Origin of the sequence: Pseudomonas sp. OA65, assembly GCF_017498305.1 — a bacterium.
GTDB classification, from domain to species: Bacteria; Pseudomonadota; Gammaproteobacteria; order Pseudomonadales; family Pseudomonadaceae; genus Aquipseudomonas; species Aquipseudomonas zanjanensis.
This window is the reverse complement of the sequence record NZ_JAGDEZ010000002.1, coordinates 1-57,671: the sequence shown is the minus strand read 5'-3', so window position 1 is coordinate 57,671 and position 57,671 is coordinate 1. Positions and strand designations below refer to the sequence as shown.

Genomic DNA, 57,671 nt, shown 5'->3' with positions numbered 1-57,671 from the left:
GGAGAGTTCCGCGCCGACCTGTATTACCGCCTCAACGTGCTGCCGATCCAGGTGCCGCCGTTGCGCGAGCGCCTGGATGACTTGCCGGCCTTGAGCGAAGCGATCCTGGAAGAGCTGCGCAGCCAGCACGAACTGAACCCCGCCGCCCTCGTCCTGCTACGGCAACACGCCTGGCCGGGCAACATCCGCGAGCTGCGCAACGTGCTGGAACGAGCCGCGCTGCTCAGCGATGACCTGGTGCTCACGGCAGCGGACATCCGCGCGGCCATCGGAACTTTCACGCCGATGGCGCGGCCAGCGGATGTGAGCATCGAACCCCTGCCCCATGAAACCTTCAGCCAGGCTCGGGCGCGCTTCGACCGGCAGCTAATCGAAACCGCCCTCGCGCAATGCGGGGGCAAGGTGGTCGAAGCGGCCGAGCGGTTGGGGCTGGGACGGTCGACGCTGTACAAGAAGATGGTGGCGTTGGGGATTGCGGAGTCTCAATAAAGAGACTGCTTCTCTAAAAATAGACTGCTGCTTGGGGAGCGCTTCGCGCTCATCGCGAGCAAGCTCGCTCCCACAGGGGACTGGGGTTTTCCTGGAATACCCGGTCAACCTGTGGGAGCGAGCTTGCTCGCGATGAGGCCAGCCCAGCCCCTAAAAATCTCCAACTAGAGACAAATCTTTCAACCCACCCCTATTAACACAAACAAAACCCTTATATTTCAGCTAGTTACACACCTGGCACAAAACTCGCTATAGCCCCGCCACGGCTTCACCACAACAATAACAATCCAGGAGACACACCATGAGTGTGATCATTGCCTTGGCAGCTCTCACGCTGCTGATGGTCGCCGCCTACCGTGGCTACAGCGTTATCCTCTTCGCCCCCATCGCCGCCCTCGGTGCCGTCCTGCTCACCGACCCGTCCGCCGTCGCCCCTGCCTTCACCGGGGTGTTCATGGAGAAAATGGTCGGCTTCATCAAGCTCTACTTCCCGGTGTTCCTGCTCGGTGCGGTGTTCGGCAAGCTGATCGAGTTGTCGGGATTCTCCCGCTCCATCGTCGCCGCGGCGATTCGCTTGCTGGGGACGCGCCAGGCCATGCTGGTGATCGTGCTGGTCTGCGCCGTGCTGACCTATGGCGGCGTGTCGCTGTTCGTCGTGGTGTTCGCGGTGTACCCGTTCGCCGCCGAGATGTTCCGCCAGAGCAACATTCCCAAGCGGCTGATCCCGGCCACCATCGCCCTCGGCGCGTTCTCGTTCACCATGGACGCCCTGCCCGGCACGCCGCAGATCCAGAACATCATCCCCAGTACGTTCTTCAACACCACCGCTTGGGCCGCACCCTGGCTGGGCGTGATCGGTACGATCTTCGTGTTCAGCCTCGGCATGCTGTTCCTGCAACGCCAGCGCAACAAGGCCCAGCGTGTGGGCGAAGGCTACGGCACCGAGCTGCGCAACGAGCCGGAAACCGCCGAAGACATCAAGCTGCCGAACCCCTGGATCGCCGTTTCGCCGCTGCTGGCGGTGGGGCTCATGAACCTGTTGTTCACCCAGTGGATTCCCCAATGGTATGGCAAGACCCACAGCCTGGCGCTGCCGGGCATGACCGCCCCGGTGACCAGCGACATCGCCAAGCTCACCGCGATCTGGGCGGTGCAGGCGGCGTTGCTGGTGGGCATCATCATGGTCCTGCTGTTCGGTTTCCGGGCCATTCGCAGCAAGCTGGCCGAAGGCAGCAAGAGCGCCGTGGGCGGTGCATTGCTGGCGGCGATGAACACTGCGTCGGAATACGGCTTCGGCGCCGTCATCGCGTCCTTGCCGGGCTTCCTGGTACTGGCCGACTGGCTCAAGAGCATTCCCAACCCGCTGGTCAACGAAGCGGTGACCGTCACGCTGCTGGCGGGCATCACCGGCTCCGCCTCGGGCGGCATGAGCATCGCTTTGGCGGCGATGTCCGAGACCTTTATCAGCGCCGCCCACGCCGCCAACATTCCCCTGGAAGTGCTGCACCGGGTGGCCGCCATGGCCAGCGGCGGCATGGACACCCTGCCCCACAACGGCGCGGTGATTACCCTGCTGGCGGTGACCGGGCTGACCCACCGCGAAGCCTATAAAGACATTTTCTGCATTACGCTGATCAAGACCCTCGCGGTGTTCTTCGTGATCGGTGTGTTCTACGCCACTGGCATTGTATGAGGCTTCCCATGACAACCCTTCTTTCGGGCAAGACTGCCCTGGTCACCGGCTCTACCAGCGGCATCGGCCTGGGCATCGCCCTGAGCCTGGCCAAGGCCGGCGCCAACCTGATCCTCAACGGCTTCGGCGATGCTTCGGCGGTGATCGCCGAGGTCAAACAGTTCGGCGGCAAGGTCGGCCATCACCCGGCCGATGTCAGTGACCCGGCGCAGATCGCCGACATGCTCGCCTACGCCGAGCGTGAGTTCGGCGGCGTGGACATCCTGGTGAACAACGCCGGGATCCAGCACGTCGCCGCCGTGGAGGATTTTCCCGTGGAACGCTGGGATTCGATCATCGCCATCAACCTGTCCTCGGTGTTCCACGCCACCCGCCTGAGCCTGCCGGGCATGCGGGCCAAGGGCTGGGGACGGATCGTCAATATCGCTTCGGTACATGGCCAGGTCGGTTCGGTGGGCAAGGCGGCGTATGTCGCGGCCAAGCATGGAGTCATCGGTCTGACCAAGGTGGTCGGCCTGGAAACCGCCACCAGCAACGTGACCTGCAATGCCATCTGCCCGGGCTGGGTGTTGACGCCGCTGGTGCAAAAACAGATCGATGATCGCATTGCCACGGGCGTCGACCCGCAACAGGCACAGCACGACCTGTTGGCCGAGAAACAACCGTCCCTGGAGTTCGTCACCCCGCCGCAACTGGGGGAACTAGTGCTGTTCCTGTGCAGTGAAGCCGGCAGCCAGGTGCGGGGCGCGGCGTGGAATATCGATGGTGGGTGGTTGGCGCAGTAAATCCCTTGCGATCCCTTGTGGCGAGGGGATTTATCCCCGACTTGTGGGAGCAAGGCTTTCCCGCGATGGCCGCTCCGCGGTTTAACAGCAAAACCGCGTTTTCGTTCATCGCGGGCAAGCCTTGCTCCCACAGATAAATCCCCTCGCCACAAGATGGGGTCGCTCTATAGTTTGTGTATACAGAAAAACAAGAGGCACCCCATGTCCGACATCCTCTGGCAACCCAGTCCCGAACGCATCGCCCAGTCGCGCATGAACGCCTTTCGCCGGCTCGTCAACGCGCGGCATCACTTGCAACTGAACGACTACCCCGCCCTGCATGCCTGGAGCATCGACCAGCGCGGGGCCTTCTGGCAGGCCATCGTCGACTTCTTCGAAATTCGCTTTCACCAAGCCCCCGAGGCGGTATTGCTGGAAGGTGCGCAAATGCCCAGCGCCCAATGGTTCCCGGGCGCCACGCTGAACTTCGCCGAACACCTGCTGCGCCGTCGCGATGACGCCATCGCAGTGGTAGCGCTGGACGAAAATGGCGGCCAGGAACAACTGACCTGGGCCGAACTCGCCGCCCATGTCGCCGGCCTGCAAAAAAGCCTGCAAGCCGCCGGCGTCACCCAGGGCGACCGGGTTGCCGCCTGCATGCCCAATACCTGGCAGACCCTGGTGGGCATGCTCGCCAGCACCAGCCTGGGCGCCATCTGGTCGTGCTCATCGCCGGATTTTGGCACCCAGGGCGTCATCGACCGCTTTGGCCAGATCGAGCCCAAGGTGTTGATCACGTGCGCGGGTTATCGCTATGCCGGGAAAACCATCGACCAGCGGCCCAAGATCAACGAGATCCTTGAACGATTGCCATCATTGCAGCAATTGATCGTGCTGCCTTATGCCCAGCCTGAGGCCCACGTCGAGGACTTCAAGACCTCGGCCGCCGTGGCACTGTGGAACGATTTTTACCGAAACGGTGGCGAACCGGAATTCGTCAGCGTCCCGTTCGACCACCCGCTGTACATCCTGTACTCCAGTGGCACCACCGGCGTGCCGAAGTGCATCGTCCATGGCACCGGCGGCGTGCTGCTGCAACACGTCAAGGAACATGGCCTGCACGTCGACCTCGGCCCCGAGGATCGGTTGTTCTACTACACGACCTGCGGCTGGATGATGTGGAATTGGCTGGTGTCGGCCCTCGCCGTGGGCAGCGCGGTGGTGCTTTACGATGGCTCGCCGTTCCACCCTGGCCCCGAGCGCTTGCTGGACCTGATCGATCAGCAGCGCATCAGCGTGTTCGGCACCAGCCCCAAATTCCTCGCGGCCCTGGAAAGCGAGGGCCTCAAGCCGCGGCAGACGCATCGCTTGGACAGCCTGAAAACCCTCCTGTCCACCGGCTCGGCACTGGCGCCCCATAGCTACGACTACGTGTACCGGGACTTCAAGCCCGACGTCTGCCTGGCCTCGATGTCCGGCGGCACCGACATTGTGTCGTGCTTCATCAATGGCAACCCGCTGTCAGCGGTGCGCCGGGGCGAGATGCAGGGCAAGAGCCTGGGCATGGCCGTGCAGGTCTGGAACGAGGCCGGCACGCCGGTCATCGGTGAAAAAGGTGAATTGGTGTGCACCCGGCATTTCCCGGCGATGCCCATTGGTTTGTGGAACGACCCTCGGCAGGAAAAACTTCGCGCGTCCTACTTCACCCAGTTCCCCGGGGTATGGGCTCAGGGTGACTACGCCGAGGAACTGCCTCACGGCGGCCTGTTGATTCATGGACGCTCCGACGCCGTGCTCAACCCGGGCGGTGTGCGCATCGGCACGGCGGAAATCTATCGGCAGGTGGAAAAGGTCGAGCAGGTGCTGGACAGCGTCGCCATCGGCCAACAATGGCAGGGTGATGTGCGGGTGGTGCTGTTCGTGCGCCTGCGTGATGGCGTGATGCTGGATGAGGCCTTGGAACAACAAATCCGCCAGGTCATCCGGGCCAACACCACACCACGGCATGTGCCGGCGAAGATCCTCGCCGTCACTGATATTCCGCGGACCATCAGCGGCAAGGTGGTGGAGTTGGCGGTGCGCAATGTGGTGCATGGCGAGGCGGTGAAGAACACCGATGCCTTGGCCAACCCCGGGGCGCTGGAGCAGTTTCGCGGTCGGCCTGAGCTGGCGAGCTGACCGTCAAAATCTCAGGCCTGTAGGAAGTAAAAACTGGTGGGAGCCAAGCCTGTGGGAGCAAAGCTTGCTCGCGATGCTGGCGACGCGGTTCTTCAGACCTACCCCGTTATCGTTCATCGCGAGCAAGCTTTGCTCCCACAGGTTTTCATTCCACAGGTTTTGATTCCACAGGTTTTGCTCCTACAAGCGTTGTTCTCACAGAAGCGCTCAATCCATCAACCCCCACTCACCCGCCGACGGATCAGCCGGCGCCGCCGCGCCCGACTCGCTGTGCAGCTTCAAACGCAATCGCAGGTTGTTCGCCGAGTCGGCATTTTTCAGCGCTTCTTCCTCTTCGATGGCCCCTTCGACCACCAGGTTGAACAGCGCCTGGTCAAAAGTCTGCATGCCCAGTTCCTCTGACTTCTCCATGATGGACTTGAGCTCGCCCAGTTCGTTGCGCCGGATCAGGTCGGCCACCGTGGGTGAGCCCAGCATGACCTCAACCGCCGCCCGCCGCTGGCCAGTGCGGGTGCGCACCAGACGCTGGGAAACGAAGGCCTTGAGATTATTGCCCAGGTCGTGCAGCAACTGCGGCCGGCGTTCTTCCGGGAAGAAATTGATCACCCGGTCCAAGGCCTGGTTGGCGTTATGGGCATGCAAGGTGGAAATCACCAGGTGCCCGGTGTCGGCGAAAGCCAGGGCATGCTCCATGGTTTCCCGATCACGGATCTCGCCGATCAGCACCACGTCCGGTGCCTGGCGCAACGTGTTCTTCAGGGCGGCATGAAAACTGCGGGTGTCGACACCGACTTCCCGTTGGTTGATGATGGATTTCTTATGCCGATGGATGTATTCCACCGGATCCTCGATGGTGATGATGTGACCGCTGCTGTTGCGATTGCGGTAATCGATCAGCGCCGCCAGGGAGGTCGACTTGCCCGAGCCTGTCGCACCGACGAACAGCATCAAGCCCTGTTTCTGCATGATGGTGTCCAACAACACCCGGGGCAGTTTCAGGTCTTCGAAGCGCGGGATATCCAGCTTGACGTTGCGGATCACCATGGACACGTCGTTGCGCTGCTTGAAGATATTGACCCGGAACCGCCCGACGCCCGCCAGGGAAATCGCCAGGTTCATTTCCAATTCCCGATCGAACTCAAGGCGCTGTTCGGCGTCCATCAAAGACTCGGCGAGCCGGGCAATGTCGCCGACCTTGAAGGCCTCGTTAGCCAAGGGCTTGATTACCCCCTCGAAACGCGCGCATGGCGGCGCGCCCGTGGACATGTAAAGGTCGGAACCATTCTGGCTCGCCAGGATTCGCAACAACGGATCGATTTCCATGGACTGAAACTTCCGCGAGACATCAATGAAACAAGCTGAGCCGAACATGAAATCTTTCAGCCCCACTCGCACTTACCTTCCTCAAAGGATAGTAGACGCCGTGGTACAGACACGACAGGCAGGGAGTGCGTGATGAACGCGACACCCGCCGGCAGCGATACACAACGCCTGGTCAGCCAGGTGGACTGGGCCCAGACCCCGTTAGGCACTGCCCGGGACTGGCCCCAGAGCCTGCGCACCGCCGTGGACATCGTGGTCCATTCGCCCATGCCCATGGCCTTGCTGTGGGGCGCGCAGCTGTCCCACCTTTATAACGACGCCTTTGGCCGATTGGCCGGTGACAAACATCCTCGGGCGTTCGGCCAGCCGACCCACGCAGCATGGCCCGAACTCAAAGGCGTGACCGAAGGAATTTATCAGCGCGTGTTGCAGGGCCACACCCACACCTGTCGCGACCAGCAATGGCGCGTGCCTTTCTCCGGCCGCCTCTGCGATGTCTGGCTGGACCTGACCTACAGCCCGGTGCGTGACGAAAGCGGCAGTGTCGCCGGCATCCTGGTCACCGCCATCGAGACCAGCGAACGCCGCCGCCTGGCCATGGAGTTCGAACGGCGCTCCGAGGCCAGCCTCAAGGCCCAGCACGAAAGCGAAGAACGCCTGCAACTGGCCTTGGCCGCCGCCGACGCTCTGGGCACCTGGGATTGGGACATCAGCGAGGACCGCTTTATTGCCGATGCGCATTTCGCCCTGTTGCACGGCGTCGATCCGAACCTCTCGCGACAACTGCCCATCAGCGCCTACCTCGAAGGCGTGCATCCCGAAGACCGGGCGATGGTTGCCCGCAGCATCAAGCACTGCATCACCCACGGCACCGAGTACGCCGAGGAATACCGGCTGTTACAGCCCGACAACGAGTTGCGCTGGGTGTACGTGCGTGGCCGTTGCTACAAGGACCGCCACGGCCGACCCAAGCGTTTCCTGGGCGCGGCCTTGGACCTGACCGAACGCAAGCGCACCGAGCAGGCCCTGCGCCAAAGCCAGACCGAGCTGCAACTGATCATCAACGCCATGCCGATCCTCATCAGCTACGTGGATCGTGAGGAACGTTTCCGGCTGAACAACAGCGCCTACCTGGATTGGTACGGCATGACTCCGCAGGAGCTCTACGGCAAGACCATCCGCGAAGTGCTCGGCGATGAGGCCTATGCCGCCCGCGCCCAGCAGATTGCCGACGCCCTGGCGGGCAAGCCGTGCAGCTTCGCTGTGCAGTCGGACCATCGCGACGGTCGCCCGCGCCATTCCTTGATCAACTACCTGCCGCGCCACGGTGCGGACGGCGCGGTGAATGGCTTCTACATCTTTGTGATCGACGAAACCGAGAGCCGGAAAACCGAGGAAGCCCTGCGCAACCTCAACGAAACGCTGGAGGAACGGGTCATCGCTCGAACCCAGCAACTGGCCGAGGCCAACCATCGGCTGCAAAGCGAGATGTTCGAACGCGAGCGCGCCGAAGAAGCCTTGCGCCATGCGCAGAAAATGGAAGCCGTGGGCCAGCTCACTGGCGGCATTGCCCATGACTTCAACAACATGCTCACCGGCATTCTCGGCAGCCTCGACCTGATGCAACGCTACATTGCTGCTGGCCGTGCCGCCGAGATCGGCCGCTTCACCGAAGCGGCAGTGTCCTCGGCCAATCGCGCCGCGGCCCTGACCCACCGGTTGCTGGCGTTTTCCCGCCGTCAGTCCCTGGACCGCAAGCCGCTGGACGCCAACGAGCTGGTGCACTCACTCGAAGACCTGCTGAGCCGGACCACCGGCGATCACATCGTGCTGCGCCTGCAACTGGCCAATGAGTTGTGGCCGGTCAGCACCGATGCCAGCCAGTTGGAAAACGCCCTGCTCAACCTGGTGATCAACGCCCGGGATGCGATGCCCGAGGGTGGCGAATTGATCGTCGAAACCGCCAATGTCTATCTCGACGGCACCGACATCAACACCCTGGAACCGGTCAAGGCCGGCGACTACGTGATGATCGCCGTCAGCGACAATGGCAGCGGCATGACCCCCGCCGTGCTGGCCAAGGCCTTCGACCCGTTCTTCACCACCAAGCCCATCGGCCAGGGCACCGGCCTGGGCTTGTCGATGATCTATGGGTTTGCCCAGCAGTCGGGTGGGCACCTCAACCTCGACAGTGTGCCGGGCCAAGGCACGCGGGTGCAGTTGTACCTGCCGCGCTTGCACGTTTCGTCGGCCCAGCCACCCGAGACGCCAGAGACGGTCGACGTATCACCGGCCATTGCCGGGGAAACCGTACTGCTGGTGGAAGACGAACCCGCCGTGCGCATGTTGGTGCTCGACCTGTTGAAGACTTTGGGCTACACCGCCCTCGAGGCTCAGGACGCCGTGATGGCACTGCCCCTGCTGGAATCGGAGCAACGCATCGACCTGTTGGTGACCGACGTCGGGCTGCCGGGCATGAATGGCCGGCAACTGGCGGAAATCGCCCGCCAGCACCGCCCGGGGCTCAAAGTGCTGTTCATGACCGGTTACGCGCAGAAAGCCGCCGAACGCCAGGGCTTCCTCGAGCAGGGCATGGACATGGTCGCCAAGCCCTTCAGCCTCGATCTGCTGGCTAACAAGATTCGGCGGATGATCAACCATGGCAGCTGACTTGAGGCATAATCGCCGCCCCGTCGCACCCTTCAGGTCACCGCTGCAATGAAAGCCCAAGCCCGCCATATCCTGGTGAAAACCGTCGAAGAAGCCGAACAGCTCAAGCAACGCATCGCCAAGGGTGAAGCGTTTGATGTACTGGCCAAGAAATACTCCACCTGCCCCTCGGGCAAACGCGGCGGCGACCTGGGCGAAGTGCGGCCGGGGCAGATGGTCGGTGTAATCGATGCGGTGATTTTCAAGAAGCCACTGCGGGTGGTGCACGGGCCGATCAAGAGCAAGTTCGGCTATCACCTGGTGCAGGTGTTCTACCGGGATTGATCGGTCGCTTTGTCAGCGGAGCCGGTCTGTGGAAAAAAGCTTGCCTGTGGGAGCAAAGCTTGCTCGCGATCCAGGCGACGCAGTTCTTCAGAACTTCCGCGTTATCGTTCATCGCGAGCAAGCTTTGCTCCCACAGGCAAACTTTGCCCCCACAGGTGTGTATCGACGCTCCATTAGTCCCTGGGAATCAACGCCCCCGGCACTTGGATCACCCGGCTCGCCAACCGATGCCCCGCCTCGGCCGCGTCCACCGGGCTATCGCCCAGCAAGCGGCTCGCCAGGTACGCGGCGCTGAAGGAATCCCCTGCCGCCGTGGTGTCGACAACACGCTCGACCCGCACGGCCGGCACTTCATAGGATTGCCCATCGCAACGAATCAAACAGGCCTCGGCACCGCGCTTGAGCACCACTTCCGGCGTGCCCAATTGCGCATACGCAGCGAATACCGCCTCGTCATCGACATGGCCGAACAGCGCCTGCTCGTCATCCACGGTCAACAACGCAAGCTCGACGTAGGGCAACACGCTGCGGTAGGCCGCCCGGGCTGCCTCGACCGAGGCCCAGAGCCGTGGTCGGTAGTTGTTATCGAACACCACCTGGGCGCCGCGGCGCCGTGCCTCGATCAGGGCCTCGATGAGTTTGCGCCGCCCCTGCTCCCCGAGCACCGCCAGGGTGACGCCGCTGAAATACAGCACATCGTAATCCGGCAATGCGGCCAGGATAGGTGCGGCGGCCGGGGTGGTAAAACACTCGCGCACCGCCGCTTCGTTGCGCCAGTAGAGGAATCGCCGCTCGCCCGCCGCATCGGTCTGGATGCAGTACAGACCCGGCAGGCGTCCAGGCAAGCGTTGGACCCTTTGCAACCCGATGTTTTCTTCGGCCCAGCGCTCGCACATGGCATCGCTGAAACTGTCATCGCCCAGGGCGGTGACGTAATCCACCGAGCCCCTGTCGCCCAAGGCGCGGGACAGGTACACGGCGGTGTTCAGGGTGTCGCCGCCGAAGCTTTGCAGCAAGCTGCCGTCGGCGCGTTGTTGCAGTTCGATCATGCATTCGCCGATCAGGGCGATGCGGGGTGTGGGGTTGCTCATGGATGTTCCTGATGGTTCGGTGGTGTCGGGCGGGCCGCTATCGCGAGCAAGCTCGCTCCCACAGGAGGATGGTGGTGATCACAAATGTTGTATTCACAACAATCCACTGTGGGAGCGAGCTTGCTCGCGATAGCCGCGACTCGGTCTCAAGCTTTAGAAACAAGTCTCCATAGACTCGACCACCCTCAGTTGCTCATCCACCAGGCACCCCACTCGCCACTTATCGAACGTCAGGCACGGGTGGGAAGTCCCAAACGAAATAATGTCGCCCACACGCAGCTCAACCCCCGCCGCCACCGTCATGAACGCATGCTGGTCCATCACCGCCGTCACCTTGCAAGCGCTGACATCATCCCCCACCACCGCGTCCGATCCGGGCGTGTAGCGCTTGAGCGGCACCGGCAATCCGGCGTCGTAGGCGACGTCGCGCTTGCCCAGGGCGATCACCGCGAAGCCCGGCTCCGGCAGCGATTGCACATGGGCCCAGACCTCCAGGGCCGGGTGCAGGCCTTCGTGCAGGTCGCTGCGGCGCTCCAGCACGCAGCACTGGGCCTCTTTGTAGATGCCATGGTCATGGGCCACGTAGCTGCCGGGCCGCAGCACGCTGAGGAAACGCCCGTGGGCATTCTGGGCTTCGAAGGATTCGGCGATCAGGTCGTACCAGGCCGAACCCGAGGCGGTGATGATGGGTTTGTCGATGGCGAAGGCACCGCCGTCCTGCAACTGCACCGCCAGCCGTACCAAGGAGGCTGCGAACGCGCGGATGCCGCTGATGGCATGGTCGCCGTGGATCACCCCTTCGTAGCCTTCGATACCGGTCAACGCCAGCGCCGGTTGACTGCGAATCGCCTCGGCCAGGGCCAGCACCTCGGCTTCGGTCCGGCAGCCACACCGACCACCGACCACGCCGTACTCGATCATCACATTGAGCCGCATGCCGCGAGAAGCGAAGTAAGCACCCAAGTCAGCGACGTTGTCCGGATGATCCACCAGGCAATGGAATTCGAACGCCGGGTCGGCGAGCAGATCGGCAATCAGCGCCATGTTGGGCGTGCCCACCAATTGGTTGGCCATCAACACTCGGCGCACGCCATGGGCGTAGGCGGCACGGGTCTGCACGGCGGTGGCGAGGGTCAGGCCCCAGGCACCGGCTTCCAATTGTCGGCGAAACAACGCGGGGGTCATGCTGGTCTTGCCGTGGGGCGCCAGTTCGGCACCGCTGCGGGTGACGAAATCCTGCATCCAGCGGATGTTGTGCTCCAGGGCCGCGCGGTGCAGCACCAGCGCTGGCAGGCTGACGTCCCGCAGCAGGTGGGCGCCGACGGTGGCAGCGCCCTTCTCGACGCCGGCATTAAGGATGGCAGATGACATGTTCGAACTCCTCGCGCACGGCCGCTAGTGCCGTGGCTGTTTATTCATTGATGCGACGGGCCAGGTTGTTGGCGCTTTCGATCAGCACCCGGCGGTAGTCGGCGTAATTGTTCTTGGCGTCGGCCCGTGGGGCGACGATGCACAGGGTGGCGATGGCCACGCCGCCGGGGTCTTTGACCGGTGCGGCGAAGCAATGGGTGAAGGTATCGGCGACGCTGTCGAAGGAGAAAAAACCATCGAGGCCGGCCTGGCGGATTTCCTTGAGAAATTGCTCGAGGGGCAGGCGCTCGCCGTCCGGCAGGATGAAATCGTCGGGGTCGATCAAGTCGACGATCTGCTGGTCGCTCAGATGCGCCAGTAGCAGGCGCCCGGATGCGGTCCATGGGATCGGCGCGTTTTCACCGATGTCCGAGGAGATACGGAAATGCCGCTCGCCTTCTTTCATCAGCGCGACGGTGTATTTGCGCCCGTTGAGCAGGCACATCTGCGCCGTTTCCCGGGTCTGGCGCACGATCTCCTGCAAGGCCTGATCAGCCTCGCGGCTCAAATCGAAATGCCGCAGGTGCGCCTGGCCGAGGAAGTACAACTGGCGGCCCAGGTAGACGTGACCGTCCTTGCCCACCGGCTCGAGGATGCGTCGCTCCAACAGCGACGCCACCAGTTCATAGACCGTGGACTTGGGGCTGCCGATGCCGCTGGCAATATCGTTCGGGCGCAACGGTTGGCCGATTTCCTTGAGAAAATCGAGGATATCGAACGCCCGATCCAATCCCCGGGCCCGGCGTTTGATGGTGTCTTCGGTCATGTTTTCGGTTCCTGAAATTTCACCCATAGTCGCATGTATCTTTACTGTGGCGAGGGAGCTTGCTCCCGCTGGCCTGCGCAGCAGGCCCAGTTTCTTGCGACTGCTGCGCAGCCGAGCGGGAGCAAGCTCCCTCGCCACAGAAGCGAATTTTCCAGAATATCGTGTTCAGCCTTTTTTCTTGTAGGCAATACAATCGATCTCGACCTTGCAATCGACCATCATGCTCGCCTGCACGCAGGCCCTGGCCGGGGCGTGTTCCGGGTTGAAGTATTCGCCGAACACTTTGTTGAAACTCCAGAAGTCCCGCGGGTCCTCCAGCCATACGCCGCAGCGCACCACATCTTCCAGGCCGTAGCCGGCCTCTTCGAGAATGGCGACCAGGTTCTTCATGGTCTGGTGGGTCTGCTCGACGATCCCGCCGACAATGATCTCGCCGTTCACCGCCGGCACCTGGCCAGACACGTGCAGCCAGCCATCGGCCTCCACGGCGCGGGCGAAGGGCCGTGGCTGGCCGCCGCCTGCGGTGCTGCCGGTGCCGTAACGCGTAATGCTCATGGGTATCTCCTTGTTAAATTGATTGGATAGCTGAATGGATTAAAAACGGGTGTTCTTGAGGAATTCCGCCAGACGCGGCGATTGCGGCCGCTCGAACAGTTCCTTGGGTGGCCCTTGTTCTTCGATGCGGCCCTGGTTCATGAACACGATCTTGTCGGAGACCTCGAAGGCGAAGCGCATTTCGTGGGTCACCAGCAGCATGGTCATGCCGTCTTCGGCCAGGCCCTTGATCACGTTCAGCACCTCACCGACCAGCTCCGGGTCCAGGGCCGAGGTGACTTCGTCGAACAGCATCAGGCTGGGGTTCATCGCAATCGCCCGGGCAATCGCCACGCGTTGCTGCTGGCCGCCGGACAACTGGCCGGGAAAGTGGTCGCGCCGCTCCAACAGGCCGACCCGCTCCAGCCATTTTTCGGCCAGGGCCACCGCTTCGTCCTTGTGCAGTTTTTTCACCTTGAGCAGGCCCAGGGTGACGTTCTGCAACGCGGTCAGATGCGGGAACAGGTTGAACTGCTGGAAGGCCATGCCAGTCATGGCCCGATGGCGGGCGATGACTTTCTCGGGGTGGCGCACGCGCTTGCCAGCCACCTCGTCATAACCGATGGACTCGCCGTCGAGCACGATCCGGCCGCCCTGGAATTCTTCCAGCATGTTCACGCAACGCAGCAATGTGGTCTTGCCCGAACCGCTGGAGCCGATCAGCGTGACCACATTGCCGCGCTGCATGCTCAGGTCCACGCCCTTGAGCACTTCCAGCGGGCCGTATTGTTTGCGCAGGCCGCGAATGTCCAGCAGCGGTTGGGCGTTTGAGAGCTTTGTACTGGAGAGTTTCGAAACGTCAGTCATGGCAACGCCACCCGCTTTTCAATGTGCCGTCCGAGCAATTCGATGGCGTAGTTGATGATGAAAAAGAGAAACCCGGCGAACAGGTAAAATTCCAACGTCATGAAGGTCCGGGCGATGATCTGCTGGGTGCTGAGCAGCAACTCGGCGACGCCGATCACCGACAGCAAGGTCGAGGCCTTGACGATCTCCGTGGAGGAATTGACCCAGGTCGGCAGGATCTGCCGCAACGCCTGGGGCAACAGCACGTAACCCAGCGCCTGGTAGAACGTCAGGCCGATGGCCTGGCTCGCTTCCATCTGCCCACGGGGCAATGCCTGCAAGGCGCCGCGCACGATCTCGGCCACGTGGGAGCCGCAGAACAGCGTCAAGCCCAGCACGCCGGCCTGGAACGCGCCGATCTGCCAGCCCAGGGCCGGGGCAATGTAGAAGCAGGCCAGCACCAGCACGAACACTGGCGTGCCGCGAATCAGGTCGACGTAGAAACGAAACGGCGCACGCATCCAGACACGGCCGTACGTCAACGCCAATCCGGCGACGACACCGATCAAGGTGCCCAACACAATCGCCAGCAGCGAACACTGCACGCTGGTCAGGAAACCGGCCCACAGGGTGTCCCGGGCGACCCACAACTCATGCAACCAACTGGGGGATTCGTACATGGGAGACTCCTAACGGCGGATCGCCAGGCGCTGCTCGAAATACCGCAGCAGCATGGCAATGAGGTAACAGGCCGCGACATACAGGGCCGTGGTCACCAGCCAGGTTTCGATCACCCGGTAGCTCTCCACGTTGATCTTGCGGGCGTAGTAAGTCAGCTCTGGCACGGCAATCGCCGCCGCCAGGGAGGTGTCCTTGAACAGCGAAATGAAGTTGTTCGACAAGGCCGGCAATACGTTGCGCAGCATCACCGGCACGGTGACGTAGGCCTTCACCTGCCACTCGCCCAGGCCGATGGCCAATCCCGCTTCACGCTGTCCCTTGTGAATGCTCAACAGCCCGCCGCGAAACACTTCGGTCAGGTAAGCCCCGGCGTACAGCGAGAGCGTGATGACGAACGACGGCAGCTTGTCCAGGCGAATGCCCAGGCTCGGCAAGGCGAAGTAGATCAACAGGATCAGCACCAGGATCGGCGTATTGCGGATCACCGTGACATACACCGACGCCAGCACCCGCAACACGCGATGCTTGCTGAGCAGCGCGAACGCCATCGCCAGGCCGATCACGCAGCCGATGGCGATCGACACCAGCGCCAGGGAAAGCCCCAGGCCGAGCCCCGCCAGCAAGGTGTCGAAATCGCGCCAGACGGCGGCAAAGTTCAACTGATAATTCATGGTCGGCACTACCTTCGACGGTGCGCCCACAAAGGGCGCCCCGGGCTCACAGGGTCATTTGAATTCAACGGGGAAACCGATCGCCGGCGATGGCAGCTCGACACCGAACCACTGCTTGAACGACGCCGCGTAGGTGGGGAATTCCACACCGGTCATGGCCTCATGCAAGGTGGTGTTGACGAAGTTCAGCCAGTCCTGGTCGCCGCGCTTGACCGCGCAGGCGTAGGTTTGTGGGCTCCAGGCGTAGGCCGGGCTGCGATAGCGCCCTGGGTTCTGCACCATCAGGTATTTGACCGAGGACTGGTCGGTGGCGGCGGCATCGGCACGGCCGGAGTTCACCGCCTGGTACATCAGGTCGACGCTGTCGTACTGGTCGACCTTGGCCTTGGGCAACGCCTGGTGCACGAGTTCTTCGGCGTACACGTTCTGCAGCACCGCCACGGTAACGTCGTCATCCGCCGCCTTGAGGTCTTCGATTTCCTTGTACTTGCTGTTGGCCGGCAGCAGCAGGCCCACGCCTTCGCGGTAGTACGGCAGGGTGAATGCCACTTGCTGGGCGCGACTGGCGGTAACGGTGATGAACTGGCAGCTCATGTCGACCTTGTCGGTCAGCAGGTTGGGAATCCGCGCATCGGACGACTGCACCACGAACTCGACTTTCTCCGGGTCGTTGAACAGGCCCTTGGCGACCATCCGCGCGATATCGATATCGAAGCCCTGCAACTTGCCATCCGCTCCCTGGAAGTGCCACGGCGCATTGGTACTGCCCGTGCCCACGATCAATTTCCCCCGCTGCAGCACGCTGTCCAGCTTGCTGTCGGCCGCCTGAGCGACCCCCATGGCAGCCGTCGTGGCCACGAAGAGAAAAACACACGCTTTGAACAAGGAAGGTCGGCGTTGCATGGCAAGCACTCCAGAGTGAGTTTATTCCGCTATACCGGAACATGGTATGTAACAACGGAATAGACAGCAGAAAGTGTGCCACAGGCTTGAGGGCCCTGGGAGAGAAAAATAGAAATTGAGGGAAATCAGGGAGATGGGAAATACAAGTGGGCGGACGGTGAAGTCTGCCTGCAAACACTGTTGCTACCGTCGGCCACGACGCACGGGTAACAAGGCCCCAAACCGGAGCTGCGCCGAGTATTCGGCGCCCCCAAACGGAGCCATTCTGGAATGTGTGAATGATTACCCTGTGGGAGCGAGCTTGCTCGCGATAGCGGTGGATCAGCCAAGGTTGATGCCAACTGACCTGACGCCATCGCGAGCAAGCTCGCTCCCACAATGGTTTTGCGGCGTTCTTGGAAAGACAAACATCACCTATTGGCGCCTGGCGGCCTCGTCATATACCTGGCCGCGCTCGCGCTTACCTACCGCGATCACCGTAACGACCAGCAAATCATCTACTACCCGGTAAACCAATCGATAGCCTGCATTGCGCAGCTTGATTTTATAAGCGTTGCCCAACCCGTGCAGTCGGTCAGCCTGGACGTGTGGATTTACCAGTCGCTCCTCAAGCTTTTTCTTGAATTGCTCCTTGAGCGTTGCTCCCAGCTTTTGCCATTCCTTCCATGCTTTATCAGAAAACTCCAACTCATAGGTCATCAAGAGAAACCTTGATCGTTGGATCATTTTCACGCTCGCGGCAAAGAGCGACCAACTCCATGTCTTCAAGCCGGTCCATCATGGCTTCATATTCCCGAGCGGGGACACAATAAAAAGCCGGCTCGTTGCGGTTGAGGATCGCTACTGACAATCCCCCACCAGCGGCAACGGTGCCCATCGGATTCTTCTTGAGTTCGGAAATGCTGGCTACCACTTGAGAAAGCACGATGTGTGTCATGACGCGAGTCCTTGAGTACTCTTAATGGCGCTAAAAATAGCACCCTAAAACATCTCTTGCCACTGCTTAACGCCCGCAAAACCTCACCCTGGACAACATCCGCAAATCCCCCTCGCGGTAATAGTCATCGCTCCAGCTGTCATCCACTGCCAGCGGCTTGACCTGCTTGAGGGCGAGTTTTTTCGCGAAATAACGAAAGCGGTAATGCTCATAGAAACGCAGCAGTTCCAGGCCATAGCGGTCGGCCAGGTCGGTGTCGCCTTGGATGATCAGGTAATTCTCGTCGTTGCCACTGCTGGCCGCGGCGCTCAGGTTGTGGCTGCCGCTGAGGATGGTCGGCGTGTCGCTGGTGAAGTCGGTGACGATGGCCTTGGTGTGTACCAGCAGATTGCCCTTCTGGCCTTTCATGTTTTCCCGCAGCCAGCCTTCCAGACCGGTGTTGAGCAACGCGGTGGCGGCGAATTCGGCGGTGCGGTCGGCATGGAAGCCGGTGATGCGGCTCCGGGTGTTTTGCAGGCCGTAGCGCAGCACATCGTCATTGGGTGCGCCGAGCAAGGCGTCGAGGATGCGGTCGGGCAACACAAAGGCGGTGACGAACAACAGGTCCTTTCGCGCCCCCTTGATGATGTCGACGAAACGATCCAGGTCGCCCTCCCCGGTGCGTGGCGAGAACCCGGCGAACAACGCCTCTTGCGGCGCCATGGCGTTGTTCAGGTTCAACCATTGGCGAGTGGCATCGACATCTTTGGGGGTCGCCCAGATTTGCTCGAACACCCGGAGATAGCTGCTGCTGATCCGAGGATCGTCCAGCACATGCACGACGTTGGCCTGGCGGTAGACACCGTTGGCGGTGAAGTTGGTGCTGCCGCACAGCACGGCCTCGGGTTGTAACGAACCGCTGCCCTGCACCTTGCTCAGCACAATGAACTTGTTGTGGAAAATGTTGTGGGTGACCCGCCCACGTTTGTTGGCCGCCGGCATGCTCTCGAGACTGGCTTCGTTGCGTGCCGTGGTGTCGTCCCCGGGCTCGGCGTGATACAGCACTCGCACCCGGGCGCCGCGAGCGTGAGCGGCGGTCACCGCATCGACGATCACCGGCAGTTCGTATTCATAGATAGCGACGTCCAAGGCCCAGCTGGCATCCAGCGCCCGGTCGATGAAACCGATCAAGCGCCCCAGCAAACCGTTTTCCAGCCAGCGACGCGGGGCGTCGGGCCAGTCGTCGATGGACAGGTGCTTGTTGGCGTCGATCAGCGCGTCCAGCTCGGGAAACTTGCGCTGGAACGCCTGGCTGGCGGCCACGGCACGGTTGAAAATCACGCGCTGGTTGGTCGGTTGCCCGTCGTCGCTGGTGACGGTGACGTCCAGGGATTCGCCCAACTGCGGTGCCTCGGGGCTGCCATAGGCCAGGTGCACACGGTAGTGGATCGTCACACCGGGGTTGACGGCGTAGTCGGCCCAGCGAAATTTCTGCAGGGGCGCCTTGTCGCTGGGGGTGGCGTGGAACTGGGGAAAGGTATGGGCCTTGTCGGGGAAGGTCAGGCTGTTGAACAGGAACAGCCAGGGCTTGTCACCCTGCTGCTTCTCGATGGCAAAGCCCAGCAAGCCCTGGCGTCGGTGTTCAGCCAGGTCCATGGCGAGCAGCACGCCGTTGGTGCCGGCATAGGCCTTGACCCGAAAATCGTCCTGGGGATTGGTGACGAGTACGCGCATGGTTCACTCCTGTGAGGGGCTGGGTGAGCATAGTGCAGTGATGCGGGTTGGGTGGGCATATCCAGAACCGAGGTGATGCCTTCGCGAGCAGGCTCGCTCCCACAGGAAGAGCTGTGGTGGTCATTGGCTTTGTGTTCACAACAGAACCAATGTGGGAGCGAGCCTGCTCGCGATGAGGCCAGATAGGCCACCGCAAATCTCAGTTAGGAACCCCTTCATCGATATGCCGATACTCAGCCCCCAACAGCCCCGCCAACTGCCGGGCCCGGCCCAGGCGAATCGGGCCTCTTTCGATGTCGATCAACAGGCACGGGCAATCGAGGACCGGCGGTAAAAGCCCTTCCTTGACGCGTCCATCGGTCATTACCAGCACCCGTTGCTGCTCCGCCGGGTAGCGCTTGCGCCGCGCCACCAGCCAGCGGCCGGCCTCGTTCATCGCCGCCAGCAACGGCGTTCCGCCCCCTGCACCCAAGCCATCGAGCCAGTCGCGCAGACCGGCCGAGGCCTTTAGCCCCTGCACCTGCCAGTTCGGTTGCGTGCCGCTGGCTGTCAGCAGCGCCAAGCGGGCGCGTTGTCGGTAGGCGTCGTCGAACAATTGCGCCAACAGACCTTTGCCGTCACTCAAGGCGCGATGACGTCGGGTCGAGGCCGACGCATCGACGATGACCAGCCACAGCTCATGGGGAGACCGATGGCGATCGTGCCAACGCAAATCTTCATGTCGGCGTGGTCGGCCGTTGAGCAACGTCCCCGGCCAGTTCACCGCGCCGCTGGCCGCCGCTTTGCTCCGGCCCTGACGGCCCTGGTCGAGGCGTCCGGCACGGAGTCTGGCATTCGCCCCCGCCGGCGAACGGGGGCGAATGCCTAGGGCTTTTTTGGCCAGCTCGGCACATCGCGCCGGGCCCCGGTCGGCAATGCCCGCGCTGGCAGGTCGCCCCACTGGCCCTGGCCTTCGTTGGGTTCAGTGGTTTTTTCCGCCCCCGTCGGTGCCTGGGACGGCGCCGGTGCCGAATGCCCGCGCCGCCGATGCCGCAAGGCAAACTCGGCGACGGCATCGATGTCTTCGTCGGCAATCGCCGCGGCGCCGCGCCAGGCGGCATGGGCCCGGGCCGCCCGCAGCCAGACCAGGTCGGCGCGCAAGCCATCGACCCCAGCGGCAAAACAATGCTCGGTGATCTGCGCCAGCGCCGCATCATCGAGGGCGATCCCGGCCAAGCGCTCGCGGGCCTGTTGGCAGCGTTCGCGCAACTGCTGTTGAGCCGTTTCCCACTCTGCGCAGAACGCCACCGGATCGCTGTCGAAATCCAACCGCCGCCGAATGATCTGGCCGCGCTCGGCCGGTGCGGTGTGACCATCGAGGGCGACGTTCAGGCCGAAACGGTCGAGCAACTGCGGACGCAGCTCGCCCTCTTCCGGGTTCATGGTGCCGATCAGGACAAAGCGCGCCGAGTGCCGATGGGAAATGCCGTCACGCTCGATCAGGTTGGTGCCGCTGGCGGCTACATCGAGCAGCAGATCCACCAGGTGGTCGGGCAACAGGTTCACTTCATCGACATACAGTACGCCACCGTCGGCCTTGGCCAGCACGCCGGGAGAAAACTGCGCGCGCCCTTCCCCCAGCGCCGCGTCCAGGTCCAGGGTGCCCACCAGCCGCTCTTCGGTCGCACCGAGGGGCAAGGTGACGAACTGACCGCTGGCCAGCAGGTCCGCCAGGCCCCGGGCCAATGTGGACTTGGCCATGCCCCGCGGACCTTCGATCAACACACCGCCGATTTTCGGGTCGATGGCGGCCAGGCACAGGGCCAGTTTCAGGTCATCGGCGCCGACCACGGCGGAGAGTGGGAAATGGGGGGTGTGGGTCATGTTGAATGTCTCATGCATGTGAGAGAGTCCCTGTGGCGAGGGAGCTTGCTCCCGCTCGACTGCGCGGCAGTCGTCATTCTGAAAGGGCACTGGGGCTTCAGGTTCCGGGGGCTGCTGCGCAGCCCAGCGGGAGCAAGCTCCCTCGCCACAAGGGCTGGTCTGTGGTCCTCATTTCAGCCATCTTCTTCAATATCCAACAACAAATTTTCCAACGCCTCGCGATACTCGCCTGGATCCTGCCACATCCCTCGCTGCTGCGCTTCGAGCATGCGCTCGGTCATGTCCCGCAGGGCGTCGGGGTTGTGCTGGCGAACGAAATCCCGGGTGTCCGGGTCGAGCAGGTAGGCATCGGCCAGCAAGGCGTACTGGTGATCGTCGATCAATTGGGTGGTGGCATCGAAGGCAAACAAGTTGTCCACCGTCGCCGCCAGTTCGAACGCGCCTTTATAGCCGTGCCGCTTTACGCCGTCGATCCACTTCGGATTGGCCGCACGGGAGCGGATGACCCGGTTGAGCTCTTCCTTCAGGGTACGAATCCTGGGCAAGTCCGGCTGGCTGTGATCGCCATGGTAACTGGCCGCCGCATCGCCACTGAGGGTCTCGACCGCCGCCAGCATGCCGCCTTGAAATTGGTAGTAATCGTTGGAATCGAGCAGGTCGTGCTCGCGGTTGTCCTGGTTCTGCAACACCGCCTGCACCTGGCTCAAGCGCCGGGAGAACTGCTCCCGGGCGGCGGTGCCTTCATCGCTGGCACCGTAGGCGTAGCCGCCCCAGTTCAGGTACACCTCGGCCAGGTCCTCGCGGCTCTGCCACAAACGACCGTCAATCGCACCCTGCACGCCCGCGCCATAGGCACCGGGCTTGGCCCCGAAAATCCGCCAGCCGGCCTGGCGCGCCGCGGCATCCGGCTCAAGGCCCGACGCCTGCAAGGCTTCGCACTCGCTGCGCACCTTGGCCGCCAAGGGGTTCATGTCGTCCGGCTCATCGAGGGCGGCGACGGCCTGCACGGCGGCGTCGAACAAGCGGATCAGGTTGGCAAAGGCATCCCGGAAGAACCCGGACACCCGCAACGTGACATCGACCCGGGGCCGGTCCAGCAGGCTCAACGGCAGGATCTCGAAGTCATCGACCCGCTGGCTGCCGGTGGCCCACACCGGACGCACGCCCATCAACGCCATGGCCTGGGCGATGTCATCACCGCCGGTGCGCATCGTGGCGGTGCCCCACACCGACAGGCCGAGCTGGCGCAGGTGATCGCCGTGGTCCTGCAAGTGCCGTTCAAGGATCAGGTTCGCCGACTGGAAACCGATGCGCCACGCCGTGGTGGTGGGCAGGTTGCGAACGTCCACCGAGAAAAAGTTACGCCCGGTGGGCAACACGTCCAGACGCCCGCGGCTCGGCGCGCCGCTGGGGCCGGCCGGCACGAAGCGCCCGCCCAGGGCATCGAGCAGGCCACGCATTTCCGCCGGGCCGCAGGCGTCCAGGCGCGGGGCCACGACGGACCGCAGGTTTTCAATAATGTCGAAAACCGTCTCCCAGCCCACCCCCTCCAGTGGCTCGACGACACCGTCCAGCGCCCGCTCGATCAACTGCGCCGCGAACAGCTCCAGGCGCTCGCGGGTATCACCGGCGGTGCGCCAAGGCTCGCTACTGACCTGACGCAACGCGTCGGGGCGCTCCCCCGCCCAGGGCTCGGCCAAGGCACAATCCAGCGGATCGAAACCCAGCCCGAACGCCTTCGCCAGCGCCCGCAGCAGGCTCGACTGGGCGCCTTTGCCATCGCCCCGGGGAATGCGCAGCAACGCCAGCAACGTGTCGATGCGCAGCCGCCCGCTGGGCGACTCGCCAAAAACGTGCAGGCCGTCGCGGATCTGCGACTCCTTCAAGTCGCACAGGTAGGTGTCCAGGCGAGGCAGCCAGATCGCCGCGTCGGCATCGCTGTCCAGGGCGGCATCCAGTTGCAGCTCCCGGTCGATGTGCGTCTCGCGCACCAGGTTGAGGATGTCCCGTTGCAGTTCCCGGGCGCGGCGCGGATCGAGCAATTGCGCCTCGTAGTATTCGTCGGCCAGCAGCTCGAGGTTACGCAGCGGCCCATAGGTTTCGGCCCGGGTCAGCGGCGGCATCAAGTGGTCGATGATCACCGCCTGGGTCCGTCGCTTGGCCTGGGCGCCCTCGCCCGGGTCGTTGACGATGAATGGATAGATATTCGGCAGCGGCCCCAGCAGCACGTCCGGCCAGCAGTTTTCCGAGAGCCCGACGCCCTTGCCCGGCAGCCATTCGAGGTTGCCGTGCTTGCCGACGTGGATCACTGCGTGGACGCCGTAGGTGTGGCGCAACCAGAAATAAAACGCCAGGTAACCGTGGGGCGGCACCAGGTCCGGGTCGTGGTACACCGCGCTCGGATCGACCTGATAACCCCGCGCCGGCTGGATGCCGACAAACGTCAGGCCCAGGCGCAGGCCGGCGACCATCAAGCGCCCGTCGCGGAACATCGGGTCCTGGTCGGGTGTGCCCCAGCGCGCCAGCACCGCTTGGCGATTGGCCTCGGGCAGCGCGTCGAACAGGGATTGGTAGGCATCGAGGGCCAGGCTCTGGTGACAGGGGCGCAAGTCGAGGCTGTCCAGGTCGTTACTGACCCCGCCGAGCAATTGCTGGATCAACGCAGTGCCGCTCGCCGGCAGTTCGGCCGGCAGTGGATAGCCCTCGGCCTGCAAGGCCCGCAGGATGTTCAAGGCCGCCGCCGGGGTGTCCAGGCCGACACCGTTGCCGATGCGCCCATCCCGGGTCGGGTAGTTGGCGAGGATCAGCGCCACCCGCTTTTGCCCACTGGGCAGGCGCGCCAGGGTGGTCCAGCGCTGGGCCAGTGCGGCGACAAAATCCATGCGCTCGGGCACGGCGCGGTAGCAGACCACGTCGCTCTGGCTGCGTTCGCTGCGCCAGGCCAAGTCCTTGAAACTGATGGGGCGGCTGATGATTCGTCCGTCCAGTTCCGGCAAGGCAATGTGCATCGCCAGGTCCCGTGGCCCCAAGCCCTGCTCGTTGGCACGCCAGCCGGGTTCGTTGTCCTGGGCGCAAATGGCCTGGATCACCGGGATATTGCGGCGAAACGGTCGCAAATGCGGAGCTTCGGGGCTGGATTGAGCGAAGCCGGTGGTGTTGAGGATCACCCCCGCTTCCACCTCGTCCAGCCAGTCCTCGACCCGCGCAAGGCAAGCCGGTTCCTTGAGGCTGGCCACGGCAATCGGCAGCGGATTGAGCCCCGCCGCTTGCAGGCGCTGGCAGAACACGTCGATGAACGCGGTGTTCGCCGCTTGCAGGTGGGAGCGATAAAACAGCACCGCCGCCACCGGTTGCCCGGTGCCCCAGTCGGCTTGCCAATCGCCGAGACTGGCGCTGGTTTTCGCCGGGTGATAGATCGCCGTGCGTGGCAGGGCCTGCGGCTCGCTCCACGGATAATCGCGGCCGAACCATTGGCTGCCGAGGTTGTGAAACAAGTCCAAGGCATTGCCCAGGCCACCCTGGCGCAAGAACTGCCAGAGCCGGTCACGGTCCTCGACGGCCACGCTGCTCAGGTCACTGAGCTCCGGGTCCGGACGGTCATCCCCCGGCACCAGGATCAGCTTCACCCCGCGTCCAGCCAGTTCCATCAGGCGCTCGATGCCGTAGCGCCAATAGCCGATGCCGCCGTGCAGCGACAACAGGATCACCTTGGCGTGTTGCAGCACGTCTTCGAAATACAGGTCCACCGAGGCGTGGTTCTGCACCTGCATCGGGTTGGCGAGGCGAAACTCCGGATAATCGCCCGGCAACTGCTTCGCCGCTTCGGCCAACAGCGCCAGGCTGGAGTCGCCGCTGCACAGGATCACCAGTTCGGCGGGGGTTTGCCCCAGGTCGGCAATGTTGTCATCCGACACGAAACCGCCGGGCTGGGTCCTGAGCAGGTGCATGGCTTAGGCGCTGAGAGCGGCGCGCAATTGCGCTTCGAGCAGTGCGGCATCCAGTGCCTGGCCGATCAGCACCAGCCGGGTGACCCGCGCTTCATCGGCGCCCCACTGACGGTCGAAATGCTTGTCGAAGCGCGTACCGACGCCCTGGATCAACAGGCGCATCGGCTTGTTCGGGATCGCCGCGAAACCCTTGACCCGCAGCACGCCGTGCTGGACCACCAGTTGCGTCAGTGCATGCAGCAGCAGGCTTTCGTCGGCCTGGGGCAGTTCGATGGAAATGGAATCGAAGGCGTCATGATCGTGGTCGTCATCGTCGCCGTCATGGTGATGGTCGTGATGGCTGTGGCGACCGTCGATGTGTTCTTCGGAACCGGCGCCCAGGCCGATCAGCACGTCCAGTGGCAGGCGACCGCTGCTGGCTTCGATGACCTTGACCGCTGGCGGCAGTTCTTCGGCGACTTCCAGGCGCACCCTGGCCAGGTCTTCAGGGCTGATCAGGTCGGCCTTGTTGAGGATCACCAGGTCGGCGCTGGCCAGTTGGTCGGCGAACAGTTCGTGCAGCGGCGATTCGTGATCCAGGTTCGGGTCGAGTTTGCGCTGGGCGTCGACCTGGTCGGGGAAGGCGGCGAAGGTGCCGGCGGCCACGGCCGGGCTGTCGACCACGGTGATCACCGCGTCGACGGTGCAGGCGCTGCGGATTTCCGGCCACTGGAAGGCCTGGACCAACGGCTTGGGCAGGGCCAGGCCGGAGGTTTCGATGAGGATGTGATCGAGGTCGCCACGCCGGGCGACCAGTTCACGCATCACCGGGAAGAACTCTTCCTGCACCGTGCAGCACAGGCAACCGTTGGCCAGTTCGTAGACGCGGCCGTTGGCTTCTTCTTCGGTGCAACCGATGGTGCACTGCTTGAGGATCTCGCCGTCGATCCCCAGCTCGCCGAACTCGTTGACGATCACGGCGATGCGCCGGCCCTGGGCGTTGTCGAGCATGTGCCGCAGCAAGGTGGTCTTACCCGAGCCGAGGAAGCCGGTGACGATGGTGACGGGGAGTTTGGCCAGTGTTTTCATCGGATGCCCTTTGGCAAGGTGGCGGGCAAACGGGACGACAACCGCTGGCACAGGCGTGCGGAAGATTTCGCCACCGGATCACCCCGCCCGGTTGTAGTGAGAATCTGTCTCGAGGCAGGTCTCCTGGCTGACGGCGGGCCGGTCTTTCGACTGGCAATTGCTGCGCCTTCCCGTGCGCCTTTGGTAAAAGGGCATGCACAGTGGCCTTGCAGAAACCTCACCGTTCACAGTTGCGGGGGCAGCCGCGGCTTGGACCGCGTTCCCTTCTTAGCTCCGGCGCATGCCGAAGAACCTCGAAGGCGCAAGGCTACGCAGGGTGTGGGGGCGGGTCAATCTCCAGTGCGTTGTGCGGTGTATGTCCGGGCCTCATCGCGAGCAGGCTCGCTCCCACAGTGGATCTCGCCGGACATAACATTCATGTTCAACGCAAATCCCCCTGTGGGAGCGAGCCTGCTCGCGATGGGGGCGACTCGATGCTCCTGCGAATACCTTCCGACTGACACCCCAACCTCGCCGGTAGTTTTTTGTAAACCGCACATGGGGACAGATACATCTTCCGAGCAAACTTGCATCAAGAAAACGGCAGAAATTACAAGTACTGCCAATCTCACTGGTGGAGGCAACTCAAAGCCAGTCAGTCGTTTTAGCAATAAAAGAATAGCCATCATTAGGAAAATAACGACAAGCCCCAAAAGAACGTCCATGAACCCTACACAAAGTTCACTCCAGGAAAATGCCTCCATCGTACCTCCATCGAAACAGGAATGGCCTTTGGATAAAAATGGCGAAAACATCTATAGCGTCAAGCATCACCAGCCATTCAGCCACACAACCGGATAGGCATGCTCACTGAACATAGGCGCACTATGATGAAGCTCCCCCCCATGAAAACCAGATACTTAACCGGCTGAGAAAATTCAAACCCAGCAATTTTTTTAATCAACAAACAGGCACCCATCATCACAAGAAGCGCCACCCCACCCCATATTCCGCCCGTGGTCAACACCATACAGAGTTCACTCCAAAAAAAAGCGCCCACCCCACCTCCTCAATAATTAACTGACACCCATACCAATTTCAAAAAAAGCTCAAACACCAACGCAAACAAACCTGAACACCACCAAACCAAAAAACTCCAACCAGGATCTTGCAGTCATCTGTTACAAGCCAACGTTCGCGATAGAAGCCCACCCCGCATTGCGGCTACGCGGTCATACAGGGCACCCATGGACTTCCATCCGCGAATTCAAATAACTAGGCACCAGTATTTCCGAGCCCCCTACTTACGTACCCTCCCGCCAAACCTCCATAAAAACCTATCATCGCTGCCCCGGCTGCTTGTGCGGTGGTAGCGGGCGTAAAAAATCCAGTTACCGCGCCACCTACCATGGCCGCCCCCGCTCCTGTCCACGTGGCCGGCGAACCACTTCCTGCCTGGGTTCCAATATACCCCGCCCCCGCTGCTGCAGCGCCAGCGACTGCCCCCAATGGACCTACAGCCCCACTGATCATCTCGATTTCAGCCAACGTCAAATCACGCATTTCCATATCTCCTTTCGGTCAATAAAGCGGGGGCAGTAAATTAGCTTACCGCCACCGCCAGCAAATCTTTAAAAAACACCAACTAAACAACCTTAATTACCCCTTGAAAATCTAAAAGTCCCGCAACTTCATTGAACAGCTCTTTAAACGTCCGCAACGTGCGGCACAGGGACGTTTGCGAGCCCAGTAAACCCTATCAACACCCTCCCCTCGGAGAATCTCCTTCATCCTCCCCATAGCCTGTCTTGCACCCCCGACAGGAAAACAAAAATCAATAATCCAAGTTCTACCCCCTTCGTTCCACTCCGAAGGGTGAAGCAAAAACTCTGGATCCGTGAGTAAACGCTCTTCGGAATCAGGCGCCAAGTACGCCCAAGTCACATATCCCCTAGGCAGCCCAGTACGATCAAAGAAAAACACTATTTGCCTATGATCAATTGCAGGTGACAACCAGAAATCCAATGTCAGCATCCGAAAGGTGGAATACTGCCTGCACATAAACATGACCATGCTGGCGAACCCTAAAAACTTTGCCTTCTCTTCTGTTATAGAACAGCGGCATTCAGTCCGCAGATCAAACTCCATTTTCACTTAGGTCCCCCCCTAACTGCGCCCCGCTAATTTCAAGCGACTCCAAAAAAATTCATAACTGAGCTACCTGATTAACAGCACCGCCTTGATTTGAAGGTGAATTAAATATCATTGAACGCTGGACGAATACCCTACATGTGTAGGGGTAGGCGGCACCTTGCCAATTGACGCCCCGCCCCCACCCATGCTCTCCTGTGCGCCTTGTAATGGGTGCCCTTCACAGGGTGAAACGGGAAACCGGTGAATCGTGTGCTTTACTCCAAGCCCACGTCAGTCCGGTGCTGCCCCCGCAACGGTAAGCGAGCGAAGCGTCTGAACCACTGTGTCCACGGACATGGGAAGGGTGATGCTTGCAGGCCAGGCACAAGCCCAGCCCCTCGTGAGCCCGGAGACCGGCCCATGACTCATGCATCAACAAACCCGCGGTGGGCGGGCGCTGTTCGAACCTTGGCGGGTTTTCGCCCGGGATCTCCTCGCGCTCGCATCCCCCACGGAACAAAAACAGAGGGAAGCGCCATGTCGACCATCAGCAGCACCGCCCGCTCCGCCAGCAGCACCACCACCCTGAGTCAACGCCTGAGCGCCGCGATCCTGGCTTCGATCCTGGGGGCGGGGCTGGTCTATTTCGCCGGGTTCTCCCACATCGAAGCGGTACACAACGCCGCCCACGATACCCGCCACAGCGCCGCCTTCCCCTGCCATTGAGAACCGACGACATGATCAAGCGTATCGCCCAGACCGCCGGTTTCAGCGGCTTGCTGGCCGCCCTGCTGCTGACCTTGCTGCAAAGCTTCTGGGTATCGCCGCTGATTCTCCAGGCGGAAACCTTCGAGAAGGCTCCGGCGACGGAGGTTCACGAACACGCCGACGGGGCCGCCCACACCCATGACGCCGAAGCCTGGGAGCCGGAAGACGGCTGGCAGCGGGTACTGTCCACCACCGGCGGTAACCTGGTGGTCGCCGTGGGCTTTGCCCTGATGCTGGCGGGCCTGTACACCTTGCGCGCACCGACTCGCACGTCCCAAGGCCTGCTCTGGGGCCTGGCCGGTTATGCCACGTTCGTCCTGGCGCCGACCCTCGGCCTGCCCCCGGAGTTGCCCGGCACCGCGGCGGCCGACCTGGCCCAGCGGCAAATGTGGTGGATTGGCACCGCGGCGTCCACGGCGGTGGGCATTGCCTTGATCGCCTTCGGCCAGCATTGGGTGCTCAAGGTACTGGGCGCGGCGACGTTGCTGGTGCCCCACGTCATCGGCGCGCCGCAACCGGAAGTCCATTCGATGCTGGCACCCGAAGCGCTTGAGAGCCAGTTCAAGATCGCCTCGCAGGTGACCAACGTCGCGTTCTGGCTGGCCCTGGGCCTGATCAGCGCCTGGCTGTTTCGCCGTGACGGCCAAGCCCACCACGACGCATGAGCGCCGAGCCGATCCTGGTGATCGGCCTGGGCTGCCAGCGCGGTTGCCCGGCCAGCACGCTGCGGGCCTTGCTCGAACAGACGTTGCTGGCCCACGGCATCGGACTTCACCAAGTACGAGCCCTGGCCAGTATCGACCTCAAGCGTGACGAGCCCGGGCTGTTGGAACTGGCCGGGCAACTGGGCCTGTCGCTGACCTGCTTCAGCGTCGGACAATTGGCCGAGTACGAGCAGCGGCTCAGTCACCGCTCCGAAATCGCTTTCGAGCGAACCGGTTGCTACGGTGTCGCCGAAAGCGCCGCCCTGGCCATGGCCGACCAGTTGGGCACACTGCCCGCAACCCTGCTGATTCCCCGCCAGAAAGGCCCCAACAGCACGTTGGCATTGGCGGTCGTGGCGTAAAGCCCGATAATTGGCGCCCTGGATCATGAGCGATCTTCATCTGGGCAACACTCACCCACCTTCCACAGGAGCCGGTCATGACCGTGTACTTCATCGGCGCCGGCCCCGGCGATCCGGACCTCATCACGGTCAAGGGCCAACGACTGATCCGCCAGTGCGCGGTGATCATCTACGCCGGCTCACTGGTACCGACCGCCGTCCTCGAAGGCCATTGTGCCGAACAGGTGATCAACAGCGCCGAGCTGCATCTGGAACAGATTATCGAATTGATCAAGGGCGCCCATCTCAAGGGCCAGGACGTGGCACGGGTGCATTCCGGCGACCCAAGCCTGTACGGCGCCATCGGCGAGCAGATTCGTTGCCTGCGGGAATTGGGCATTCCGTTCGACATCATCCCGGGGGTGACCGCGACCTCAGCCTGCGCCGCTCTGCTCGGCACCGAACTGACCTTGCCGGACGTCTCTCAGAGCCTGATCCTGACCCGCTACGCCGACAAATCGCCGATGCCTGCTGGGGAAGAACTGGGCAACCTGGCGCAGCACGGGGCGACCATGGCGATTCACCTGGGGGTCAATCATCTGGAAAAGATCGTCGACGAACTGCGGCCCCACTATGGCGGCGATTGCCCGATCGCGGTGATCCACCGGGCGACCTGGCCAGATCAGGATTGGGTGATGGGGACGTTGGACGATATCGCGATAAAGGTACAAGCCAAGGGCTTTCGCCGCACGGCGCTGATTCTGGTGGGACGGGTGTTGGGCAACGATGTGTTCAGCGAGTCTTCGCTGTACCGCGCCGGGCATGCGCATCTCTACAGGCCCTGAGGCTCAGCAAGAACCAGCCCTCCCCCCCTGTGGGAGCGACAGGAAAAGTGACGGTTACCCCAGATCAAATGTGGGAGCGAGCTTGCTCGCGATAGCGGTGGGTCAGTTGGCAATGATGTTGAATGTGCCGACGCCTTCGCGGGCAAGCCCGCTCCCACAGGGGGCGGCGGGCTACCAAAGATTACGAGCTGATCGCTGAAGCTTTTGTGGCGAGGGAGCTTGCTCCCGCTGGACCGCGAAGCGGTCCCCTGGCAACCCCTGCATCATCACGAGAATGCATCGATTGCCTGGCGATTGCTTCGCAATCGAGCGGGAGCAAGCTCCCTCGCCACAGTTTTGCGCGCAGCGAACACCATCAGTAGTAGGCGTTTTCTTTCTGCGTGTGGTCGGTCACGTCGCGTACGCCCTTGAGCTCCGGGATGCGCTCGAGCAAGGTGCGCTCGATGCCTTCCTTCAAGGTCACGTCAGCCTGGCCGCAGCCCTGGCAGCCGCCGCCGAACTGGAGCACGGCGATGCCGTCCTCCACCACGTCGATCAGCGACACCTGGCCGCCGTGGCTGGCCAGCCCCGGGTTGATTTCGGTTTGCAGGTAATAATTGATGCGCTCGTTGACCGGGCTGTCGGCATTGACCATCGGCACCTTGGCGTTCGGCGCCTTGATGGTCAGCTGGCCGCCCATGCGGTCGGTGGCGTAGTCGACGACCGCATCGTCCAGGAAAGCTTCGCTGAACGAGTCGATGTACGCGGTGAAGCTCTTGAGCCCCAACGCGGTGTCTTCGGGTTTTTCTTCCCCCGGCTTGCAGTAGGCGATGCACGTCTCTGCGTACTGGGTGCCGGGCTGGGTGATGAAGATGCGGATCCCGATACCCGGGGTGTTCTGCTTGGACAGCAGGTCGGCCAGGTAATCGTGGGCGGCATCGGTAATGGTTATGGCGGTCATGGAAACTCCTCGCAGGCTTGCCGGCAGTTTACGCCAATCATCGCGCCGGACAAAGTCCTAGTATTTTTGTCAGGAAAGCATCCGACGGCACGGGGTTTGCCGCCGGACCTGTCGATCAGAGGTTCTGGTAGCGATTCATGTCCAGCACACCGCTTTCCACCGGCTCCGTCTCCTGGATGTACTGGCTCAGGTCATGGAAGTAATACCAGAACTGCGGGTGGCTGCGGCGAATTCCCCAGCGCTCGACAATCCGTTCGAACGCCGGTGCGTCCTGGACGCCTTGCATGGCTTCGACGAAAGCCGGCACTTGCCCGGCCGGAATATTGAAGATGAAGTTCGGATAGCTGCTGAGCACGCCGGGGTAGACCGTCAGCGTGTCCAGCCCTGGCTGGTAGCGCCGTTCCTCGCCCAGCAGGAACGCGACGTTGCTGTGGGCACGGTTGCGCAGCAGGCTGTAGATCTCACGGTGACCGCTGGCGGTTTCGACGCGCAGCAGGGTCGCTTCGGGCAGTTGGTCGATCACCTTGAGCCCCGCCGCAGGGCGCGATACCAACCGGCTGAGGGCCTGTTCGGCGTTTTGCAGCGTCGGGTCGATGTTCGGGCGCGAGCAGTAGGCACCGTCGCAGCGGTTGATCGGATCCGGGCGTGCGTTCAACTCGCCATAATGGACCAGCAATTGCTCGGTGAAATCGCGCTTGGGGTCGTGCTCGTCCAGCTTGAGGGCGGTGGGCTTGTCATCGTCGACGGCCTCGTAATCGAGCCACATCTTCACCTTACCGCCGTCCTGGTACCAATCGTCCAGGTAGCCTTCGCGGGAGTCGGCCGGCATCAGGCGCAGGAAATTCTGCTCCGCACCGTTGCGGATCAAGTCGAAATACAACCGGGTCTGGGCCTGGTGGGAGACATTGCCGAACACGTCGAAATTCACCGCCAGCTGATAATAGGTACGCTCCAGCAATGGGAAGTCGAACAGCCACATTGTCTGCGGTACCTCGCCGATCAGCCCCTTGGTGACCGAAGCACTGTCGAAGTGCCGGAAAATGCTCAGCAGCGCGTTGTCGTTGCCGGCCCATAGCGTCGACCAGCTCGGTGCCGGCAGCTCGGCATAGTTGTCGCGGCGCAAGGCTTCGTATTCGTTACGCTTGTCCCGATAGTCGAGCCACAGGCTGACGACGCTGCCCACGTCATCGTTCTGCCCCGGCATCGCCAACAACGGCGTGGCCTGGCCGCGGTAGTTCGGGTCGGTGATGTACAGGTCGTGCTCGGGGGCCTGGAACAGCGCCCAGAAGTTGTCGCGGATCACGTCGGTGGCAATCTGGCCCCGGCACACCGGCCCGCGAATGAACGTACGCACGAAGTACTCGGCGTTATCGAGCATGAACTGGTAGCGCGCCTGGGCCGGGATCGCTTCGAAGGTGGAAAACGGATTGGCCCGGCGCTCCGGACCGTAGCCCGGCAACGCGGCGACCTGCCACTTGCCGCTGTAGAACAAGCTCTTGATGCGCGCCATTTTCGCCGCGCTCAAGCCGTAGGTGATGTGGGTCTTGTGCACGATCACCCCCTGTACCGGCCAGAGCCGGTAATAAATGCGGGTACCAGGATCGTCGTTGGGACGGCGGGTGTTGATCAGGTCGATCGGCTGGCCCGTGGGTGTGCGCGATCGCACCCACTGAAAGAAATGCCCAGGCTCGCCACCCTTGAAATAGATGTGCGCCAAGAACCAATGTTCGAACAACCAGCGGCCCACCAGGCTTTCCCGGGCGCCCGGGGCATTGAGCAGGTTTTCCCATTGCACCACCTGCAAGGCTTCGGCGGCGCTTGGGGCCAGGGCCTGCTGATCGATCGGCGCGCCTGCGGCCAGCCAACGCTGCAGGGTTTGGTATTGCTGGTCAGTCAGGCCGGTGACGGCCAGGGGCATGCCTTCCTTGGGATGGGCGCCGGCATATTCGTCGAATTGACCCGGCATCGCGCAACTGTTGTCGCGGTTGAGGCCCAGGACGATCTCTTCCGGCAGCTTGGCGTTAGGCTGCAACGGCGTGCGATGGCCCAACTCCAGCATGCGCGCCATCAACGCAGCTTGGCTGCCCTGGGCGTCGAGCACTGAATAGAAGCCCTTGCGTTGCCAGGCGCGCGGGCCGGAGGCGTCATAGAACAAGCGAGTCGGATCGGCCGCCTGGCGTCGCTCGCCGTCATACACCGACAGCTTGCTCGCCCCCCGCGCCGCGCCCTCGCCACTGCCCAGGTTCAACTGGCAGGCGGAGTCGTAGCAGGCATGGCAGGCCACGCATTTTTCCGTGAAGATCGGCTGGATATCGCGGGTGTAGGAGATCGCGGAAGCGGGATTCCCGGCGGCTGCGGTAAAAGACAACAGCAGCAACAGACTGCCGAATAAGACGCGGTACGGCATGTCTCGGGTCCCTAAGAGATAATCCGGCGATTCTACCGGGCCAGCATCGCCTTGCAAACATGAGCGATATTCATGCAAAAGCCGTCATGATCAAATCCTGCACAGGTTTGCTATCATCCGGGACTTCGTAATGGTCTTTTTTCCAGGTAGTCCTATGTCTGATCGCAGCGCTCGCCTTTATCTTCTCCAGCAAGCCCTCAAGGAACGCATCCTGATCCTCGACGGCGGCATGGGCACGATGATCCAGAGCTACAAGCTGGAAGAACAGGACTACCGCGGCAAGCGTTTTGCCGACTGGCCGAGCGACGTCAAGGGCAACAACGATTTGCTCGTGCTCAGCCGCCCCGACGTGATCGGCGCCATTGAAAAAGCCTACCTGGATGCCGGCGCCGACATCCTGGAAACCAACACCTTCAACGCCACCCAGGTGTCCCAGGCCGACTACGGCATGCAGGGCCTGGCCTACGAGCTGAACCTGGAAGGCGCGCGCCTGGCGCGTAAAGTGGCCGACGCCAAGACCCTCGAAACGCCCGACAAGCCGCGCTTCGTTGCCGGCGTGCTCGGCCCGACCAGCCGCACCTGCTCGCTGTCGCCGGACGTGAACAACCCTGGCTACCGCAACGTGACCTTCGATGAACTGGTGGAGAACTACACCGAGGCCACCAAGGGCCTGATCGAAGGCGGCGCCGACCTGATCCTCATCGAGACGATCTTCGACACGCTGAACGCGAAAGCGGCGATCTTTGCCGTGCAAGGCGTCTACGAAGAACTGGGCGTCGAACTGCCGATCATGATCTCCGGCACCATCACCGACGCCTCCGGCCGCACCCTCTCCGGCCAGACCACCGAAGCCTTCTGGAACTCGGTGGCCCACGCCAAGCCCATTTCCGTCGGCCTGAACTGCGCCCTCGGCGCCAGCGAACTGCGCCCGTACCTGGAAGAGCTGTCGAACAAGGCCAGCACCCACGTATCGGCCCACCCGAACGCCGGCCTGCCCAACGAATTTGGCGAATACGACGAATTGCCAGCCGAGACGGCCAAGGTCATCGAAGAGTTTGCCCAGAGCGGCTTCTTGAACATTGTCGGCGGCTGCTGCGGCACCACTCCGGCGCACATCGAAGCCATCGCCAAGGCCGTGGCCGGCTATGCGCCGCGGCCAATTCCGGAAATTCCCCGGGCGTGCCGCCTGTCGGGCCTGGAGCCGTTCACCATCGACCGCAACTCGTTGTTCGTCAACGTCGGCGAGCGGACCAACATCACCGGTTCCGCCAAGTTCGCCCGGCTGATCCGCGAGGACAACTACACCGAAGCATTGGAAGTGGCCCTGCAACAGGTCGAGGCCGGCGCCCAGGTGATCGACATCAACATGGACGAGGGCATGCTCGATTCGAAGAAGGCCATGGTGACCTTCCTCAATCTGATTGCCGGCGAACCGGACATTTCCCGGGTGCCGATCATGATCGACTCCTCCAAGTGGGAAGTGATCGAAGCGGGCCTCAAGTGCATCCAGGGCAAGGGCATCGTCAACTCCATCAGCATGAAGGAAGGCGTCGAGCAGTTCATCCACCACGCCAAGCTGTGCAAGCGCTACGGCGCCGCGGTGGTGGTGATGGCCTTCGACGAAGCCGGCCAGGCCGACACCGAGGCGCGCAAGAAAGAAATCTGCAAGCGCTCCTACGACATCCTGGTCAATGAAGTCGGCTTCCCGCCGGAAGACATCATCTTCGACCCGAACATCTTCGCCGTCGCCACCGGCATCGAAGAACACAACAACTATGCCGTGGATTTCATCAACGCCTGCGCCTACATTCGCGACGAACTGCCGTATGCGCTGACCTCCGGCGGCGTGTCCAACGTGTCGTTCTCGTTCCGCGGCAACAACCCGGTGCGCGAGGCGATCCACTCGGTGTTCCTGCTGTATGCGATCCGTGCGGGCCTGACCATGGGCATCGTCAACGCCGGCCAACTGGAGATCTACGACCAGATCCCGGTGGAGCTGCGCGACGCCGTGGAAGACGTGATCCTCAACCGCACCCCCGAGGGCACCGACGCCCTCCTCGCCATCGCCGACAAGTACAAGGGCGACGGCAGCGTCAAGGAAGCGGAAACCGAAGAATGGCGCGGCTGGGAGGTGAACAAGCGCCTGGAGCACGCGCTGGTCAAGGGCATCACCACCCACATCGTCGAAGACACCGAGGAGTCGCGGCTGTCGTTCGCCCGGCCGATCGAGGTGATCGAAGGCCCGCTGATGGCCGGCATGAACATCGTCGGCGACCTGTTTGGCGCCGGCAAAATGTTCCTGCCCCAAGTGGTCAAGTCCGCCCGCGTCATGAAGCAGGCGGTGGCGCACCTGATCCCGTTCATCGAGGCGGAAAAAGGCGACAAGCCGGAGGCGAAGGGCAAGATCCTCATGGCGACGGTCAAGGGCGACGTGCATGACATCGGCAAGAACATCGTCGGCGTCGTGTTGGGGTGCAACGGCTATGACATCGTCGACCTGGGCGTGATGGTGCCGGCGGAGAAGATCCTGCAGGTGGCCAAGGAGCAGAAGTGCGACATCATCGGCCTGTCCGGCCTGATCACCCCGTCCTTGGATGAGATGGTGCACGTGGCGCGGGAGATGCAGCGCCAGGATTTCCACCTGCCGTTGATGATTGGCGGTGCTACGACTTCCAAGGCCCACACAGCGGTGAAGATCGAGCCCAAGTACAGCAACGATGCGGTGATCTACGTCACTGACGCCTCCCGCGCCGTGGGCGTGGCGACCCAGTTGCTGTCCAAGGAGCTCAAGCCGGCGTTCGTCGAGAAAACCCGCAAGGACTACATCGACGTGCGCGAGCGCACCTCCAACCGCAGCGCCCGTACCGAACGCCTGAGCTACCCGGCGGCCGTGGCGAAGAAGCCGCAGTTCGACTGGAGCAGCTACCAGCCGGTCAAGCCGACCTTCACCGGTGCCAAGGTGCTGGACAACATCGACCTGAACGTCCTCGCCGAATACATCGACTGGACACCGTTCTTCATTTCCTGGGACCTGGCTGGCAAGTACCCACGCATCCTCACCGACGAAGTGGTCGGCGAAGCGGCCACGGCGCTGTACGCCGACGCCCGGGCGATGCTGCGCAAGCTGATCGACGAAAAGCTCATCAGCGCCCGCGCCGTGTTCGGCTTCTGGCCGGCCAACCAGGTGCACGACGACGATCTGGAAGTCTATGGCGACGACGGCAAGCCCCTGGCGCGCCTGCATCACCTGCGCCAGCAGATCATCAAGACCGACGGCAAGCCGAACTTCTCCCTGGCCGACTTCGTCGCGCCGAAGGACAGCGGCGTCACCGATTACGTCGGCGGCTTCATCACCACCGCCGGCATCGGCGCAGAAGAAGTCGCCAAGGCTTATCAAGAGGCCGGCGACGACTACAACTCGATCATGGTCAAGGCCCTGGCCGACCGCTTGGCCGAAGCCTGCGCCGAATGGCTGCACCAGCAGGTGCGCAAGGAACACTGGGGTTACGCCAAGGACGAGAGCCTGGACAACGAGGCGCTGATCAAGGAGCAGTACACCGGCATCCGCCCTGCCCCCGGCTACCCGGCCTGCCCGGATCACACCGAGAAGGCCACCCTGTTCCGCCTGCTCGACCCCGAGGCCAGTGAAATGAAAGCCGGGCGCAGCGGCGTGTTCCTTACCGAGCACTACGCGATGTTCCCGGCGGCGGCGGTCAGCGGCTGGTATTTCGCCCATCCCCAGGCGCAATACTTCGCCGTGGGCAAGATCGACAAGGATCAGGTGCAGAGCTATACGGCGCGCAAAGGGCAAGAGTTGAGCGTGACCGAACGTTGGTTGGCGCCGAATTTGGGTTACGACAACTAAGCGCCTCCGAAAAGATCGCAGGCTTCGCCAGCTCCTACATGGTTTGCGGATTGTTGTAGAAGCTAGCCGAAGCCTGCGATCTTTTTCCCCACGGTTGTCTATGCTTGTCCCAAACACATGACAGACGAGGGATTTATGGACGATCCAGTCGACAACAAGCCGCCGACCCTGTTGCAGATGATGCACAGCGTGCTAGCCGCCGCCTTTGGCGTGCAGAGCGGCAAGAACCGCGCTCGGGATTTCACCCACGGCAAGCCGAGTCACTTCGTGATATTGGGGATCGTGTTCACGGTGATCTTCGCGTTGACGCTGTTTGGCATCGTCAAGCTGGTGGTGCATCTGGCGGGGCTGTAAGAGCTACCAACACAACACATGACCCTGTGGGAGCGGGCTTGCTCGCGAAAGCGGCGGTTCAGTCACTGTCTAATGTTGACTGACACACCGCTTTCGCGAGCAAGCCCGCTCCCACATGGGGTATCGCGTTGACCACAGACTATTGATGACTGACCCAGAACACTGCGGTGCCCACCACCAGGATAATCAGGAACAAAATGGCCCAGGCATCAACAGTACTGTCGCTTTTCCTTGCTTTGGTCGGATTGCTCATTGCATCGCCTCTTGTCGGTTTTGTAGGTGATTGCATAGGGACTCGACCACAGTTAAGACGATGATTGCCCGTACGACAAATGTGGGTTAGGCAATAACCAGTCTCATTAGTCGATTTGGTTCTTTACATATACTCAAACATCACTTTTGCGCATAACTCAAAACAGGTATCTTGCAGCGGCTCCTCTAGGAGTGCGCGGCCGTGCGCGCAGAATTGCCGAGGCAGAACCCGATTCCAGCGAGCCAACATGCAGCTGTTTCTGATCGGCCCAAGCCTGAGACCGAGACTTATATGTACGTATATGACGAGTACGATCAGCGAATCATCGAGGACCGCGTCAAGCAGTTCCGTGATCAGACCCGACGCTATTTGGCAGGCGAGCTGAGCGAAGAAGAATTCCGCCCTCTGCGCTTGCAGAATGGCCTGTATATCCAGCGCTTCGCCCCGATGCTGCGGGTGGCCGTGCCTTATGGCCAACTGACATCGCGCCAGGTGCGCAAGCTGGCGCAGATTGCCCGCGACTATGACAAGGGCTACGCCCACATCAGTACCCGGCAGAACGTGCAGTACAACTGGCCGGCCCTGGAAGATGTGCCCGAGATCCTGGCCGAACTGGCCACCGTGCAGATGCACGCGATCCAGACCAGCGGCAACTGCCTGCGCAACGTCACCACCGACCAGTTCGCCGGTGTCGCGGCCGACGAGTTGATCGACCCGCGGCCGTGGTGCGAAATCGTTCGCCAGTGGACGACGTTCCACCCGGAATTCGCCTACCTGCCGCGCAAGTTCAAGATCGCCATCAACGGCTCGACCTCGGACCGTGCGGCCATCGAAGTCCATGACATCGGCCTGGAGACGGTCTACAACGCCGCCGGCGAGCTGGGCTTCCGTGTGCTGGTGGGCGGCGGCCTGGGCCGTACCCCGGTGGTCGGCGCGTTCATCAACGAGTTCCTGCCGTGGCAGGACCTGCTGAGCTACCTTGACGCGATCCTGCGGGTGTACAACCGCTATGGCCGTCGCGACAACAAGTACAAGGCGCGGATCAAGATCCTGGTCAAGGCCCTGACACCGGAAGTGTTCGCCGAGAAGGTCGAAGCCGAGATGGCTCACCTGCGTGGCGGCCAGACCACCTTGACCGAAGCCGAAGTGCATCGCGTCGCCAAACACTTCGTCGATCCGCAGTACAAGGCGTTGGCCAACCAGGACGCCGAGCTGGCTGCCCTCGACAAGGAACACCCGGGTTTCGCCCGCTGGCGTACCCGCAATACCTTGGCTCACAAGAAGCCGGGTTATGTCGCGGTGACCTTGTCCCTGAAACCGACCGGCGTCGCGCCGGGCGATATCACCGACAAGCAACTGGACGCCGTGGCCGACCTGGCCGAGCGCTACAGCTTCGGCCAACTGCGTACTTCCCATGAGCAGAACATCATCCTGGCGGACGTTGAACAGAGCCAGTTGTTCACCCTGTGGGGCGAGCTGCGCGAGCAAGGTTTCGCCACCCCGAACATTGGCCTGCTGACCGACATGATCTGCTGCCCGGGCGGCGATTTCTGCTCGTTGGCCAACGCCAAGTCGATCCCTATCGCCGAATCGATCCAGCGTCGTTTCGACGACCTGGACTACCTGTTCGACATCGGCGAGCTGGACCTGAACATTTCCGGCTGCATGAACGCCTGTGGTCACCACCACGTCGGCCATATCGGCATCCTGGGCGTGGACAAGAAAGGCGAAGAGTTCTACCAGGTCTCCCTGGGCGGCAGCGGTAGCCGCGACGCCAGCCTGGGCAAGATCCTCGGCCCGTCGTTTGCCCAGGACGACATGCCTGACGTGATCGAGAAGCTGATCGACGTGTACATCGAACAACGTACCCCGGACGAACGCTTCATCGACACTTACCAACGTATCGGCATCGACCTCTTCAAGGAACGCGTCTATGCAGCGAATCATTAAGAACAACGAGGTCATCGACGAAACCTGGCACCTGCTGCCCAAGGACGCGACCCTCGATGGCATCTCCAACTGTGACGACCTGATCGTGCCCCTGGCCCTGTGGCGCGATCACGCCCACGCCCTCAAGGCTCGCGACGGCGGCCTGGGTGTGTGGCTGGATGCCGACGAGGAAGCCGAGGAAATCGGTGATGACGCTAATCAGTTGCAGGTCATCGCCCTGAACTTCCCGGCCTTCACCGACGGACGCAGCTACTCCAACGCCCGCCTGTTGCGTGATCGCTATGGCTTCAAGGGTGAATTGCGAGCGATTGGCGACGTGCTGCGCGACCAGTTGTTCTACATGCACCGCTGCGGCTTCGACGCCTTCGCCTTGCGTGCCGACAAAGACCCCTACGAAGCCCTCGAAAGCCTCAAGGACTTCTCGGTAACCTACCAGGCTGCCACTGACGAACCGCTGCCGCTGTTCCGTCGTCGCTGAAAAAGCCCCATGAAAAAGCCCTGATCCGGTGATACCGGATCAGGGCTTTTTTTGTTGCGGAATGATCGATGCCCGGCCACCTCGGAATCACTGTGGGAGCGGGCTTGCTCGCGAAAGCGGTGTGTCTGAACAGAGGGTGTTGAATGTGCCGCCGCTTTCGCGAGCAAGCCCGCTCCCACAAGGGAATGGCGGTGAGTCAAATGCTCAGCCCCGCCCCCGAATTACCAGAACCGCTGCTGGGTCAGCCGGCTCCACCAACTGAGCAGCACGCGATCCACCGAACCGCTGGCTGCCATGCCGATGCGCTCCTGCAGGCTTTTGCGTTCGGCGTAGTGCAGGTGGTACAGCTCGGCACCCTTGGCCCGTTCGGCCAGGTACTCGTCGCTGGTTTTCAGCTCGTCCACCAAGCACTTGTCCAGCGCCGCAACACCCAGCCAGACTTCACCGGTCGCTACTTCGTCGATGGCCAGTTGCGGGCGATAGGTGGACACGAAGTTCTTGAACAGTTCATGGGTGATGTCCAGGTCTTCCTGGAATTTCTCTCGGCCTTTCTCGGTATTTTCGCCGAACACCGTCAACGTGCGTTTGTATTCACCGGCCGTCAACACTTCGAAATCGATGTCGTGTTTCTTCAGCAGACGATTGACGTTGGGCAATTGCGCGACGACGCCGATGGAACCCAGGATCGCGAAGGGCGCGCTGATGATCTTCTCGCCGATGCACGCCATCATGTAGCCGCCGCTGGCCGCGACCTTGTCGATGCACACGGTCAGCGGCACGCCGGCCTGACGGATCCGCGCCAGTTGCGACGAAGCCAGGCCGTAGCTGTGGACCATGCCGCCGCCGCTTTCCAGGCGCAGTACCACTTCATCCTTCGGCGTCGCCAGGGTCAGCAGCGCGGTGATTTCGTGACGCAGGCTCTCGGTGGCCGAAGCCTTGATGTCACCGTCGAAATCCAGCACGAACACCCGAGGCTTGCTCGCTGGCTTGTCCTTGCTTTTCTTTCCGGCCTTTTCAGCCTTGCCTTCGGCCTTGCGCAAGGCCTTGAGCTGATCCTTGTCCAGCAGCGTCTGTTCCAGGCGCTCACGCAGCCCCTTGTAGAAATCGTTGAGTTTGCTCACCTGCAACTGGCCGGCCGACTTGCGCCGCCCCTTGCTGCGCAGCGCAGCAAAACTGGCCAGCACCACCAGGATGGCGATCACCAGCGTCACGGTCTTGGCCAGGAAACCGGCGTACTCGATGAAAAACTCCACAGCAACTCCTTAAATGCAATGCGCCACTGAACGCAGGCGCGTAACGGTCCCAGCATACCCATGCGCCTGCGTCGCGGCCAGCCAAGAAACCTATGGTTACCTTGACGCGAGCGCGACAGGGCAAGGCTGCAACGGGCATTTCAAACAAGCGTATGTTTTTTCATTGACAGCTCACCGCCATCCCCATAACCTCGCCAAACCTTCAACGTACCGGGATGACGCGGACGTGGGCAGTATCTATCTGATTCGACATGGCCAGGCCTCCTTTGGTGCGGACGACTACGATGTCCTCTCGCCCAATGGTGTACGCCAGGCGCAAGTGCTCGGCGGCCACCTCGCCGAGCTTGGTGTCGTCTTCGATCGCTGCCTCTCGGGTGACCTGCGTCGCCAACAGGATACCGCCGTCGGCGCGCTGGGCCAGATGTCTGCCGCCGGCATGCCGGTCCCCGAGCTGGAGATCGACGCCGCGTTCAACGAGTTCGATGCCGACGCGGTCATTCGTGCCCTGCTGCCGGACATGCTTCCCGAGGAACCCGAGGCGCTGCATATCCTGCGCAACGCTGCGCAGAACCGCGCCGAGTTCCAACGCATCTTCGTGCTGATCGTCGAGCGTTGGCTCAGCGGCCGGCATGACCCGCCCGGCCTGGAAAGCTGGTTGGGTTTCGTCGAACGGGTCCAGGCGGGCCTGCAGCGCATCCTGGAACAAGCTGACAACAGCCATAAGATCGCCGTGTTCACATCCGGCGGCACCATCACCGCACTGCTCCACCTGATCACCCGGATACCGGCCCGACAGGCCTTCGAACTGAACTGGCAAATCGTCAACACCTCGCTCAACCACCTGAAATTCAGGGGTCGCGAGGTGGCCCTGGCCTCCTTCAACAGCCATGCCCACCTGCAACTGCTGAAGGCCCCGGACCTCATCACCTTTCGCTGAGTCCGGATTACTGTAGACCCTTGCTGTACCACCCAAATAAGGATCGAAACCATGACCTCCGTAGCCGACGCCGTACAAGCCATGAAAGCCAAGTTCAACCCAGCCGCCGCTGCCGGCCTGGACCTGGTATTCGGTTTCCGCATCGATGAATCCAAGCATTTCTCGCTGGTCGTCAAGGACAGCACCTGCGAACTGTTGGAAGGTGAAAACCCGGACGCCCAGGTGACCCTGGTGATGGACGCCGAAACCCTGGAAGGCATCGTCGACGGCAGCACCGACGGCATGCAAGCGTTCATGGGCGGCAAGCTGCGCACCGAAGGCGACATGATGCTGGCCATGAAACTGTCCGAGCTGTTCCCGGCCTGAGATTGAGTTCGCCCTCTTCGCGAACCTTTCGATTGCAAACGAATCCCGCCCCCGTGGCGGGATTCGTGTTTCTGCCTCCCTGATTTCCCACCGCACACAACCTTGATCCCTGTCAGTTCCCGCTCATCTTCCAACCGCTAACGTAGGATCTCCATCAAAGCCAGGGACGGCTCATCGGGAGCCTGCGCCTGCGCATCTCAAGGAAGAGAGATTCATGCCTCCACTGAAGATCATTCTGCTGTCCAGCGCCTTCAACGGCCTGACCCAACGCGCCTGGCTGGACCTGCGCGAGGCCGGCTATCGCCCCAGCGTGGTGGTGTTCACCGACCCGGCCTCGGTCTGCCGGCAAATCGAAGAAAGCGACGCCGACCTGGTGATCTGTCCGTTTCTCAAGGATCGTGTACCCAAGCAATTGTGGCGCAACCCACGGCGCCCGGTGGTGATCATCCATCCGGGTATTGTCGGTGATCGCGGTGCCAGTGCCCTGGACTGGGCGCTCACCCGGCAGCCTGCGCGCTGGGGCGTCACCGCCTTGCAGGCGGTGGAGGAAATGGACGCCGGGCCCGTCTGGGCCACCTGCGAATTCGACCTGCCCAAGGGCCTGCGCAAATCCGAGTTGTATAACGGCCCAGTCAGCGACGCGGCCATTCATTGCATCCGCGAGGTGGTGGAAAAACACCGCGACGGTTTCGCCCCGGTGCTGCTGGACTATGACCGTCATGACGTGGTCGGACGCCTGCAACCGAACATGACCCAGGACGATCGCAGCTTCAGCTGGCACGACAGCAGCGTTTTCATCCAACGTTGCATCGACGCCGCGGACGGTCAACCCGGTGTGCTCGCCAGCCTGGCCGGCGAGCAGTTCTACCTGTACGACGCCCATCCGGACGTTCGCCATGGCCTGCCCGGCGAACTGTTGGCCGTACGTGACGATGCGGTGCTGGTGGCAACCGGGGATGCAAGCCTGTGGATCGGCGCCCTGCGCCGCAAACCGCAACCCGGCGAACAGACCTTCAAGCGGCCGGCGCGCCACGTCCTGTCGAACCGCCTCGAAGGCGTCCCGGTGCTCGACAGCTCCCTGGCCCGGCAACCGTTCAGCGACGAGTCTTATCAACCCATTCGCTACCGCGAATGCGGCCATGTCGGGGAGCTGACGTTCGAGTTCTATAACGGTGCAATGAGCACGGAGCAATGCCAGCGCCTGGTGGCGGCATTGCGCTGGGCCAAGTCGCGGGATACCCAAGTGCTGTTGATCCGGGGTGGACGCGGCAGCTTTTCCAACGGCGTGCACCTGAACGTGATCCAGGCCGCCGCCGAACCCGGCCTGGAAGCCTGGGCCAACATCCAGGCCATCGACGACGTCTGCCTGGAATTGTTCAGCGCCCGGCAACTGGTGGTCAGCGGCCTGACGGGGAACGCCGGCGCCGGCGGCGTGATGCTGGCCCTGGCCGCCGATATCGTGCTGGCGCGCCAAGACATCGTACTCAATCCCCACTACGCGACCATGGGCCTGTACGGCTCTGAATACTGGACCTACAGCCTGCCCCGCGCGGTGGGTCCGGACATGGCCTGGAAACTCACCCAGGACTGCCTGCCGATCAGCGCCCTCCAGGCGTTGCGCTACGGCATGGTCCAGGAGATCGGACCACGCTGCCCCGACGAGTTCGGCCTGTGGCTGCTGCAACGGGCCAATCGCGCGCTGCTCGATCCGAGCTATGAAAGCATCCGGGTGCGCAAGGCCGAACGGAGCCTGTCAGCGATCCAGGCCTGTCGCGATGGCGAACTCGCGCAGATGCGACATGACATGGTGGACAATCGCCACGGCTTCGCCGACAAGTGCCGTCGTTTCGTCTTCAAGCACAAGGCCTGCCGTACGCCGGAACGCCTGGTTGCGCCTTGGGCGCGGACAGCACAAGCCCAATCCGTCGAATAACAGCCGACATCGAGACCATACTGCTCACTCAAGAACAACGATGACTCCGTGGCGAGGGAGCTTGCTCCCGCTGGGCGGTGGGAGCAAAACTTGCTCGCGAAACAGACGCCTCAATTCTGCGAGACCGTATCGCCTCCATCGCGGGCAAGCCTTGCTCCCACATAGCGGGAGCAAGCTCCCTCGCCACAGATCAGGCATGGACAGTACGAAGGTATCAGCGAGGCGCAGCAGCTCTTACAATGCCCGCTTCCCCCGCATCGGCCTGACCATGGACATCGACCTCGCCCGCACCTTCCTGGAAATCGTCCGCCACGGCAGCCTCGCCGCAGCGGCCGAGAAGCTGCATGTGACCCAGACGGCGATCACCGCCCGGGTCCAGAAGCTCGAAAGCCAGCTCGGCTGCGCGCTGTTCGTGCGCAACCGTGCCGGCGCGCGCTTGACCACCGACGGCGAGGCCTTTGTGGTCTACGCCAACCAGCTCGTGCAAACCTGGGAAGCGGCCCGCCGGGACCTGCCATTGCCCGAGGGCTATCGCAACGTCTTGCACCTGGGTGGCGAGGTCAGCCTGTGCAACCCATTGATGCTGGCCTGGGCTGGTGCACTGCGCGAGAAAATCCCCGGCCATGCCCTGCGCATGGACATCCGTGACGGCGAAAAGCTGCTGCAACAATTGGAGCTGGGCCTGCTGGATGCGGCGGTGGTCTATCAGCCCGAATACTGGCCGCGCCTGCAAGTGGAACAATTGCTGGAAGAAAAGCTCATTCTGGTACGCCTGGCCGCCCGTCCCGAGCCCTACGTGTACATCGATTGGAGCGCGGATTTCCGCCGCCAACACGACACCGCGCTACCGGACAAGGCCAAGGCCGCGGTGACCTTCAACCTCGGCCCCCTGGCGCTGCAATACATCCTGGAAAACGGCGGCAGCGGCTACTTCCGTACGCGGGTGGTGCAGAGCTACCTGGACAGCGGCATCCTGGAACGGGTGCCCAAGGCGCCGGAGTTCAACTACCCGACCTATCTGGTGTATTCCAGGGACCGGGACTCGGCGGCATTGCAGCAGGCGTTCGAAGTGCTGCGGGAGATCGTCAGGGCCGGCAGCGACTGGTCGCAGCGCTGGGATCCGTTGACCTGACGGTTGTGTTGCGCCTGCCTGACATGAGGCCTGTGGTGGCCAGAGAGATTGCTCCCGCTCGATGTGCAGCGCTCACGAGATCCAGGGGCTGCTACGCAGCCCAGCGGGAGCAAGCTCCCTCGCCACAAAAGTCCTCACAAGCAGTCGGCGCTATGGCTCGCTCTTCATGTGAGCCATGATCTCGTCCTTGATCAGCAATCGCTTCTTCTTGAGCGTCTCCAGGACTTCGTCGGGCAGCACGGCGGAGGATGGCTTCTCGGCGTCGACCACTTCGGCATCCAGTTCGGAGTATTTTTGAAGTAACGAGTCGAGCCTTGGATTCTCGGCCCGTCTTTGCTTGATGTGGTCTTTTGTGCAGTTGAGATCCTGGCACAAATCGTGGGACACCGGCATGGAACACCTCCTTTGATGGATCGGTGGCAGGCGTCCTTTCGACGCCCATCGATTATCAGGATGGCCTCGTCGACGGGGTTCTGTCGACCGCCAATCCGACCAGCGGTGACCGTTCGTCGTACCGGATCGCTTGGCGATCAAACCTTTGCCCAGGCACAACCCTCCATTGATCAGAGACGACAAGAATCGCTCGTTCAACCTGTGTGGAGACTTACCTATGGACAGATTTACCCTGCGTCAACTCGGCCTGGCAGTTGCCCTGAGTACCAGCATGGGCATGGCATGGGCCGCGACTTCAAATGACTTTGTCGACAACGCGGCGGTCGGTGGTATTGCAGAAATCGAAACCAGCAAGCTGGCCCTGGAAAAAAGCCAATCGGCGGACATCAAGGCGTTCGCCAACAAGATGATCACCGACCACACCAAGGCCAACGAAGAGCTAAAGGCGCTGGCGAAAAAACATGACATCGAAGTGCCCGACGACACCACGCTGATGAAAAAAGCCAAGGGGAAAATCCTTGAGGTGCGCGATGAGTCCTTTGATGCGGCCTACGCCAACAATCAGGTCAAGGCCCACGAAGAAACCATCGAGCTGTTCAAGAAAGAGGCCAACACCGTTACCGACGACAAGAAAGCTGGCAACACCGAACTCAAGGCGTTCGCCCAGAAGATGCTGCCGGACTTGCAACATCACCTGGATGAAGCCAAGAAACTTCAGGCTGCTCACCCAAGCAAGTAACGGCAAGCCCGTCCCTTGAGCCGCCATAGGGCTCGCTCAAGAAAAAACGGCGCTTCTTCCAATAGAGGAAGGCGCCGTTTTTGTATCTCGAATTCTTATCAGGCCTGAAGCCCTTTGCGAGCCACCTCGGCACCGGCCTGCAACGCCCTCCCCACCTGCTCTTCGAAATCCCCCTGGCTCATCACCTGCAAGGCTGCGGCCGTGACGCCCCGATAAGCCACCAAGGCGTCGATCATCTCCTGGGGGTCGCGATTGGCCAGCAGTTGGCTGCTGTTGACCACGACATTTTTTGCGGCCATCTGCGCGATGTCGCCTGGTATGCCGGCCAGCATCGCCTGACGGGCCAGGGCCGTCATCAGCAAGGCCGGAAAAGCCGGGCCGGTGCCCGAGAGCGCAGAGAGGTAATCGATAAAGTCCTCTTCCTGGACCTCGGCAGCAGTGCCAACACATTCAAACAAACGCTGCACGAGACTTTTCGTTGTCGCCTCTACCCCACCCGAACAATGCCAAGGCGTAAAGGACTGCCCAATTTCCACCGCCGCGTTGGGCATCGCCCGCACGACCGCTGAAGCCGAAGTCTGCGCTGCAATCATCTGGGCCGTAATCACGGCCATCAATGAAATCACGGTTTTGCCCGTCGCATCGATGCCCAGGCTGGCGAAATGCTCGGGGCGTACCGCGATGATCACCACGTCGCTGCGATCCACCAACGCTTGGTTGTCCGTGACCAGGCGAGCGCCTTGTTCAGCCAACGGATGGTTGCCCGAGCGATTGGAAATGATCAGGTTCCCCGCCGGCACCAGTCCCTTGGCCAGGACCTCCCTGGCAATCGCCCCGCCCAACCAGCCGGTGCCGCCAATGATTCCCAAGGTTCTATTGACCATCGGCACTGCCTTCGAAGGTGTCCGTCAACGGAACGAAGACCCCGGGCTCTTTTTCGGCATAGCCGAACTTCCCGTAGAAACGATCCAGCTCGCGCTGCTTGGGGACCTTGCCGGTAAAGATGCTCACGTACTGCGGAATGCGCTGGAAGCGCACGGTGATCAACTCTGTGGTGTTCATGGTGATGTAGCCGATCTGCGTCAGGTAGATCGTTCGGGCCCGTGCATCAGCGCCTTGGGTGTCGTAGCCAAAGCGCTTGAACATGCTCGCCAGGGCGTTCATGCGCTGCTCGTCCACGACCGCCACTTCCTGGGCCACTTCGGCGGATTGAAGCGCCCAACTGCGCACGGCGAATTCGAATTGCGAGTCGAACAATTGCGGGTTGAGCCAGCACTCGAACACATTCAGGATCGCCTCGGAAATGCTTTCGGCATAGCTTTCACTTTGCCGTATCAGCCCCCCTGTATTGGTCTCGCGCCAACGGGACAGCAACGCCGCCAGCAGTTGCTCGCGATCCTCGAAAAACCAGTAGAAGCTGGTGCGCGACAAGCCCAGGCGCTTGGCCAACGGCATGACCCGAACCGCATCGATGCCCGACTCCTTCAGGGCCTCATAGGCCGCTTCCAGCCAACCCTCCGGCGAGCCCCGCCAGCCTGCGTCCTGGGCCTTGCCACGTGCCTTTCCTACTTGGGGCATCCTGCTTACCTTCTTCAATCATGCGTAGCGTGAATGTACTTGGATGACCGCTAAATGTACACCAAAGTACATTTAATTGACTTTTTCGGCCCAGATGCGGCGATTAATTGATGATAAAAACTCATGAGTTACTGACATAAAATGGTTTGTCAGCCAAAGGCACCTGGATAACTATCTCCCACAGACAACGGACTCCAAACCAAAACAACAACGAGCCGCCATTATGAATCCTGCAGTGCACACCTCTGAAAACCCCTCGACATCCGGCCAAAGAAAGCCGGGGCGACTGGCGTTGTCACACGCTTCTTCGGTTACCCCTTCCCTGCCCAAACTTCGATAACTGCTGACGCGACGCCTCGCGCAGTCGCTTTGTGTTGCCTGCGAACCTGGCACGCAAAGCTGCGCCCGGGTGGTTGCTGGCGTGCGGTTTCTTTCCATCAGCCGGATCAGTGATATGTGGATGACACAAGAGAAGCTTCCCCTGGGCGAACACATCGCCCGGTATGTCGAATGGTTGACTCAACATGGCGCGGGTATTTTCGACGCCATCTCGCTGTCGCTATCGGGTGTCATCACCGCGCTCACCACCGCGCTCCTGTGGTTCAACCCCTTGGCGTTGATCGCTGTATTCGCCCTGCTCGCCTACTACATCCAACGCAAGGTGAGCCTCACCCTTTTTGTCACCTTCGCCTTCCTGCTGATTCTCAACCTCGGTTACTGGCAAGAGACCATGGAAACCCTCGCCCAAGTGACCTTCGCCACACTTGTGTGCGTGGTCATCGGCGTACCGCTGGGCATTGTTGCCGCGCACAAACCGATGTTCTACACACTGATGCGTCCGATACTCGATCTGATGCAGACCGTACCGACCTTCGTTTACCTCATTCCTACGCTGACACTCTTCGGTCTGGGTGTGGTCCCAGGCCTGATCTCCACGGTGGTCTTCGCCATCGCCGCGCCCATTCGCCTGACCTACCTGGGCATCCGTGATGTCCCCGAAGAACTGATGGATGCCGGCAAGGCCTTTGGCTGCTCGCGCCGCCAATTATTGGCGCGCATCGAGCTGCCCCACGCCATGCCCAGCATCGCCGCCGGCATTACCCAATGCATCATGCTGTCCCTGTCCATGGTGGTGATTGCCGCCCTCGTGGGCGCCGACGGGCTTGGCAAGCCGGTGGTCAATGCGCTGAACACCGCCGATATCTCGATGGGTTTCGAAGCGGGGCTTGCCATCGTGCTGCTGGCGATCACGCTCGACCGTATCTGCAAGCAACGTGAAACCCTGAAACGAGGTGACGTATGAGCATCATCCGTTTTGAAGACGTCGACGTCATCTTCGCCGCCCGTCCGAAGCCTGCCCTGGATCTGCTCGACCAAGGCTTTTCGCGCCCGGAGATTCTTCAGAAAACCGGTTTGATCGTCGGCGTGGAGAAAGCCAGCCTGGAGATCAACAAAGGCGAGATCTGCGTGCTGATGGGCCTGTCCGGCTCCGGCAAATCCAGCCTGCTGCGCTGCATCAATGGGCTGAACACCGTCAGTCGCGGCAAGCTGTTCGTCGAACACGAAGGCCGGCAGATCGACGTCGCCGCTTGCACCCCCGCCGAGCTGAAAATGATGCGCACCCAGCGCATCGCCATGGTGTTCCAGAAGTTCGCGCTGATGCCCTGGCTGACGGTGCGAGAGAACATCAGCTTCGGCCTGGAAATGCAGGGCCGTCCGGAAAAGGAACGGCGCAAGCGGGTGGACGAAAAGCTTGAGCTGGTGGGCCTGACGCAATGGCGCAATAAAAAACCTCATGAGCTGTCCGGCGGCATGCAACAACGGGTCGGTCTGGCCCGCGCCCTGGCGATGGACGCCGACATCCTGCTGATGGACGAACCATTCTCCGCCCTCGATCCGTTGATCCGTCAAGGCTTGCAGGACGAGTTGCTCGACCTGCAGCGCAAACTGCAAAAAACCATCGTCTTCGTCAGCCATGACCTCGACGAAGCCCTGAAGCTGGGCACGCGCATCGCCATCATGAAAGACGGCAAGATCATCCAGTACAGCAAGCCCGAAGAGATCGTGCTGAACCCGGCCGACGACTACGTGCGCAACTTCGTCGCCCACACCAATCCGTTGAATGTGCTGTGCGCGAAAAGCTTGATGACCCCACTGGAACAGTGCGTTTTCGCCCGCGACGAATATTGCCTGGATACGCTTCAAAACCTGTGGATGGTGGTCGGCGCGCAGCGTCGTTTGAGCAGCGTTCGAAAAGGCGCCACAGCCGCACCTGTCCAACCATGGAATCCGACCAGGCCGATCGAGACCTTGGCTCGACGGCCTACGTGCGTGTCGCCAGCGACCAGCATGCGCGACGCCCTGCAGATCCGTTACGAAACCGGCCATCCCCTGATCGTGCAGGACGAAGCCGGAACCGTCCTGGGCATATTGGGCGACGGCGAACTGTATAGGGCCCTGCTGGGACACAACCTGCCGCGGTCCGTGCCTTCCGCCCCCCTAAAAGAATTTTCGCTGGCTTGATGCGCCAGCCAACGGCTTTGCACCCACCGCCACCACCCCGTTTGAGTTTGAGCGAGATCGGAAAATGACCCTTAATACCGTGAAAACCCATCGTGCACTTCTGACCGACCGCACTCCCGGCCATGGCATGCCGGGTGGTTTGTTTGGTCGCCAGGATGTTTTTGAAACCGACGTAGACATCTTTTTCACGAAGCATTGGATTCTGGTGGGGGTCACCAGCGACGTCCCCGAACCCGGTGATGTTTCCACACTCGATATCGGCAAGTCATCGATCCTCCTGGTGCGCGACGATGACGAGCAGGTGCAGGCCTTCCGCAATGTCTGCCGGCACCGCGGGGCTCGCTTGAAGCAGGCTGGCAAGTCGACGGTGGGCATGCTGGTCTGCCCTTACCACCAGTGGACGTACGACCTCGACGGTAGCCTCAAGCATGCGGCGCACATGGGGCAGGCCTTCGATCCTAAATGCAAAAGCCTGATCCCGGTGCACACACGGATTGTCGGCACCCATGTCTTCGTCTGCCTGGGCGACGAACCGCCGGAAGACATCCAGTACCTTGATCAGGTCATGACACCGCGTTTCGCTCAATATGACCTCGCCCATTCAAAGATCGCCTTCGAATCGGAAATCATCGAGAACGGCAATTGGAAACTGGTGATCGAGAATAACCGCGAGTGTTATCACTGCGCCGCCACCCACCCGGAGTTGACCGCCTCGTTCCTGCCCGAGGATTTCGGTTTCTGCACCGATGGCCTGGGGGAGGATTCACTCCAGGCGCTGGCGGAGTATCACCGCCGCAATGCCGAGACCAAGACCAACTGGGAGCGCGAAGGTTATATCTGCGAGGCCGTCGAGCATCTGGGTGCAGACGCCGTGACCCAGTTCCGTTCGCAGCGGCTGGCCATTGCCGGCAACGGCGAATCCCAAACCCTGGACACCCGTGTGGCGTGCACCCGACTGTTCGGCGACCTCACCCGCCGCGACTTGGGCGACATGCATTTTTGGACCCACAACTCGTGGACCCATGTCATGAGCGACCACGCCGTGGTCTCCTACATCATTCCGTTGGCGCCCGACAAGACCCTGGTACGCAGCAAATGGCTGGTCCATGCCGATGCCGTCGAAGGCGTCGACTATCAGGTGGATAAGCTGACCGAAGTCTGGGTCGCGACCAACCTGCAGGATGCCAACCTCGTCGGCATCACCCACAGCGGCACCCAGGATCCGGCCTACACGCCCGGGCCGTTCTCGGCCTTTACCGAAACCTATGTCGACCAGTTCTCGCGCTGGTACGCGGCGCGCCTGGCCGCCCACGGCGTGTGAGGAATGAACATGACGACTTACGAACACCTGACGCGCCCTGGAAACGCCGGCGCGGTCCAGCGTTTTACCGACCCGACCACCTGGGGCACGTTCGGCGCGCAGTGGCACAGCGGCGAGCAGAAAACCTTGCAATGCTGCGCTGTGCACCAGGAGACCCACGACGTCAGGACGTTCATTTTTCGCTGTGCGGATTTCAGCGCCCTGAGTTTCGAGCCCGGTCAATTCATCACGGTCGCGCCGGTCATTGACGGGCAAACCGTTGCCCGCTGCTACACCCTGTCGTCCTCCCCGACCCGGCCCTTTGCATTTTCCATCACCGTCAAGCGCGTACCGGGGGGCGTGGTGTCGAACTGGCTGCATGACAACCTCAAGGCCGGCGACAGCCTGAAGGCGTCCGGCCCGGCGGGCAGTTTTACGCCGGTCGGCCATCCGGCCAACAAGTTGTTGTACCTGTCCGCCGGCTCCGGCGTGACGCCGTTGATGTCGATGACCCGGGCCGCCTGCGACATGGCTGGCAACCTCGACATCGTGTTCGTGCACAGCGCCCGCACGCCCACCGACATCATCTTCCACCGGGAATTGACGCGCATGCAGGCGGCCATGCCGGGGATGCGGGTGATCAGTATTTGCGAAGGGCTTGGCGACACCACGCAATGGCAGCAACCGATAGGCCGGCTCGACTTGTCGTTGCTGAGCCAGCAAGTGCCGGACTACAACGAGCGGGAGATCTTTACCTGCGGTCCCCAAGGGTACATGGAAGCGGTCAAGTCGCTGCTCAGGGAAGCGGCGTTCGATTTCGCCCACTACCATCAGGAAAGCTTCGACATTGCCGCGCTGAATGAGCAACCGTTGATCGAGCAGGCCGTTTCGCTCGATCAACCAGCCGAGTTCACCGTGACCCTGTCGCGCTCCGGCAAGACATTCAGCATGCCGGCCAACCAGACCGTGCTGTCCGCCGCCAAGAAAGCCGGTGCCATCGTGCCCTCCTCCTGCAGCCAAGGCGTGTGTGGCACCTGCAAGACCGCCTTGCTCGAGGGCACGGTGGACATGAACCACAACGGCGGCATCCGGCAGCGGGAAATCGACAAGGGCCTGCGTTTGCTGTGCTGCAGCAAGCCCACTTCCGACCTGGTCCTTGATCTTTAGCCGTTCCTCGCTAATTAGGTAGTCACTGCACGCCGGCTTCTGCACAATCGCTGTGCGCCTAACACTTATAAGACTGAAGCCTGATGAAACTGCAACCCTTGCCGCCCCTCAACAGCCTGGTGGCGTTCGAGGCCGCCGCCCGCCACTTGAGCTTCACCATGGCGGCACGGGAACTGAACGTCACCCAAGGCGCCATCAGCCGCCAGGTACGCTTGCTCGAGGACTATCTGGGTACGGCACTGTTCACCCGCACGACCCGGGAAATCAACCTCACCGCCACCGGCAGCCAGTATTACGAAAGCGTGCGCGACACGCTGCAGCACATCGCCCAGGCCACCGCGGGCATACGCCATTGGCAAGGTGCGCAGCAAGTCACCGTGGTCACCAGCACGGCGATGGCGTCGCTGTGGCTGCTGCCGCTGGTGTCGCAGTTCCAGCGCCAGAACGAAGAGATCGACCTGCGCATCATCGCGACGGATCAAGTCAGTGATTTTTCCCGGCTCGACTGTGACCTGGCGCTGTATTACTGCAGCACGCCGCCAAAAAACATGAAAGTCACGCCGCTGTTCAACGAGGAGATTTTCCCGGTGTGCAGCCCCGCTTATCTGGCGCAACACCCGGAAATCGAGACACTGGAGCAATTGGGTGGATGCACCTGGTTGTGGCTGGAAGACCAGCACAGTGACTGGATTGGCTGGAAAGAATGGTTCCAGCGCCTTGGCTACCCAGCGCCAGAACCTCGACGGCGTATCAACATCAACAGTTACGCCATGCTGATCCAATCGGCCCTGGCTGGCCAAGGGATCGCCCTGGCCTGGTCGGGCCTGCTCAGCAATCACCTGCAAACCGGTAACCTGGTGCGACCAACGCAAGCCATCCTGCGCACCGACGCGCAGTTCTGCCTGCTGGAACCCCAAGGCCGGGCTACGAACAGACAAAGCGTCAACCGCTTCCGCCAATGGCTGATGGCCCATCTGGCAGAAACGGTCGACGTTTGATAGACCCGTCGACCTAGCCGACTTTCACGTTCATGCACTCCGGCACCTCGTCCTAAAGGTTCTTGGCCCCCCAAACAGATTCATCGCATAGCGGCCCAGCCTCAGTTGCGTGCCATCGGAATGGAGCGATGGCCGGAAGTGGTCGAAGCCCACGGACCTGCTATCTTGAATACAAACCTGAGTAGTTGCGATCCCATACGTATCCAGGTTTGTACAAGGAGTAATGCAGTTGGAAGCAGTGGAACTGCTCGATAGTGATGAATGGGCACCATCATTTCTACGTGGCGATTGTGATGTGGTTATCGTCAACTACAACGCCGGTGAGCTTTTGTTGGCGAGTGTAGGGTCGGCCTTTGCCGCCGGAGCTTCCCGAGTGATCGTGGTGGATAACAACTCCCACGATGACAGCCTGGTGCAGTTGGAGCGAATCCACCCTGCCGGCGACGCGCTTCAGATCGTACGCAATGCCGCCAACCTCGGCTTCGCCGTAGCCTGCAACCAAGGTGCTCGCCTGTCTGCGGCCCCCAACGTTTTTTTCTTGAACCCGGACACCGAACTGGCCGCCAATGCCATGGACCGCATGCTGCAGGCACTGCGCAGCTCGCCCGACATCGGCATGGTCGGAGGTTTCCTGTGCAATCCGGACGGCAGCGAGCAAGCCGGTGGGCGCCGCGTGTTTCCAACCCCCAGGCGCGCCTTCATGCGGGCCTTCGGGCTTTCGCGGCTCGCGGTGCTTTTCCCGTCGGTGTTGTCGGATTTTTTATTGCACAAGGAGCCACTCCCCAGTGCGCCCATTGTCGTTGAAGCCATCTCCGGCGCTTGCATGCTGGTCAAGCGCGAAGCGATCGAGAGCGTCGGGTTGTGGGACGAAGACTATTTCCTTCATTGCGAGGACCTGGACTGGTGCATGCGTTTCCATCAGGCCGGCTGGCGCGTACTGTTCGTGCCGGATGCCCGGGTGATGCATGTGTTCGGTGGCTGCAGTCGTGATCGACCTTATTTCGTCGAATGGCACAAACACTTGGGGTTCCTGCGTTTCTATCGCAAATTTTTCCGTCGTAAATATCCTGCCGTCCTGTGGATCGGCGTGGTGATCGGGGTTTGGTTCCGATTCAGCCTGGTGGTCCTTCGCCACGCCACGACCCGATTTAGCAACGCATGGACGCAGCGATAAGAGTGCTCAAGTGCGAATAGGCATGCTGGGCGGTAGCAGCCTCCTGGGGGAGCGCACCCTGCCATTGCTGGCCCAAGCCGGTCACTCGACGAGCGCCTTTGCCCGAAGCCTGCCCAGCGTGTCCTGCGCCGGGGTCACCTGGCGAAAGACTGACGACTGGCACGGACTGGCGCTGGACGCCTTCCTGTCATTTGCCCCCCTCTGGGTGCTGCCCGACTACCTGGAGCGCCTCGCCGGCACCCAGGTCAAACGCGTTGTCGTCCTCTCCTCCACCAGCCGCTTTGCCAAGCAAGCATCGCCCGACGCTCGGGAAAGGGACGTGGCGCAACGCTTGATACGTGCAGAAGCACAGCTCGAGCAGTGGGCGGTCGAACGGCAAATCGAATGGGTAATCCTGCGACCGACCCTGATCTATGGTTTTGCCCGCGACAAGAACATTTCGGAAATCGCACGTTTCATTCAGCGCTTCGGATTTTTCCCGCTGATTGGTGGCGGCATCGGGTTGCGCCAGCCGGTGCATGGGGATGACGTCATCCGGGCGTGCCTGTCCGCCGTGAGCACACTTGACCTGCCCAGCGGCGCCTACAACCTCTCGGGGGCAGAAGTCCTGCCTTATCACACCATGGTCAGGCGCATATTCCAGGCCATGGGACGCCCGGAACGAACACTGCCCCTCCCTGCCCCGGTATTGCGCCGGGTCGTTTCGATCATGCGCTGCCTGCCACGCTACCGACATCTTTCCAGCGCGCTGGTGGGGCGGATGAATGAGGATCTGGTGTTCGATCATTCGGACGCCAGTGATCGGCTTGGCTTTGCGCCCAGGGCGTTTCAACTGATGGATGAGGACTTGCCTGGGCGTTGAGGCTGCTGACGGCGGTGGGTCAGCTGCGGGGATGTTGAGTTGGCGAGCCTCATCGCGAGCAGGCTCGCTCCCACAGGGGTATCTGTGGTGCATGCAATACCTGGAACACCTCAAAAAACTGTGGGAGCGAGCTTGCTCGCGATGGCGGAGGGTCAGTTTGCGGTGACGTTGGATACCCACAAGGTTTTTGGGTACTGCACGACCCTGTGGCGAGGGAGCTTGCTCCCGCAGGGTCGCGCAGCGGCCCCAAAAAAACGATGAGCGCTGCGCACTCAAGCGGGAGCAAGCTCCTATCAAACAAAACGCAAGCACTTGATTTTCTAAAACAAATTCCAGGTCAAGGCTGCACGATAGCGAATAGGTTCAATTTCCACGGAAAATGTGGTTGCCCAGAATCTATGGCCAACTATCAGACCGCCTTCGCGAGC

48 protein-coding genes and 2 riboswitches (1 of these 50 running past the window's edge) are annotated in these 57,671 nt (G+C 61.8%); of the genes, 26 read left to right on the top strand and 22 right to left on the bottom strand.

What is annotated here, in order from left to right; translation table 11 throughout:
* The 4 genes from J3361_RS01975 to J3361_RS01960 form a co-directional block, all read left to right on the top strand.
* Positions 1 to 489, top strand: partial view of a sigma 54-interacting transcriptional regulator gene (locus J3361_RS01975; protein WP_207961946.1) — the final stretch only. 927 nt of this gene lie to the left of the window's left edge; the window shows 489 of its 1,416 coding nt (coding positions 928-1,416); its start codon lies off the left edge, out of view; the stop codon is at positions 487 to 489.
* A 301-nt stretch (positions 490 to 790) separates the two neighbouring features.
* Positions 791 to 2,182, top strand: coding sequence for a GntP family permease (locus J3361_RS01970; protein ID WP_207961937.1), 1,392 nt, complete (start codon positions 791 to 793; stop codon positions 2,180 to 2,182).
* A gap of 8 nt (positions 2,183 to 2,190) precedes the next feature.
* Positions 2,191 to 2,967, top strand: coding sequence for a 3-hydroxybutyrate dehydrogenase (locus J3361_RS01965; protein WP_207961928.1), 777 nt, complete (start codon positions 2,191 to 2,193; stop codon positions 2,965 to 2,967).
* Positions 2,968 to 3,168: 201 nt separating this feature from the next.
* On the top strand, positions 3,169 to 5,124 hold the full coding sequence (locus J3361_RS01960) for an acetoacetate--CoA ligase (protein WP_207961926.1): 1,956 nt from the start codon (positions 3,169 to 3,171) through the stop codon (positions 5,122 to 5,124).
* 207 nt (positions 5,125 to 5,331) lie between these two features.
* On the opposite strand, the gene J3361_RS01955 is transcribed toward J3361_RS01960, so the two are convergent.
* On the bottom strand, positions 5,332 to 6,447 hold the full coding sequence (locus J3361_RS01955) for a PilT/PilU family type 4a pilus ATPase (protein WP_207961924.1): 1,116 nt from the start codon (positions 6,445 to 6,447) through the stop codon (positions 5,332 to 5,334).
* A 132-nt stretch (positions 6,448 to 6,579) separates the two neighbouring features.
* On the opposite strand from J3361_RS01955, the gene J3361_RS01950 reads away from it, so the two are divergent.
* Both J3361_RS01950 and J3361_RS01945 read left to right on the top strand, forming a co-directional pair.
* Entirely contained in the window at positions 6,580 to 9,117 is a 2,538-nt protein-coding gene (locus J3361_RS01950; RefSeq protein ID WP_207961922.1) for a PAS domain-containing protein, read from the top strand.
* Positions 9,118 to 9,165: 48 nt separating this feature from the next.
* Entirely contained in the window at positions 9,166 to 9,441 is a 276-nt protein-coding gene (locus J3361_RS01945) for a peptidylprolyl isomerase (protein ID WP_207961918.1), read from the top strand.
* Positions 9,442 to 9,614: 173 nt separating this feature from the next.
* Here the strand turns inward: J3361_RS01945 and J3361_RS01940 are convergent, their stop codons facing one another.
* The 15 genes from J3361_RS01940 to cobW all read right to left on the bottom strand — a co-directional run bounded on the left by J3361_RS01940 (position 9,615) and on the right by cobW (position 25,871).
* A complete protein-coding gene (locus tag J3361_RS01940) occupies positions 9,615 to 10,532 on the bottom strand; it encodes a sugar kinase (protein ID WP_207961915.1) in 918 nt (305 codons plus the stop codon).
* A 153-nt stretch (positions 10,533 to 10,685) separates the two neighbouring features.
* The gene (locus J3361_RS01935; protein ID WP_207961913.1) at positions 10,686 to 11,903 is read right to left on the bottom strand and encodes an amino acid deaminase; all 1,218 of its coding nucleotides are present in this window, start codon (positions 11,901 to 11,903) and stop codon (positions 10,686 to 10,688) included.
* Between the two features lie 40 nt (positions 11,904 to 11,943).
* Complete coding sequence (locus tag J3361_RS01930; protein WP_058543922.1) at positions 11,944 to 12,708, bottom strand: IclR family transcriptional regulator; 765 nt, start codon at positions 12,706 to 12,708, stop codon at positions 11,944 to 11,946.
* Positions 12,709 to 12,873: 165 nt separating this feature from the next.
* Complete coding sequence (locus tag J3361_RS01925) at positions 12,874 to 13,263, bottom strand: RidA family protein (protein WP_186706691.1); 390 nt, start codon at positions 13,261 to 13,263, stop codon at positions 12,874 to 12,876.
* A 39-nt stretch (positions 13,264 to 13,302) separates the two neighbouring features.
* Entirely contained in the window at positions 13,303 to 14,109 is an 807-nt protein-coding gene (locus J3361_RS01920) for an amino acid ABC transporter ATP-binding protein (RefSeq protein WP_186706690.1), read from the bottom strand.
* Positions 14,106 to 14,768: an amino acid ABC transporter permease gene (locus J3361_RS01915; protein ID WP_207961911.1), complete on the bottom strand. Its 663-nt coding sequence runs from the start codon at positions 14,766 to 14,768 to the stop codon at positions 14,106 to 14,108. Before J3361_RS01915 ends, J3361_RS01920 begins: the two co-directional genes overlap by 4 nt.
* A 9-nt stretch (positions 14,769 to 14,777) precedes the next feature.
* Positions 14,778 to 15,440, bottom strand: coding sequence for an amino acid ABC transporter permease (locus J3361_RS01910; protein WP_014338685.1), 663 nt, complete (start codon positions 15,438 to 15,440; stop codon positions 14,778 to 14,780).
* Between the two features lie 54 nt (positions 15,441 to 15,494).
* Positions 15,495 to 16,343: a transporter substrate-binding domain-containing protein gene (locus J3361_RS01905; protein ID WP_207961909.1), complete on the bottom strand. Its 849-nt coding sequence runs from the start codon at positions 16,341 to 16,343 to the stop codon at positions 15,495 to 15,497.
* 414 nt (positions 16,344 to 16,757) lie between these two features.
* Positions 16,758 to 17,042, bottom strand: a complete 285-nt coding sequence (locus tag J3361_RS01900) for a type II toxin-antitoxin system RelE/ParE family toxin (protein WP_186729016.1) — start codon at positions 17,040 to 17,042, stop codon at positions 16,758 to 16,760.
* Positions 17,032 to 17,280, bottom strand: a complete 249-nt coding sequence (locus J3361_RS01895) for a type II toxin-antitoxin system Phd/YefM family antitoxin (RefSeq protein ID WP_024616638.1) — start codon at positions 17,278 to 17,280, stop codon at positions 17,032 to 17,034. Before J3361_RS01895 ends, J3361_RS01900 begins: the two co-directional genes overlap by 11 nt.
* 66 nt (positions 17,281 to 17,346) lie before the next feature.
* On the bottom strand, positions 17,347 to 18,993 hold the full coding sequence (locus J3361_RS01890; RefSeq protein ID WP_207961907.1) for a phospholipase D-like domain-containing protein: 1,647 nt from the start codon (positions 18,991 to 18,993) through the stop codon (positions 17,347 to 17,349).
* Positions 18,994 to 19,192: 199 nt separating this feature from the next.
* Complete coding sequence (locus tag J3361_RS01885) at positions 19,193 to 19,855, bottom strand: VWA domain-containing protein (RefSeq protein ID WP_347709608.1); 663 nt, start codon at positions 19,853 to 19,855, stop codon at positions 19,193 to 19,195.
* A 2-nt stretch (positions 19,856 to 19,857) separates the two neighbouring features.
* Positions 19,858 to 20,856, bottom strand: a complete 999-nt coding sequence (locus J3361_RS01880) for an ATP-binding protein (protein ID WP_207961905.1) — start codon at positions 20,854 to 20,856, stop codon at positions 19,858 to 19,860.
* A 173-nt stretch (positions 20,857 to 21,029) separates the two neighbouring features.
* On the bottom strand, positions 21,030 to 24,803 hold the full coding sequence (gene cobN / locus J3361_RS01875; protein WP_207961896.1) for a cobaltochelatase subunit CobN: 3,774 nt from the start codon (positions 24,801 to 24,803) through the stop codon (positions 21,030 to 21,032).
* Between the two features lie 3 nt (positions 24,804 to 24,806).
* The gene (gene cobW / locus J3361_RS01870) at positions 24,807 to 25,871 is read right to left on the bottom strand and encodes a cobalamin biosynthesis protein CobW (RefSeq protein WP_207961895.1); all 1,065 of its coding nucleotides are present in this window, start codon (positions 25,869 to 25,871) and stop codon (positions 24,807 to 24,809) included.
* Between the two features lie 95 nt (positions 25,872 to 25,966).
* A riboswitch (cobalamin riboswitch) is annotated at positions 25,967 to 26,182 on the bottom strand.
* A 2,013-nt stretch (positions 26,183 to 28,195) separates the two neighbouring features.
* Positions 28,196 to 28,420: riboswitch (cobalamin riboswitch) on the top strand.
* Positions 28,421 to 28,520: 100 nt separating this feature from the next.
* Between cobW and J3361_RS01860 the strand changes: the two genes are divergently transcribed.
* The 4 genes from J3361_RS01860 (at position 28,521) to cobM (ending at position 30,641) form a co-directional block, all read left to right on the top strand.
* Complete coding sequence (locus J3361_RS01860; protein ID WP_053121497.1) at positions 28,521 to 28,709, top strand: CbtB-domain containing protein; 189 nt, start codon at positions 28,521 to 28,523, stop codon at positions 28,707 to 28,709.
* A gap of 11 nt (positions 28,710 to 28,720) precedes the next feature.
* Entirely contained in the window at positions 28,721 to 29,416 is a 696-nt protein-coding gene (locus J3361_RS01855; protein ID WP_207961891.1) for a CbtA family protein, read from the top strand.
* A complete protein-coding gene (locus J3361_RS01850; RefSeq protein WP_207961889.1) occupies positions 29,413 to 29,817 on the top strand; it encodes a cobalamin biosynthesis protein in 405 nt (134 codons plus the stop codon). The genes J3361_RS01855 and J3361_RS01850 overlap by 4 nt, the downstream gene beginning before the upstream one ends.
* Positions 29,818 to 29,894: 77 nt before the next feature.
* Complete coding sequence (cobM, locus tag J3361_RS01845; protein ID WP_207961886.1) at positions 29,895 to 30,641, top strand: precorrin-4 C(11)-methyltransferase; 747 nt, start codon at positions 29,895 to 29,897, stop codon at positions 30,639 to 30,641.
* 355 nt (positions 30,642 to 30,996) lie between these two features.
* Here the strand turns inward: cobM and nfuA are convergent, their stop codons facing one another.
* Both nfuA and J3361_RS01835 read right to left on the bottom strand, forming a co-directional pair.
* Entirely contained in the window at positions 30,997 to 31,581 is a 585-nt protein-coding gene (gene nfuA, locus J3361_RS01840) for a Fe-S biogenesis protein NfuA (RefSeq protein ID WP_003182850.1), read from the bottom strand.
* Positions 31,582 to 31,696: 115 nt separating this feature from the next.
* Entirely contained in the window at positions 31,697 to 33,988 is a 2,292-nt protein-coding gene (locus tag J3361_RS01835; RefSeq protein ID WP_207961884.1) for a fatty acid cis/trans isomerase, read from the bottom strand.
* Between the two features lie 154 nt (positions 33,989 to 34,142).
* Between J3361_RS01835 and metH the strand changes: the two genes are divergently transcribed.
* The 4 genes from metH (at position 34,143) to J3361_RS01815 (ending at position 40,888) form a co-directional block, all read left to right on the top strand.
* The gene (metH, locus tag J3361_RS01830; protein ID WP_207961882.1) at positions 34,143 to 37,853 is read left to right on the top strand and encodes a methionine synthase; all 3,711 of its coding nucleotides are present in this window, start codon (positions 34,143 to 34,145) and stop codon (positions 37,851 to 37,853) included.
* A 135-nt stretch (positions 37,854 to 37,988) separates the two neighbouring features.
* Positions 37,989 to 38,207 carry a DUF2970 domain-containing protein gene (locus tag J3361_RS01825; protein ID WP_207961873.1) on the top strand — a complete coding sequence of 73 codons (219 nt, stop codon included), beginning with the start codon at positions 37,989 to 37,991 and terminating at the stop codon, positions 38,205 to 38,207.
* A 544-nt stretch (positions 38,208 to 38,751) separates the two neighbouring features.
* Positions 38,752 to 40,410: a nitrite/sulfite reductase gene (locus tag J3361_RS01820; RefSeq protein ID WP_186706674.1), complete on the top strand. Its 1,659-nt coding sequence runs from the start codon at positions 38,752 to 38,754 to the stop codon at positions 40,408 to 40,410.
* Positions 40,394 to 40,888 (top strand): DUF934 domain-containing protein, encoded by a 495-nt coding sequence (locus J3361_RS01815; RefSeq protein ID WP_207961871.1) that lies wholly within the window; start codon positions 40,394 to 40,396, stop codon positions 40,886 to 40,888. Before J3361_RS01820 ends, J3361_RS01815 begins: the two co-directional genes overlap by 17 nt.
* 221 nt (positions 40,889 to 41,109) lie before the next feature.
* Here J3361_RS01815 and sohB read toward each other — a convergent pair whose 3' ends face one another.
* Complete coding sequence (sohB, locus tag J3361_RS01810; RefSeq protein ID WP_207961869.1) at positions 41,110 to 42,141, bottom strand: protease SohB; 1,032 nt, start codon at positions 42,139 to 42,141, stop codon at positions 41,110 to 41,112.
* Between the two features lie 226 nt (positions 42,142 to 42,367).
* On the opposite strand from sohB, the gene J3361_RS01805 reads away from it, so the two are divergent.
* The 4 genes from J3361_RS01805 to J3361_RS01790 all read left to right on the top strand — a co-directional run bounded on the left by J3361_RS01805 (position 42,368) and on the right by J3361_RS01790 (position 46,509).
* A complete protein-coding gene (locus tag J3361_RS01805) occupies positions 42,368 to 43,078 on the top strand; it encodes a histidine phosphatase family protein (RefSeq protein WP_207961867.1) in 711 nt (236 codons plus the stop codon).
* Positions 43,079 to 43,129: 51 nt separating this feature from the next.
* Entirely contained in the window at positions 43,130 to 43,444 is a 315-nt protein-coding gene (locus J3361_RS01800; RefSeq protein WP_207961865.1) for an SCP2 sterol-binding domain-containing protein, read from the top strand.
* A gap of 214 nt (positions 43,445 to 43,658) precedes the next feature.
* Positions 43,659 to 45,377, top strand: coding sequence for a hydrogenase maturation protein (locus J3361_RS01795; protein WP_207961863.1), 1,719 nt, complete (start codon positions 43,659 to 43,661; stop codon positions 45,375 to 45,377).
* 268 nt (positions 45,378 to 45,645) lie between these two features.
* Positions 45,646 to 46,509 carry a LysR family transcriptional regulator gene (locus tag J3361_RS01790; RefSeq protein ID WP_207962377.1) on the top strand — a complete coding sequence of 288 codons (864 nt, stop codon included), beginning with the start codon at positions 45,646 to 45,648 and terminating at the stop codon, positions 46,507 to 46,509.
* A gap of 150 nt (positions 46,510 to 46,659) precedes the next feature.
* On the opposite strand, the gene J3361_RS01785 is transcribed toward J3361_RS01790, so the two are convergent.
* Positions 46,660 to 46,902, bottom strand: coding sequence for a DUF465 domain-containing protein (locus J3361_RS01785; RefSeq protein ID WP_186731019.1), 243 nt, complete (start codon positions 46,900 to 46,902; stop codon positions 46,660 to 46,662).
* Positions 46,903 to 47,119: 217 nt separating this feature from the next.
* Here J3361_RS01785 and J3361_RS01780 point away from each other — a divergent pair, with 217 nt between their 5' ends.
* The gene (locus J3361_RS01780; protein WP_207961861.1) at positions 47,120 to 47,641 is read left to right on the top strand and encodes a DUF4142 domain-containing protein; all 522 of its coding nucleotides are present in this window, start codon (positions 47,120 to 47,122) and stop codon (positions 47,639 to 47,641) included.
* A gap of 98 nt (positions 47,642 to 47,739) precedes the next feature.
* Here the strand turns inward: J3361_RS01780 and J3361_RS01775 are convergent, their stop codons facing one another.
* Both J3361_RS01775 and J3361_RS01770 read right to left on the bottom strand, forming a co-directional pair.
* Entirely contained in the window at positions 47,740 to 48,525 is a 786-nt protein-coding gene (locus J3361_RS01775; RefSeq protein WP_207961859.1) for a pyrroline-5-carboxylate reductase dimerization domain-containing protein, read from the bottom strand.
* Positions 48,515 to 49,219, bottom strand: coding sequence for a TetR/AcrR family transcriptional regulator (locus J3361_RS01770; protein ID WP_207961857.1), 705 nt, complete (start codon positions 49,217 to 49,219; stop codon positions 48,515 to 48,517). The genes J3361_RS01775 and J3361_RS01770 overlap by 11 nt, the downstream gene beginning before the upstream one ends.
* A gap of 454 nt (positions 49,220 to 49,673) precedes the next feature.
* Between J3361_RS01770 and choW the strand changes: the two genes are divergently transcribed.
* The 7 genes from choW (at position 49,674) to J3361_RS01735 (ending at position 57,243) form a co-directional block, all read left to right on the top strand.
* Positions 49,674 to 50,522: a choline ABC transporter permease subunit gene (gene choW / locus J3361_RS01765; protein WP_207961854.1), complete on the top strand. Its 849-nt coding sequence runs from the start codon at positions 49,674 to 49,676 to the stop codon at positions 50,520 to 50,522.
* Positions 50,519 to 51,742 carry a choline ABC transporter ATP-binding protein gene (choV, locus tag J3361_RS01760; RefSeq protein ID WP_207961852.1) on the top strand — a complete coding sequence of 408 codons (1,224 nt, stop codon included), beginning with the start codon at positions 50,519 to 50,521 and terminating at the stop codon, positions 51,740 to 51,742. Before choW ends, choV begins: the two co-directional genes overlap by 4 nt.
* Before the next feature lie 64 nt (positions 51,743 to 51,806).
* Positions 51,807 to 53,063 carry an aromatic ring-hydroxylating dioxygenase subunit alpha gene (locus J3361_RS01755; protein WP_207961850.1) on the top strand — a complete coding sequence of 419 codons (1,257 nt, stop codon included), beginning with the start codon at positions 51,807 to 51,809 and terminating at the stop codon, positions 53,061 to 53,063.
* A 9-nt stretch (positions 53,064 to 53,072) separates the two neighbouring features.
* Entirely contained in the window at positions 53,073 to 54,209 is a 1,137-nt protein-coding gene (locus J3361_RS01750) for a hybrid-cluster NAD(P)-dependent oxidoreductase (protein ID WP_207961848.1), read from the top strand.
* Between the two features lie 83 nt (positions 54,210 to 54,292).
* Positions 54,293 to 55,207 (top strand): LysR substrate-binding domain-containing protein, encoded by a 915-nt coding sequence (locus J3361_RS01745; RefSeq protein WP_207961846.1) that lies wholly within the window; start codon positions 54,293 to 54,295, stop codon positions 55,205 to 55,207.
* A 223-nt stretch (positions 55,208 to 55,430) separates the two neighbouring features.
* Positions 55,431 to 56,381 (top strand): glycosyltransferase family 2 protein, encoded by a 951-nt coding sequence (locus J3361_RS01740; RefSeq protein WP_243458707.1) that lies wholly within the window; start codon positions 55,431 to 55,433, stop codon positions 56,379 to 56,381.
* A 22-nt stretch (positions 56,382 to 56,403) separates the two neighbouring features.
* Positions 56,404 to 57,243, top strand: coding sequence for an NAD-dependent epimerase/dehydratase family protein (locus J3361_RS01735; RefSeq protein WP_207961845.1), 840 nt, complete (start codon positions 56,404 to 56,406; stop codon positions 57,241 to 57,243).
* Positions 57,244 to 57,671 lie beyond the last annotated feature (428 nt).

What these genes read in the sequence shown, in the direction of transcription:
- J3361_RS01970 (WP_207961937.1), top strand. Translation starts at nt 791, where the DNA reads ATGAGTGTGATCATTGCCTTGGCAGCTCTCACGCTGCTGATGGTCGCC.
- J3361_RS01965 (WP_207961928.1), top strand. Translation starts at nt 2,191, where the DNA reads ATGACAACCCTTCTTTCGGGCAAGACTGCCCTGGTCACCGGCTCTACC.
- J3361_RS01960 (WP_207961926.1), top strand. Translation starts at nt 3,169, where the DNA reads ATGTCCGACATCCTCTGGCAACCCAGTCCCGAACGCATCGCCCAGTCG.
- J3361_RS01955 (WP_207961924.1), bottom strand. Translation starts at nt 6,447, where the DNA reads ATGGAAATCGATCCGTTGTTGCGAATCCTGGCGAGCCAGAATGGTTCC.
- J3361_RS01950 (WP_207961922.1), top strand. Translation starts at nt 6,580, where the DNA reads ATGAACGCGACACCCGCCGGCAGCGATACACAACGCCTGGTCAGCCAG.
- J3361_RS01945 (WP_207961918.1), top strand. Translation starts at nt 9,166, where the DNA reads ATGAAAGCCCAAGCCCGCCATATCCTGGTGAAAACCGTCGAAGAAGCC.
- J3361_RS01940 (WP_207961915.1), bottom strand. Translation starts at nt 10,532, where the DNA reads ATGAGCAACCCCACACCCCGCATCGCCCTGATCGGCGAATGCATGATC.
- J3361_RS01935 (WP_207961913.1), bottom strand. Translation starts at nt 11,903, where the DNA reads ATGTCATCTGCCATCCTTAATGCCGGCGTCGAGAAGGGCGCTGCCACC.
- J3361_RS01930 (WP_058543922.1), bottom strand. Translation starts at nt 12,708, where the DNA reads ATGACCGAAGACACCATCAAACGCCGGGCCCGGGGATTGGATCGGGCG.
- J3361_RS01925 (WP_186706691.1), bottom strand. Translation starts at nt 13,263, where the DNA reads ATGAGCATTACGCGTTACGGCACCGGCAGCACCGCAGGCGGCGGCCAG.
- J3361_RS01920 (WP_186706690.1), bottom strand. Translation starts at nt 14,109, where the DNA reads ATGACTGACGTTTCGAAACTCTCCAGTACAAAGCTCTCAAACGCCCAA.
- J3361_RS01915 (WP_207961911.1), bottom strand. Translation starts at nt 14,768, where the DNA reads ATGTACGAATCCCCCAGTTGGTTGCATGAGTTGTGGGTCGCCCGGGAC.
- J3361_RS01910 (WP_014338685.1), bottom strand. Translation starts at nt 15,440, where the DNA reads ATGAATTATCAGTTGAACTTTGCCGCCGTCTGGCGCGATTTCGACACC.
- J3361_RS01905 (WP_207961909.1), bottom strand. Translation starts at nt 16,343, where the DNA reads ATGCAACGCCGACCTTCCTTGTTCAAAGCGTGTGTTTTTCTCTTCGTG.
- J3361_RS01900 (WP_186729016.1), bottom strand. Translation starts at nt 17,042, where the DNA reads ATGACCTATGAGTTGGAGTTTTCTGATAAAGCATGGAAGGAATGGCAA.
- J3361_RS01895 (WP_024616638.1), bottom strand. Translation starts at nt 17,280, where the DNA reads ATGACACACATCGTGCTTTCTCAAGTGGTAGCCAGCATTTCCGAACTC.
- J3361_RS01890 (WP_207961907.1), bottom strand. Translation starts at nt 18,993, where the DNA reads ATGCGCGTACTCGTCACCAATCCCCAGGACGATTTTCGGGTCAAGGCC.
- J3361_RS01880 (WP_207961905.1), bottom strand. Translation starts at nt 20,856, where the DNA reads ATGACCCACACCCCCCATTTCCCACTCTCCGCCGTGGTCGGCGCCGAT.
- cobN (WP_207961896.1), bottom strand. Translation starts at nt 24,803, where the DNA reads ATGCACCTGCTCAGGACCCAGCCCGGCGGTTTCGTGTCGGATGACAAC.
- cobW (WP_207961895.1), bottom strand. Translation starts at nt 25,871, where the DNA reads ATGAAAACACTGGCCAAACTCCCCGTCACCATCGTCACCGGCTTCCTC.
- J3361_RS01860 (WP_053121497.1), top strand. Translation starts at nt 28,521, where the DNA reads ATGTCGACCATCAGCAGCACCGCCCGCTCCGCCAGCAGCACCACCACC.
- J3361_RS01855 (WP_207961891.1), top strand. Translation starts at nt 28,721, where the DNA reads ATGATCAAGCGTATCGCCCAGACCGCCGGTTTCAGCGGCTTGCTGGCC.
- J3361_RS01850 (WP_207961889.1), top strand. Translation starts at nt 29,413, where the DNA reads ATGAGCGCCGAGCCGATCCTGGTGATCGGCCTGGGCTGCCAGCGCGGT.
- cobM (WP_207961886.1), top strand. Translation starts at nt 29,895, where the DNA reads ATGACCGTGTACTTCATCGGCGCCGGCCCCGGCGATCCGGACCTCATC.
- nfuA (WP_003182850.1), bottom strand. Translation starts at nt 31,581, where the DNA reads ATGACCGCCATAACCATTACCGATGCCGCCCACGATTACCTGGCCGAC.
- J3361_RS01835 (WP_207961884.1), bottom strand. Translation starts at nt 33,988, where the DNA reads ATGCCGTACCGCGTCTTATTCGGCAGTCTGTTGCTGCTGTTGTCTTTT.
- metH (WP_207961882.1), top strand. Translation starts at nt 34,143, where the DNA reads ATGTCTGATCGCAGCGCTCGCCTTTATCTTCTCCAGCAAGCCCTCAAG.
- J3361_RS01825 (WP_207961873.1), top strand. Translation starts at nt 37,989, where the DNA reads ATGGACGATCCAGTCGACAACAAGCCGCCGACCCTGTTGCAGATGATG.
- J3361_RS01820 (WP_186706674.1), top strand. Translation starts at nt 38,752, where the DNA reads ATGTACGTATATGACGAGTACGATCAGCGAATCATCGAGGACCGCGTC.
- J3361_RS01815 (WP_207961871.1), top strand. Translation starts at nt 40,394, where the DNA reads ATGCAGCGAATCATTAAGAACAACGAGGTCATCGACGAAACCTGGCAC.
- J3361_RS01800 (WP_207961865.1), top strand. Translation starts at nt 43,130, where the DNA reads ATGACCTCCGTAGCCGACGCCGTACAAGCCATGAAAGCCAAGTTCAAC.
- J3361_RS01795 (WP_207961863.1), top strand. Translation starts at nt 43,659, where the DNA reads ATGCCTCCACTGAAGATCATTCTGCTGTCCAGCGCCTTCAACGGCCTG.
- J3361_RS01790 (WP_207962377.1), top strand. Translation starts at nt 45,646, where the DNA reads ATGGACATCGACCTCGCCCGCACCTTCCTGGAAATCGTCCGCCACGGC.
- J3361_RS01785 (WP_186731019.1), bottom strand. Translation starts at nt 46,902, where the DNA reads ATGCCGGTGTCCCACGATTTGTGCCAGGATCTCAACTGCACAAAAGAC.
- J3361_RS01780 (WP_207961861.1), top strand. Translation starts at nt 47,120, where the DNA reads ATGGACAGATTTACCCTGCGTCAACTCGGCCTGGCAGTTGCCCTGAGT.
- J3361_RS01775 (WP_207961859.1), bottom strand. Translation starts at nt 48,525, where the DNA reads ATGGTCAATAGAACCTTGGGAATCATTGGCGGCACCGGCTGGTTGGGC.
- J3361_RS01770 (WP_207961857.1), bottom strand. Translation starts at nt 49,219, where the DNA reads ATGCCCCAAGTAGGAAAGGCACGTGGCAAGGCCCAGGACGCAGGCTGG.
- choW (WP_207961854.1), top strand. Translation starts at nt 49,674, where the DNA reads ATGTGGATGACACAAGAGAAGCTTCCCCTGGGCGAACACATCGCCCGG.
- choV (WP_207961852.1), top strand. Translation starts at nt 50,519, where the DNA reads ATGAGCATCATCCGTTTTGAAGACGTCGACGTCATCTTCGCCGCCCGT.
- J3361_RS01755 (WP_207961850.1), top strand. Translation starts at nt 51,807, where the DNA reads ATGACCCTTAATACCGTGAAAACCCATCGTGCACTTCTGACCGACCGC.
- J3361_RS01750 (WP_207961848.1), top strand. Translation starts at nt 53,073, where the DNA reads ATGACGACTTACGAACACCTGACGCGCCCTGGAAACGCCGGCGCGGTC.
- J3361_RS01745 (WP_207961846.1), top strand. Translation starts at nt 54,293, where the DNA reads ATGAAACTGCAACCCTTGCCGCCCCTCAACAGCCTGGTGGCGTTCGAG.
- J3361_RS01740 (WP_243458707.1), top strand. Translation starts at nt 55,431, where the DNA reads ATGCAGTTGGAAGCAGTGGAACTGCTCGATAGTGATGAATGGGCACCA.
- J3361_RS01735 (WP_207961845.1), top strand. Translation starts at nt 56,404, where the DNA reads ATGCTGGGCGGTAGCAGCCTCCTGGGGGAGCGCACCCTGCCATTGCTG.